Consider the following 56971-nt stretch of genomic DNA (forward strand, 5'->3'; position numbering starts at 1 on the left):
TGCCCAGGTAGGTCGCCAACGCCTGATCCTTCAGGCTTTGAATCCGCCCGAAGAAGTCGATTTCCCACGACGCGTTCAGACCGACCGAATACGTGTCGGTAATCGTCTGGCCGTTGAACGACAGGTCGCGCGGCGTGCGCTGCTTGGTTTGCGAAGCGGCGGCGTCGAGCGTCGGGAACAGAGCCGCGCGAACGATCCGGTACTGCGCCTGCGAGGCCTGCATGTTCAGCACCGACACGCGCAGATCGCGGTTGTTCTTCAGCGCGATCTCGATCAACCGCTGCATGCGCGGATCGACGAAGAACTCGCGCCAGCCGATGTCGGCGGCAGCCTGACCGTTGGCGCTACGCGCGCTGGTGTCCGGCTGGGTCGCCCCCGGCTGCGTGTCGTACACGCCGCCGCTCGGGAAGGTCGCCGTCACGGGAGCCGCCGGGCGCTGATAGTGCGGCGCCATCGTGCAACCCGCGGCGAGCAACGCGACCGCCACTGCAATCAGAGAATGTTTTTGCATCTCAATGTCCGTCCTTGCCCGAGCCTTCATCAGTCGACCCGCCAGCCGAACCGCCGCCTTGCGGATCATGCGGATGATGCTGGTTGTAGTGTGCGAGCGCCTCATCCGGGTCTTCCTTCTCACCGCCGAATTTCGCGCGGATCACGACGAAGAACATCGGGATCATGAAAATCGCGAGGAAGGTTGCCGTCAACATACCGCCGATCACGCCGGTACCGATCGCGTGCTGGCTGGCCGAGCCGGCGCCGTTACTGATCGCGAGCGGCATCACGCCGAGAATGAACGCGAGCGAGGTCATCAGGATCGGGCGCAACCGCAGACGCGCCGCTTCCAGCGCGGCCTCGATCGGCCCCATGCCTTCACCCTGCTGCAGTTCGCGGGCGAATTCCACGATCAGAATCGCGTTCTTCGCCGACAATCCGACCGTGGTCAACAGACCCACCTGGAAGAACACGTCGTTCTCGAGCCCGCGCAGCGTTGCGGCCAGCAGTGCGCCGATCACGCCGAGCGGCACCACCATGATCACCGAAAACGGGATCGACCAGCTTTCATACAGCGCTGCGAGACACAGGAACACGACGAGGATCGAGATGCCGTACAGAATCGGCGCCTGCGAACCGGACTGGCGTTCCTGCAACGACAGGCCCGTCCATTCGTAGCCGACGCCCGCCGGCAGCTTCGCGACGAGTGCTTCCATCGCCGTCATCGCCTGACCGGTCGACTTGCCCGGTGCGGCCGCGCCCTGGATTTCAACCGACGAAATACCGTTGTAGCGCTCCAGCTTCGGCGAACCGTAGGTCCACTCGGTGCTTGCGAACGCGGAGAACGGCACCATCGTGCCCGCGTTGTTGCGCACGAACCAGACGTTCACGTCTTCCGGTTTCATCCGGAAAGGCGCGTCGGCCTGCAGGTACACCTTCTTGATCCGGCCGTCGGTATCGAGGAAGTTGTTCACGTACTGCGACGCCCATGCGATCGAGAACGTCTGGTCGATCGTGGCGAGCGACACGCCGAGCGCGGAAGCCTTCTCGTGGTCGATGCTCACCTTGAACTGCGGCGTATCGTTCAGGCCGTTCGGACGCACCTGAGCCAGCGTCGGATCTTTCGCCGCCAGGCCCAGCAGCATGTTGCGCGCTTCCATCAGCTTCGCGTGACCAACACCCGCGCGATCCTGCAACTGGAAGTCGAAGCCCGCGGCCGTGCCGAGTTCAGGAATCGACGGCGGATTGACCGGGAACACCGTCGCGTTCTTGTAGCTGGCGAAGTGCATGTAGAGACGGCCCACCAGTGCCTGCACCTTCTGGTCCGAGTGCTGGCGCAGACCGTAGTCCTTCATCCGCACGAACACGAGACCCGCATTCTGGCCGCGGCCGGCGAAGCTGAAACCGTTCACCGTGAAGGTCGATTCGACAATCGCCTTCTCCTGGTTCAGCAGATAGTCCGACACGTCCTTCAGCGCGCGCGCGGTGGTTTCCTGCGTGGAACCCGACGGCGTTTGCACCAGCACGAACATGGTGCCCTGGTCTTCGTCAGGCAGGAACGACTTCGGCAGTTTGACGAACAGCAGCCCGACCGCGAAGATCACCACCATGTAGATGATCAGCCAGCGGCCCGAGCGCTTGATCACGTGGTGCACGCCCGAGTGATACTTGTCGCGGCTCTTGTTGAACGTGCGGTTGAACCAGCCGAAGAAGCCGGTGGCCGTTTCGTGATGACCCTTCGGGATCGGCTTGAGGATCGTCGCGCACAGCGCCGGCGTCAGAATCAACGCGACCAGCACGGACAGCACCATCGCCGCCACGATGGTCAGCGAGAACTGCCGGTAAATAGCGCCGACCGAGCCGCCCGAGAACGCCACCGGCACGAACACCGCCGACAGCACGAGCGCGACGCCGACCAGCGCGCCGGTGATCTGGTCCATCGCCTTGCGGGTCGCGTCACGAGGCGATAAGCCCTCCTCCTGCATCACACGCTCGACGTTTTCCACCACCACGATCGCATCGTCCACCAGCAGACCGATCGCCAGCACGAGACCGAACATCGACAGCACGTTGATCGAGAAACCCACGATCCCCATGATCGCGAACGTGCCCAGCAGCACCACCGGCACCGCGATCGTCGGGATCAGCGTGGCGCGCAGGTTCTGCAGGAACAGGTACATGACCAGGAACACCAGCACGATACCTTCGAGCAGCGTCTTGACCACTTCTTCGATCGACAGGCGCACGAACGGTGTGGTGTCGTACGGATACTGGACGACCAGACCGTGCGGGAAGTACTTCGACAGTTCGGCGACCTTCGCGCGCACCGCCTTCGCAGTAGCCAGCGCGTTCGCGCCGGTGGCGAGCTGGATACCGAAGCCGGCCGTGGGGGCTCCGTTGTACTTGGTGTCGAAGTTGTAGTTTTCGCCGCCCAGCTCGATGTGCGACACGTCGCGCAGACGCACCTGCGAGCCGTCCTGATTCACCTTCAGCAGGATGTTGCCGAACTGTTCAGGCGTGTTCAGCAGCGTGGCCTGCGTGATGGTGGCCTGCAGCACCTGGCCCGGCACCGACGGCGTGCCGCCGAGCGAGCCGCCCGCAACCTGCACGTTCTGCGCCTGCAACGCGGTTTCCACGTCGACCGGCGTCAGGCCGAAATTGTTCAGCTTGTTCGCGTCGAGCCAGATCCGCATCGCGTACTGCGAGCCGAACAGCGTCACCGTGCCCACACCGTCGATACGGCTGATCGGATCCTGAATGTTCGACGCGACGTAGTTCGCCAGGTCGTACTTGCTCATGCTGCCGTCTTCGGACACGAAGGCCATGACCAGCAGGAAGCTGCTGCTCGACTTCGTGACCTTGGTGCCCAACTGCTGCACGGCTTGCGGCAGCAGCGGCGTGGCGAGCTGCAGCTTGTTCTGCACCTGCACCTGCGCGATGTCGGGGTTGGTGCCGGCCGCGAACGTCAGCGTGATGGTTGCCGTACCCGAGTCGTCCGAGGTAGACGCCAGATACAGCAAGTGGTCAAGACCACTCATCTGCTGCTCGATCACCTGCGTGACGGTGTTTTCCACCGTCTTCGCCGATGCGCCCGGGTACGTTGCGCTGATCTGCACGGCGGGCGGCGCGATGGTCGGGTATTGCGCGATCGGCAATGTGAAGACCGACGCGATACCCGCGAGCATCAGAATGATGGCGATCACCCATGCAAAAATCGGGCGATCAATAAAGAACTTTGCCATGAGGCGGGCTCCCTGTTATTACGCGCCCGAGGCAGCGGAGGCGGGTTGGGCCGTCTGTGCGCTGCTTGCGGCCGACGCACCGTGAGCGGCTGCGTCGGAAGCGGGCGTGGCGGGAAGTTGCGCGGCAACCGGCTTGACCTGCTGGCCGGGGCGCGCCTTGTCGGTGCCCTGGACGATCACGCGGTCGCCGGGATTCAGCCCGCTTGCGACCACCCAGTTCGAACCGAACGTGCCGGCGGTGGCGATCTGACGCAATTCGACCTTGTTGTCGGCGCCGACGACCAGCGTGGTCGGCTGACCTTTCTGGTCGTGCGTGATGCCGATTTGCGGCACGACGAGCGCGTTCTGATTCACGCCTTCTTCGATCTTCGCGCGCACGAACATGCCCGGCAGCAGCACGTGGTCCGCGTTCTTGAAGATCGCGCGAACCGTAACCGAGCCGGTGCTCTGGTCGACCGTGACGTCGGTGAATTGCAGCTTGCCCTTTTCCGGATAGACCCGGCCGTCTTCGAGAATCAGCGACACTTGCGCCGCGCCCGGGCCGGTTGTCTTGAGACGCCCTTCCTGCATGTCGCGGCGCAGCTTCAGACCGTCGAGGCTCGATTGCGTCAGGTCCACGTAGACCGGATCGAGTTGCTGGACCGTGGCAAGCAGGGTCGCGGCGCTCGCCTGCACGAAGGCGCCGGGCGTGACTTGCGACACGCCGATCTGGCCGGTCACCGGCGAGGTCACGTCGGTATAGCCGAGATTGATCTGCGCGGTGTCGACGGCTGCCTTGCCGGCGGCGACGTCGGCCGCGGCCTGGCCTTGCGCGGCGACCGCGTTGTCGTAGTCCTGCTTGCTGACTGCGTTCGCGGCGACCAGCACCTTGTAGCGGTTGGCCTGCGCGGTGGTCGACACGAGGTTGGCCTGCGCTTTTGCGAGCGTCGCCTTCGCGTTGTTCAACGTCGCGATGTACGGCGCCGGGTCGATCTTGTACAGACGCTGGCCCGCCTTCACCTGGCTGCCTTCGGTAAACTCGCGGCGCAGCACGATGCCGTCGACCCGTGCGCGCACCTGCGCCACGAGGAAGGCGCTAGTGCGGCCCGGCAATTCGGTGACGACCGGCACGGTCGTCGGCTGGACGGTGACGACGCCGACTTCGGGGGTCTGTGGCGGCGGGGCAGATTGTTTTGGTCCGCACGCTGCCAGCAATACGGCAGCCGTCGCGGCACTGATTAAGCGGAATGGAACCCGTTCGACGCGCATGGAGCGACCTCTGTCAAAGACTGAGAATGAAAAAGTGCGCGCATCCCTACCCCGGGGACGACGGCGCACACATGCGTCTTGCGACGCTTGACCGGAAGCCCGTGGATGCACATCGCACCTGCAAGGGGCATCGCGATGCGATGGCGCCATACCGGGGAATGCCGCGCGGCGCCGCCCTTTTGGGCAACGCGCAAGAGCGTTTTGAAAGGCAACAGTGACGGATATTAACCGGTCGTCACGGCTTGGGCTATCCGATCGTGGGGTGCTATTATATATACATTCAAGAATGCATGTAAAAGTGCATTTAATGCTCTTGCAGGCAGGGGACTTGCAGGATTGGTTCAAAAACTCCGAAATAGCAGACAGATTGTCATCGGGCCGACTTAAAAACGCTCGGGAAAACCCCACAATCAGCGCAGGTCATACCAATATGGTCAGAAGAACCAAAGAAGAGGCGTTGGAGACGCGCACAAGTATTCTCGATGCGGCTGAACGCGTGTTCTTCGAAAAAGGCGTATCGCGCACCTCGCTCGCCGATATCGCACAAGCTGCGGGCGTCACGCGCGGCGCAATCTACTGGCACTTCGCCCACAAAAGCGATCTCTTCACCGAAATGTTCGACCGCGTGTTGCTGCCGCTGGACGAACTCAAAGCCGCGTCGCAAGACCCCAACGAGCCCGATCCGCTCAAACGCGTGATGGAAATCTGCGTGGTTTGCCTGCGCGACACCGCCAACGATCCGCGCCGCCGGCGCGTGTTCGACATCCTGTTTCTGAAATGCGAGCTGGTCGAGGAGATGGGCCCGGTGATGGAACGCTATCAGACCAATATGCGCGAGGGGCTGAGGAAAATCGAAGGCGGTCTGCGCAACGCGATCTCCAAGGGGCAGATGCCCGACGATCTCGACACGAAACTGGCGGCGGCGATGGTGCATGCGTTTGTCAGCGGCTCGCTGCGCGACATGCTGTTTTTGCCCGATGCGACGGATTTCGGCGCGCATGCGCAGCAGCTGGTCGAAGGGGTGTTCGACGCGCTGCGGTTGAGTCCGGCGCTGCGCAAGCGGAAGGTTTAGCGGCTATTGGGTCCGGTGGCCCGGATATCGGTTGATACGGCTAACGCAGAACAAACGGGCGGGTGAATAACCCGCCCGCTTTCGTTTGTGCGCGGTAGCCTCGGGTGCCTTGTGGTGGCTTTATGGTGCTAGCCGACACAGCGCACACTGCGGCGGTTACTCAACGTGTCGCGCGCCATACACTCGCGTCAAGCCAAGGCCCGGCGCGCCCGCGCCGCCTGATTCGACGCATAAATATTGCCGCGCGTGAGCGGCGCGCCGCTTCTCACCGCCGCGAGCCATTCGTTTGTGCTCGCCACCGCCGCGAAGCGCGATTGCAGCACCACGCTGAATACCCGATGAATGTCCTCTGCGCTGGCAAAGCCCGCGCTGTTTTCGTAGGGTACCGAACCCGTCGCGTCGTGCAGGAATTCCACCGTAAGCCCCGCGTGAACCGCGTGATTGATGGTCGACGCGTCGCAGTTGTGCGTCATGTAGCCAGTCACCGTCAGGGTGTCGATTTGCTGCGCGGCAAGCCAGTCGGCCAGATCGGTCCCGCTGAACGCGCTCGGCAGGGATTTCTCCACATAGTGATCGTGCGCGCGCGAGCCCACCACGGGATGCAGTTCCGCCGCCGCGCTGCCGCGCGCGAACAGCGGCGAACCGGCCGGCGCGAAGTTCTGCACGACGACCACCGGGATGCCGGCGGCCCGCGCCGCATCCATCGCGCGGCCGATGTTGCCGAGCGAAGTCTGGACGTCGGGGAATTCGATCGGCAGATCGCCGGTCACGTATTCGTTCTGCACGTCGATGACGATCAGCGCACGGCGCGGCGTAGTCATGGCAAAGCTCCTGTCGGGTGAAGGGATGAAGGTTCGCGCTGGCCGGCCCGGCCCGGCGTGGTGCGGTGTGGTGTGGTGTTTCGGGGTGCCCGGCGACACAGCGGCGCGATGACGGCATTGTTCGCCCGCCGCGGCTTTCACGACAGCGACCCAAATGACAAGATTCGCTAGAATCGGGCCATCCTTTTTTTCTTTCGCCTCGCGAGGTCACCCATGGCGACTCCCGCAATCTCTGGCGTGACGCGCAACGCCCCGGCCCGTCACGTGGTCGCCGTGGTCGCGTTCGACCGCATCAGCCCGTTCCACCTGTCGGTGCCATGCGTGGTGTTCGGCGAGGACCGCAGTGGCGGCGGTGTGCCGGATTTCGACTTCCGCGTCTGTGCTGCCGAAACGGGCCCGCTGAGCACCACCGCCGGCTTCTCGATCGCCGTCACGCACGGACTCGACGCGCTCGCCGACGCCCACACGATCATCGTGCCGAGCTGGCGCGACCCCGGCGAAACGCCGCCCGCCCCGCTGCTCGACGCGCTGCGCCGCGCCCACGCGCGCGGCGCGCAACTGGTCGGGCTGTGCCTGGGCGCGTTCGTGCTGGCGGCGGCGGGCATCCTCGACGGTCGTCCGGCCTCGACCCACTGGGCTTGGGCCGACGATTTCGCGCGACGCTATCCGCGCGTGCGGCTCGACCCCGACGTGCTGTATGTCGACGACGGCAACGTGATGACTTCGGCTGGCACCGCGGCCGGCCTCGACTGCTGCCTGCACGTGCTGCGCAAAATATGCGGCGCCCGGGTAGCGAACTACGTCGCGCGCCGGCTGGTGGTACCGCCGCACCGGCAAGGCAATCAGGCGCAATTCGTCGAGCAGCCGATGCCGCCGAACCTGCGCGGCGACCGGCTGTCGGGCTTGCTCGATTGGGTGAGCGGCAATCTAGACGTGCCGCATACGCTCGACACACTTGCCGGACGCGCGTTGATGAGCCGCCGCACCTTCACGCGACGCTTCCGGCTCGCCACCGGCACCACGGTCGGCGCGTGGCTGCTCGCGCAGCGGCTCGCGCGCGCACAACAGTTGCTGGAAAGCAGCGACGAGTCCGTGGAAGCGATTGCGACGATCGCGGGCTTCGGCTCGGCCGCGTCGCTACGCCAGCATTTCGCGGACGCGTTTCGCACGTCGCCATCCGCATGGCGGCGGGCGTTTCGCGGGGTGTAACCAACAGCGTTTCGCAGTGTCCTACCGGAATTTCGTAGTCGCGCCGACGCGACAGCCGCGCGACTCATCACAGTCGCGGGCCAATCGCACCGTCAGTGCTCGCTAATCCAGCGCGCGAGATACAACAGCAGCGCGACCAGAAAAATCATCGCGGCCCAAGCCCAGTTCGGCACCGCGTGCGGCCCCGATTCCCGATGCGAAACGCCATGCGACAAACCATGCGACGCACTCGCCGCTCGCGTTGTCAGCGTGCTGCCGTGATCCATGCGCGCGCGCCGCGCGATGCCGCCCAGCGTGATCGGCCGCAGAAACACGTGCTGCCGCCGCACCGCCGAACCGCGCGCGCGATTCGGGCCTTGCCCATGCTTGGCCCGCACGACCGCGTCGAATTCGGCGAAAAAATCATCGGCCAGCTGACGCAGCGCGTTTTCGAGCTGCCGCGTCGGGAGTTCGGCAAGTGGTCCCGACGAAGTCGCCCAGATCGCGTAGTCGATCCTCGTGCTGCGCTCCTTGCCCACGCCATGGGCGCTCTCTTCCCCGCGCACGCGTATTTCGATCTGTCCGCGCAACGCACCGATGCCGCCGGCTCGCGCCTTGAAGTTGATGGTGCGGCGCTGCGCATCGGCCGGTCCGGAATCCTGGCCGGCCACATGGGCGCGCGCTTCGTAATGCGCGCGCAACGGGCCGAGCGGCACGGTCATGACCAGCGCATATTCGCCATGCGCGAGGCGCGTGAACGACTCGCAGTTGTCGAGGCTGGCACGCAACAGCGCGAGATCTTGCAGCGCTTCCCAAACGTCGGCCGGCGCAAGCGGAATCCGTAACGCGTCGTTCAGTTCCATGGCAGCCTCTTCGATGAACGCGCAACAGCGGGATCAGGATGTCTGATCGATGCGGTCGACGCGTGAAGCGTAAAACGCGAGATAGCCTCTGATCTGCATGACCGGCTCGAGCGGCGTTTCGTAGCTCCACACGGCGTTTTCGATCACGCCGTCTTCGGTGCGCAGATGGAAGTACGAGGCTTCGCCTTTGAACGGGCAATGCGAGGTATGCGTGGAACGTTCGAGCCGGGCCATGTTGACGTGTTCGCGCGGAAAGTAGAACACGTCCGGCAGACCGGTCTCGGCAAGCGTCAGCGCCGCTTGCGTATCGGCCATGGTCACGCCACCGTGGATCACGCGCACCCGGTGGTGATTGCCGCTAATCGTGATGGCATGGCCGCCCGTGCTCGCGCCGGGGCTTCCGTGAGGTGTCAACGCATCGCTCATGTCTCGGCTCCGTGATGGTGTGCGGTCGGTGCGCGGTCGTACAAACAGCAAAGCCACGGGCATCCCCGTGGCTTCATTATCGGCCAAAGTCCAGCTGATTGCGCGGCCTTCGTCCGACGCGCCTCCACCGGCCGCGTCAGCGGCCATGAAGCCGAAGCCGCTTACTTCATGTTCCAGTAAAAAGAGGATTTGGCGGTGCCTTTGGCCGGAATCGTCACCGCTTTGGTCTGCTCCTGATCCTTGTACTGCGCGTGCACGGTGTAGCGGCCCGGGCGCACCTTGACCAGCATGTAGGGGCCGCGCGACGTGGTGTTCAGCACTTCGCTGTTGTGCGCGTCGACCACCCGCACCCGGACGTCGGCGAGGAATTCGGAACTGGGACCCGTGAAGCGCAGCGACAACGGCCACTGGCTTTGCGCCTGTTGCAGCGCCTTCGATTCGTCGAGGCCGACGCCGCCCGATACGAACGACACGTCGCCCTGCTGCTGGATTTGCGGCAGGCCGCCGCCATTGACATTGCCTGCGCTGGTGTCGTCGGTGGTCGTGCCGCCGGTCACATCGCTTGCCTGCTGTGCATATACGCCGCCCGCCAGTCCGAGCGTGAGCGCTGCGCACACCGCAGCGGCTACGATCCTTCGCTGATTGCGTTGGGTTTTCATCGGTTCGCTCCTTGTTGAGGTTTTGTCGCCCGGTGTCCCGTGAAGGGTCCGGATCAGACGAGACGCAACCTGCGTGCCAACGGTTGGAGAGGTGCGTGGATACGCCCGCAATCTGCCGGCCGGAGCGCGGCGCGCCGTGTCGCACGCTTTTGGGGATGGCAAAAAAAACCGGTCCGTTGCAGTAAATGCAAGGACCGGCAAACGTTACCTATATGGATGAGCGACTCGGGCGAGACATCGGGCAAACTGCCATCCTGTTGCTCGCGCGTCCCGCCCACAAGAAGCTATCAGCCGAGATCGACCGGCACGAAGATCTGTGCGTTGTCGCGCTGAATCAGCAACGCGATGCTGTTGCCCGCGCCAGCGATCATCTGCTTCAGTTGATCGACGTTCGTGACCGGCCGGCCGTTGACCGCGAGGATCACGTCGCCCGGCTGGATGCCGGCGCTTTCCGCCGCGCCGCCCGACTGCTGCACCAGCAGACCATGCGACACCGACGCGCCGCTCTTCTCTTCCGGCGTCAGCGGGCGCACCGCGACGCCGAGACGGCCTTGCAACTGGGTCGGCTGATCGGCCTTGTTCGACGCGACCTTCGCGTCCGACAACGAGCCGATGGTGACCTTCAGCTCCTTGGCGGCCTTGTCGCGCCACACTTGCACGGTGGCCGAACTGCCCGGTGCGATACTCGCGATCTGCGCCGGCAGATCCGCCGAGTCGTTGACCGGGTCGCCGTTCACCGACAGGATCACGTCGCCCGGCTGCAGACCCGCCTTGGCGGCCGGGCCGGCCGGATCGACCGAGCTGACCAGCGCGCCTTGCGGCTTCTGCATGCCGAACGAGTTAGCCAGCGTCTGATTCATGCCCTGCACCGCGACACCCAGGCGACCGCGGCTCACATGGCCGGTCTTGACGATGTCGTCCTTGACCTTGATCGCTTCATTGATCGGGATCGCGAACGACAGGCCCTGGAAGCCGCCGGTCTGCGAATAGATCATCGAGTTGATGCCGATCACTTCGCCTTGCAGATTGAAGAGCGGGCCGCCCGAATTGCCGGGGTTCACCGGCACGTCGGTCTGGATGAACGGCGTGTAGTTTTCGTTAGGCAGCGAGCGCGACTTCGCGCTGATGATCCCCGAGGTCACGGTGTTGTCGAAGCCGTAAGGCGAACCGATCGCGACCACCCACTGCCCGACCTTGCTTTGACGCGGATCGCCGATCTTCACGGTCGGCAGGTTGCTCGCGTCGATCTTCAGCACGGCGACGTCGGACTGCTTGTCGGCACCCACCACCTTCGCCTTGAACTCACGCTTGTCGGTGAGCTTCACTGTGACGACATTCGCGCCGTCCACCACGTGCGCATTGGTCAGGATGTAGCCGTCGTTGCTGACGATGAATCCCGAGCCCAGGCTCGCGCTCGGCTGATCCGGGGCGTCGCCGCCGTCGCCGCCGCCTTGCATGCCCGGCATGCCGCCGAAGAAATGCTTGTAGAACTGATAGAACGGATCGCTCGGATCGATCGGCAACTGACCGCCGCCAAAGTTGCCACCATTACCGCCGTTGGCACCGTTACCGCGCAGCGCAGCCTGCTTGACAACATGCTTCGCGCTGATATTGACGACGGCCGGGCCGTAGGTTTCGACCAGACCCGAGAAATCGGGGATGCCGGTTTTGGCGGCGGCTTCGGCGGGCATCATTGCGGCTTGCGCCTGCGAGATCACCTGCGGTGCGGGTACGTCGCGATGGCCCGCCACATAGCCGGCGGAAAGCGCAACGGCGACAGCCGCTGCAACAGCGCTGCGGGACAAGGTTTTCGCGTTCATCGTGAACTCCTGGCTGGAGAAAGAGACTTGGTTTGGATGTCGGGCAGCGTACGTGCCATCGCTTAAAAGAGTCTTAAGCAGCGCCAGATCGCTAACGCCCTATTCCTGAGGCGCGTTCAGGCCTCGTTCAAATCTTTTTGCGAACCGAAAGGCTGATTGTCAGAAACGCACCGCGACCTGCAAACCGCCCGTCGGCGACTCGTCGAGCGACACGCTCGCGTGGTGCTGCATCACGATGCGGCGCACGATCGCGAGACCCAGCCCGCTGCCCGCCACGTCGGTGCGCGCGCGATTCGCGCTGGCGCCGGCGCGGTAGAAGCGATCGAACACGCGCTCGCGCTCGGCCGGGTCGATCCCTGGTCCGCTGTCGGCGATCCGCACCACCGGATGCCCGTCTTCGACACGCAGGCTGACGTCGACCCGGCCACCGCGCGGCGTGTATTTCGTGGCATTGTCGACGAGATTGTTGAGCATCACGCGCAACGCGTCGGCGTCGCCGGTCACGGTAGCCGCCTCGCTCGCTTCGACGCCGAGATCGACGCCGCGGTCCACCGCGAGCGGCGCATAAGCAGCCACGCACTCGTGCAGCAACGCGCACAGATCGACGGCGTCGGTGACGGCGACGCCGTCCGGTTCGGAACGCGCGAGCGCCAGCAATTGCTCGGCGAGCCGCGTGGCACGCGTGACGCCCGCTTGCAGATCCGCCAGCGCTTCGTTGCGCGCGGTGTCGTCTCTCGCGCGCCCCACCAGTTGCGCCTGAATCTGCACTGCCGCGAGCGGCGTGCGCAATTCGTGCGCGGCATCGGCGACAAACGCTTTCTGAATATCGAGCGCGGTGGCGAGCCGCTCGAGCAGGCCGTTCAACGCGCGCACGAGCGGCTGCACTTCAAGCGGCAGACGTTTATCCGGCAATGGGTCGAGCGCCTCGGGATGACGCGTGTCGAGCGCGCTGGTCACGCGCCGCAACGGCCTCAGCCCGCGTCCGACGATCACCCACACCGCGACGCCCAACAACGGCAGCAGCACGATCAACGGCCACAAGGTGCGCAGCGCGACGTTCGCGGCGAGCCGGTTGCGCACGGACAGCGGCTGCGCCAGTTGCACGACGTTGTCACCGACGATCGCGCCATACACGCGCCAGTCGCCGCGCTCCGTGTGTTCGGTCGAGAAGCCGAGTTCGGCGCGCGGCGCGAGCGGCGCACGCGGACGCGAGTAGTACATCAGCACGCCGTTGCGATTCCAGATCTGTAGCACGATGCCTTCGTCGCCGGTGTCGCGCGAACCGAGCACCTGCGAGAACGGTTCGGCCGGAAGCGCCGCGGCAATCTGCTCCAACTGGTAATCGAACAGTTCGTTGGCTTCCGCGAGCGCCTGCCGGTAGATCAGCCAACCCGCAATGCCGACGCCGAGCAGCACCAGCGCCAGCAGCCAGACCAGCAGTTGACGGCGAATCGAACGCATCGACTCAGGCGTCCTTCGCGATCATGTAGCCCAGACCGCGCACATTGCGGATCAGGTCCGCGCCGAGCTTCTTGCGCAGCGCGTGAATGTAGACCTCGACGGTATTGCTGCCGATCTCCTCGCCCCAGCCATACATTTTCTCTTCGAGCTGACTCTTCGACAGCACCGCGCCGGGCCGCGCGATCAGCGCTTCGAGCAGAGCGAATTCACGCGCCGACAACGCGACCGGCGCGCCGTCGAGGGTGACCTGATGCGACGCGGGGTCGAGCGTCAGCGTGCCGTGGCGGATCGTCGAATCGCTGCGGCCGGATTGCCGCCGGATCAGTGCGCGCATGCGCGCGCCGAGTTCGTCGAGATCGAAAGGTTTGACAAGGTAATCGTCAGCGCCGGCGTCGAGGCCTTTGACGCGCTCGGCCACCGCGTCGCGCGCGGTGACGATCAGCACCGGCAGCGCGTGGCCGCGCGCGCGCAGCGTGCGCAGCACGTCCAGACCGTCGCGCTTGGGCAGGCCGAGGTCGAGCAGCACCAGATCGTAAGGTTGCCCGGCCGCCGCATTGAGCGCCGCTTCGCCGTCCTCCACCCAGTCGACCGCGAAGCCTTCGCCGCGCAGCGCCTTGCGCACGCCTTCGGCGATCATCCGGTCATCTTCGACTAGCAAGATGCGCATGGTTATACGTTCCGAAACGTTTGATTGATGCCGCATTCTAGCGCCCGACCCGGCGCGCGCGCCGTGTGGCGCTTTTTTCACCGCAGCCTGGCGGCATGTCACTACAATGGGCGCTTTGCGTCGCGCCGCGCTGATTCGCCCCGCGCACGCCGCCCACGCATGCGGATCTGCGTCGACTGGCCGAAGTGTTTGCGACAGAGGTCGATGCCGCTTGCGCAACCCGCAGTCAATCAGTTTGACGCGACCTGCATGCATGGATGCCACCTGAATTGCCGCGTGCCCTACGCCCTGAAATTTTGCCTTTTCGCCCGTTCATGACGCACGCTTTCCTGTCCTCGGTCGCACGCCGCGTGGCGCTGCGGCCGCGCCGTTCCACTGTTTCCGTTTTTGCTGCCGCTGCCGTGTCCACTACCGCGTCGGCCGCTTGCGCCTCTGCCGTTCGCGTGCGCCGCCCGCTCGCCCCCCGCGCGGCGGCATGGCTCGTCGTCTGCGCCGCGTTCGGTGCGGGCGCGGCGCTGCCGCTTGCCGCGCACGCGCGCATCAAAGCGACGCACCCGAGCGTCAACGTCACCACGGTGCTGCCGCAATCGGTGATGGTCGGCTTGCAGCGCGCGCGCGTGCCGTTGTCGTCGATCAGCGTGGTGGTGGAAAAAGTCGGCGACCGCACGCCGCTCCTCGCGCTGAACGCCGGCAAACCAATGATGCCCGCGTCGACGATGAAGCTCGTCACCACCTACGCCGGCCTGTCGATCCTCGGCCCCGACTATCGCTGGCGCACGAGTGCCTATGCGGACGGCTCGCTCGACGGCAACGGCGTGCTGCACGGCAATCTGTACATTCAAGGCACCGGCGATCCGAAGCTCGTGCCGGAAGAATTGATCGACCTCGTGCAGAAGATCCACAAGGCGGGCATCAACGGGATCGACGGAGCACTGGTGCTCGACAAGCGCTACTTCGATCCGTCAACGCGCGACCTGCCGCCGTTCGACGACGACGCCACCGCGCCGTACAACGTCGGCCCCGATCCGCTGCTGTACGCATTCAAGGCGCTATCGTTCACGGTGACCCCGTCGCCCGACGGCAAGGTCGCGATCGACGTACTGCCGGCGCTCGCGCAATTGCAGATCGACAATCAGATGCGCGCGGTCAACGGTCCGTGCCGCGGCGACTCGGCCTCGGTGTCGCCTACCGTCACGCCGCAGCCCAACGGCACCGTCGTGGCCTCGTTCACCGGTGACTACTCACTGCGCTGCGACGCGCGCACGGTCAACGTCGCCGTGCTCGATCACTCGGCGTTCTTCGCGGGCGGCTTCCTCGCGCTGTGGCAGCAAACCGGCGGCACCTTCCAGGGCGCGACCCGCGAAGGCGCGGTGCCGGCCGGCGCCAAACTGGTCGCCACGCATCAGGGGCCGGTGCTGTCCGACATCGTTCGCGACATCAACAAGTTCAGCAACAACACGATGGCGCGCAACCTGTTCCTGACGATCGGCGCCACCGAAGAAAGGCCGCCCGCGACGGCCGCCAAATCGGCGCGCGCGATCCAGGAGTTTCTGCTCCGCGACAGCATCAACATGCAATACCTGACGCTCGAGAACGGCTCGGGCCTGTCGCGCGACGAGCACGTCACCGCGCTCGCGCTCGCCGATCTGCTGCAACGGGCCAACGCGAGCCCGGTCGCGCAGGTGTTCGTGGAGTCGCTGCCGATCGCGGGCGTCGACGGAACGATGCGCAACCGCCTCGCCAACCAGGGCGCGGGCGGCAACGCGCACATCAAGACCGGCACCTTGCGTGACGTGCGCGCGATCGCAGGCTATGTCGCGTCGGCGGACGGCAACAGCTACGTGGTCGTCAGCCTGATCAACGATCCGCATTCGGAGGCCGCGCGTGCCGCTCACGATGCGTTGCTCGAATGGGTGTATCAAGGACCGTCTCAGGGCTTCACGAAGATCGCCGACCCCGTCGAAGAACCGCGCGCCAGGCCCAGGAAAAACCCGCACAAACGCGGGGCCCACTGAGTATTCCTTCTAGCGAAGCCGCTCGCGGTAAGGCCCTAAACGTGTACGCTGTCGGGCAGTGTTTGATGCGCGCGCACAGCGCCACGCGTGTCGCACAAGCCGCGCGCCGAGACGACGCCGGCTCACTCGAACGATAACGACACCGCCCGCGGCGAACCACGCAGCGGTCAGGGACCACGGAGGAAGACACGATGCAATTCGATGCTGAATTGCTGCTGCTCGCCATGGCGCCAGTCTTTCTCGCATGTATCGGCTGGGAGGCGTGGCACCTGCGGCGCACGCGACCGGGGGAGCCGATCTATAGCTGGCGCGACACGTTCTGCAACGCCGCGCTCGCGCTGATGCAACAAGCCGCCGACAAGCTCGCGTGGCTCGCGATCATTCCCGTCTACACGTTTTTCTACCAGCACTACCGCATCCATACGTGGCCGGCGAGCTGGGTGTCGTTCGTCGTGCTGTTCATCGCGCAGGACCTGCTCTACTACGTATTTCATCGTTGCAGCCATCGCGTGCGCTGGTTGTGGGCCGCGCATGTCGTGCATCACTCGTCGGAGCGCATGAATTTCTCGACCGCGTTCCGCCAGAGCGTGATGTATCCGATTGCCGGCATGTGGCTGTTCTGGATTCCGCTCGCCGTGCTCGGCTTTGCGCCAAAGCAGATCGTCGCGATCGTGCTGATCAATCTCGGCTTCCAGTTCTTCGTGCACACCCAGGCAATCGGCAAGCTCGGCTGGATCGAATACGTATTCAATACGCCGTCGATCCATCGCGTGCATCACGCGCGCAACGACCGTTACATCGACCGCAACTACGCGGGCGTGCTGGTGATCTGGGACCGCCTGTTCGGCAGCTACGTCGACGAGGATCCGCGCGACGCGCCGGTGTACGGCATCGTCGAGCCGCTGCATACGTACAACCCGCTGAAGGCGACATTTCACGAATGGGCGTCGATGGGCGCCGACTTCGCGAGCGTGCGCGGCTGGCGCGACAAGTGGCGCGCATTGTTCGCGCCGCCCGCGTGGGCCGCCGACTATCATGCGCGTCGCGCCGCAAGCTCGGCCGTTGCGGATGCGCGGTCACGCGAACAGTCGATCAGAGAACAGGCGACAGGACAATCGACTGTGAATGCAAACCATACGGCCGCGTTTCAAACGCCGCGCAGGCCGTAGAAGATTCTGTAAGCTGTCGCCACGCTGCCGACGCGGCGGGCGCTGCCTGCAACACATGGCACAAGGGCCACATAAACGAGGAGATGTAGTCAACATGAAGAAAACAGCATCGAAGAAGCGTCAATTCATTCGTGTCACGCAGATTGCGCTGGCTAGCGCTGCGTTCGCCCTGCTGGCAGCTTGCGGCGGCGGCAGCGATGACAACAACAATGCGAGCAGCACGCCCGCGGGTGGCGTCAAGTTGCAGGTGGTGTCGTTCGGCGACAGCCTGTCGGATGTCGGCACGTATGCGCCGGTGATTCAGGCGAGCTTCGGCGGCGGCCGCTTCACGACCAACCCGGGTGAGGTGTGGACGCAGAAGGTTGCCGAGTACTACGGCGGCACGTTGACCGCGGCGTACCTCGGCGGCTTCGGCAAGCCGCTGGTCGCAGCAGGCGGCTTCGGTTATGCGCAGGGCGGCGCGGACGTCGTCAACCCTCAAGGCAAAGGTTGGGCGCCGAACAGCATGGCAGCTACCACGGTGCCGGTCGTGACTCAGGTGGCGAACTACCTGAGCGCGCATACGAGCTTCAACTCGAACCAGCTCGTGCTGGTGAACGGCGGCGCGAACGACATCTTCCAGTTCGCGGAGACCACCGGCAATCTTGCGGCGCTCGGCGCTGCGCTACAGACGCAGTACCCGCAGCTCGTGCTGGCCGGCAAACTGCCGAACTCGCAGGCGGGCCAGGTCGCGTTTATCGTAGGCTACCTGCAGGGCCTGCCCAACCCCCAGATCGCGCAGGCCGCCACCCAGCTCGCCGCGCAAGTCCAGACCATCGTCAACTCGGGTGCGACGCACGTGGTGGTGTCGAATGTGCCTGACATCGGCAATACGCCGCAAGGCGTCGCAGCCAACCTGCAAGCGCCTGGCTCGGCTGCACTGCTGACAGGGATTAGCGCGGCATTTAACTATCTTTTGGTCGCGAACCTGACCAAACTCGGCCTGGTGGGTACGGGCAAGGTGATCGTGGTCGATACGTTCACGTGGCTAGATCAGCAGGTGTCGAACTACCAGGCACTGGGCTTCACGGTGTCCAACACCGGCACGGCGTGTAACCTGACGTCCATGGAGAACAACGCAACCGCTTACGCCAAGGCCAATCCGAGCGCGACGAACGGGCTGACCCCGGAGCAGTACGGCGCCCAGTTCGGCTCGTCGCTGTTCTGCTCGCCGCAGACCTACACGGTGGCTGGCGCTGACCAGACCTACATGTTCGCTGACACGGTCCACCCGAGCACGCACCTGTACGCCTTGTTCGCGCAATTCGTCCAGCAGCAGATCGCGGCGTCGGGGTTGGGGAAGTAAGTTGATGATTGCCGCATAGCGGCGACAGGATGGGAGGGGTGCGAACCAGGCCGCCCCTATCCTTGCGCTTCGAACGCAGCCGCAGCCCGACCGAGCCGGTCATTCACCGCGATCCATTCGATCGTATCGGGCAGCTTCTCGATCAGAATCCGCGACACGTTCGCGCGATCCAGCGCGCGAAGCAAGCCGTACAACTCACGCGCATACACGTGCGGATCTTCAGGCGCGGCGATGAAATGCACGCCTTCCACGTCGGCCCAATGCCCGGCACGCGAAGCCCTCGCCACCAAAGCCACCCGCTCGCCCACTTCACGCGCGGCGAGCAAGGTTTCGAGCGCACTGAACGGCAACAGCGCCAACGGTGTACGCGGCGCATAGTGCGCCTTCAGGGTCCCGGAAGCCCGCGGCGCAGTCGCATCGGATCCGTCCGGCAAACGCGGCGCTTCGCCGAGCACGTCGGCGATGTCTTGCGGTGTCACGCGGCCGGGGCGCAACAGCGCCGGAAAACCGCGCGACAGATCCACGATGGTCGATTCGATCCCGACGTCCGACGCGCCGCCGTCCAGCACATGAATCGCGCTGCCGAATTCGTCGCGCACGTGTTGCGCCGTGGTCGGACTCACATGTCCGAAGCGATTCGCCGACGGCGCAGCCACGCCGCCATGTCCGCCACGCAATGCGCTGAACGCTTCGAGCAACGCCTGCGCGACAGGATGTGATGGGCAACGAAGTCCCACCGAATCCTGGCCGCCGCTGACCGCAGCCGGAATCCGCGCCGCACGCTTCAGGATCAGCGTGAGCGGGCCTGGCCAGAACGCGTCGATCAGGCGTTGTGCGTCCGCAGGCAAGTTCTCGACCCAGTAGTTCGGATCGCCTTGCGGCGCCAGATGCACGATGACCGGATGATTCGCCGGCCTGCCCTTCGCGGCGTAGATGCGCGCGACCGCGTCCGGACTCTCGGCGTCGCCGCCGAGGCCATACACCGTCTCAGTGGGAAACGCGACCAGACCGCCCGCGTCGAGCAATGCCGCCGCGTGTTCGATCTGCGCGGCGCTCACAGGCAATGCGCTCGCGGCGCCTTCAGCGGGGTTCTGTCGATCCGGCATGGCGCTCGCGTCAGCTCGTGATGATGTGCAGGAGCCGCGCGCAATCTCGCCCGGCCGTGCGGGCTTCTTCGAGCGTAGCCGCCGTAAAGTTCACGTGGCCCATCTTGCGGCCGCAGCGCGCCTCTTCCTTGCCGTACAAATGCAGCCGCGCCGCCGGCATCGCGGCGACCTCATGCCACGGCGGCGTGACCGCCGCGCGCTTCGGACCGTCCGGGAACCACACGTCGCCGAGGATGTTCAGCATCACCGCCGGCGAATGCTGACGCGTGTCGCCGAGCGGCATGCCGGTCATCGCGCGCACCTGCTGTTCGAACTGACTGGTCGCGCAGGCGTCGACGGTGTAATGGCCGGAGTTGTGCGGGCGCGGTGCCATTTCATTGGCCACCAGCGAACCGTCTTCAAGAATGAAGAACTCGACACACAGCACGCCGACATAGCCGAGCTTGTCGGCGATCTGCAGTGCGGCCTGCTGCGCCTGTTGAACGAGAGTCGGGCTCGCGTCCGGCGCCGGCACGATGGTGTGCGACAGCACGCCGTCGCGGTGCGTGTTCTGCGCGAGCGGATACACCGCCGACGCGCCGCTCGACGCGCGCGCGATCAGCGCCGACACTTCGAACTTCAGCGGCAAACGCTTTTCCAGCACGCACGGCACGCCGCCGAGCGAAGCGTGCGCCTCGCGCACTTCCTCGGCGTTACGCACGCGGATCTGGCCTTTGCCGTCGTAGCCCATGCGCGCGGTCTTGAGGATGCCCGGCAGCACGGCTTCGAGTTTGGCGTCGTCGAGCGCGGCCAGCGCGTCCGACGACTCGATCACCACGTGCGGCGCCACCGCCACGCCCGACGACGCGATAAAGCGCTTCTCGGCGATGCGGTCCTGGGCCACCGCAACGCAACGCCCCGCCGGACTCACGAACGTGGTCTTCGCGAGAAAGTCGAGGCTCGCGGCCGGCACGTTCTCGAATTCCGTCGACACCGCCGCGCACAGCCGCGCGAGTTCGGTCAACGACGCTTCGTCGTCGTATGCCGCGCGCAGATGGCGGTCGGCGACGGCGCCCGCCGGACTGTTTTCGTCCGGATCGAGCACGGCGACGCGATAGCCCATCGCCTGGGCGGCAAAGCAGAACATGCGGCCGAGCTGGCCGCCACCGACCATGCCAAGCCATGCGCCGGGCAGAATCGGTGAAACCGGTGTGTTGTCTGGGTTCATCTTAGTGGTCGGTCGCGGCCGGGTGCGTCTGCAGTCGTGCGACTACGGGCACCCAGCCGGGGGTCGGACAGGGGAACGTCTCAAAGCAATCAGCCCGCACGCTATTACAGCGCCGGCAATACCATTGCGTGAGCCGCTTCGTTCTGGCGCACGCGGAACGCAGCCAGCTTTTCCGCATACTCGGGACTCGTGCCGCTCAGCAGCGACACCGCGAACAGCGCCGCATTCGCCGCGCCCGCTTCGCCGATTGCAAACGTCGCGACCGGCACGCCCTTGGGCATCTGCACGATCGAATGCAACGAATCGACACCCTTCAGATACTTGCTCGCCACCGGCACGCCGAGCACCGGCACCGTGGTCTTGGCGGCCAGCATGCCCGGCAGATGCGCCGCGCCGCCCGCACCCGCGATGATCGCCCGAATGCCGCGATCGCGCGCACTCTCAGCATAGGCGAACATTTCGTCGGGCATGCGGTGCGCGGACACCACCTTCGCTTCATACGGCACGCCGAATTCCTGCAAAATCGCCACGGCGTTCTTCATGATTTCCCAGTCGGAACTGGAGCCCATCAGCACGCCGACAACCGGCGCGCCATGCGTATGGGCGGTCTGAGCTTCACTCATCTTTACGGCTTCCTTGTTTCCCGAACGGCGCTTCTGGTCAGGCGAGCTTGTGCCCGGTCAGGCGTTCGAGCGCTTCCTGGTACTTTTCGCCCGTCTTCGTGACCACGTCGTCCGGCAGCTTCGGCGCCGGCGGTTCCTTCTTCCAGTCCTGGGTTTCGAGCCAGTCGCGCACGAACTGCTTGTCGAACGACGGCGGATTGGTGCCGACCTGATACTGGTCGGCCGGCCAGAAGCGCGACGAATCCGCGGTCAGCGCCTCGTCCATCAGGTAAAGCTTGCCGTGATTGTCCAGGCCGAATTCGAACTTCGTGTCCGCGATGATGATGCCGCGCGTCGCCGCGTAATCAGCGGCTTCCTTGTACAGCTTGATCGAGATGTCGCGGATCGTGGCCGACAGTTCGGTGCCGATGCGGCGTTCCATCTCGTCGTAGGTGATGTTTTCGTCGTGGTGGCCCATTTCGGCCTTGGCCGCCGGCGTGAAGATCGGCTCGGGCAGCTTCTGCGCATTTTGCAGACCCGCCGGCAATTGCACGCCGCACACGGAGCCGGTTGCCTGGTAGTCCTTCCAGCCGCTGCCGGCCAGGTAGCCGCGCACTACCGCTTCGACGAGGATCGGTTCGAGGCGCTTGACGACCACCGCGCGGCCCTTGACCTGCTCGACTTCGTCCGCCGCGACCACGGACTCGGGCGCGACGCCCGTCAGATGGTTCGGCACCACATGCTTCAGCTTCTCGAACCAGAAGTTCGCCATCTCGTTGAGCACGCGGCCCTTGTTCGGAATCGGCTCGCCCATGATGACGTCGAACGCCGACAGACGGTCGGTCGTAACGATCAGCAACTGGTCGTTGCCCACCGCATAGTTGTCGCGGACTTTACCGCGGCCGAGCAGCGGCAGCGAGCGGAGCGTGGATTCGTAAAGGGTAGACATCGTCGTGGTTCGCTAAAAGTGAGGCAAAAAGTGTGACCGGAACAAAAGGGAAACGCCGTTCCCCGGATGATGCGGGAACGGCGATCTAACGACAACCTGGCCAAACGGCCAGGTGCAGAGCAGTTATAGCTTAACGGACGACTTGCGCAAGCTCGCCCGATTTGTACTTCTCCGCGATTTTATCAAGCGAAACCGGCTTGATCTTGCCGGCCTGGCCTTCGCAGCCGAATTGCGTGTAACGGTCGATACAGATCTTCATCGCCGCTTCGCGCGCCGGCTTCAGGTAGTCGCGCGGATCGAACTTGCCCGGATTGGTCGCCATGTAGCGGCGGATCGCGCCGGTGATCGCCAGACGCAGGTCGGTGTCGATGTTGACCTTGCGCACGCCGTTGCGGATGCCTTCCTGGATTTCCTCGACCGGCACGCCGTAGGTTTCCTTCATGTCGCCGCCGAATTCGCGGATTTCGGCGAGCAGTTCCTGCGGCACCGACGACGAACCGTGCATCACCAGATGCGTGTTCGGAATACGCTGGTGGATTTCCTTGATGCGCTGGATCGACAGGATGTCACCCGTGGGCTTCTTGCTGAACTTGTACGCGCCGTGCGAGGTGCCGATCGCGATCGCCAATGCGTCGCACTGGGTCAGCTTGACGAAGTCGGCGGCCTGCTCCGGATCGGTCAGCAGTTGCTCGCGGGTCATCGTGCCTTCCGCGCCGTGGCCGTCTTCCTTGTCGCCCTTCATGGTTTCCAGCGAGCCAAGCACGCCCAGTTCCGCTTCTACCGTGACGCCGATCGAATGCGCCGCCTCCACGACCTTGCGCGACACGTCGACGTTGTACTCGTACGATGCGACGGTCTTGCCGTCGGCTTCGAGCGAGCCGTCCATCATCACGCTGGTGAAGCCGCTGCGGATCGCCGCCATGCAGACCGCCGGCGACTGCCCGTGGTCCTGGTGCATCACGACCGGAATATGCGGATACGACTCGACCGCCGCTTCGATCAGGTGGCGCAGGAACGGCTCGCCCGCGTACTTACGCGCGCCGGCGGAAGCCTGCATGATGACCGGGGCATTGACCTTGTCGGCCGCCGCCATGATCGCTTGCACCTGCTCCAGGTTGTTTACGTTGAATGCCGGAAGGCCGTAGCCGTTTTCAGCGGCATGGTCCAGCAGTTGACGCATTGATACGAGAGGCATGCTGTAACTCCTTAGATTGACACGAATTCTTGTGCCGTCGGCATCTTTTGGGCGATTTTATCGCGAAGCAAGCCGCATACCCTGTCACACGGTCCCTAAAGCGCCGAGCGGTCCTGTCCGCTCCAGACGCGATTGAAGACAGTGCGCCGCCTCTCGCGGGGCATGCCGGCCTGCTTGGCTCAATCCAGCCTGTGCCGATCGAGCGGTCTCTGTCGACAGGAGTTAGCGCTTTAGCGCTTACTCCTGTCCCACGCAAAGCGAGTCGACAGGAGTTAGCGCTTTAGCGCTTACTTCCGTCCCACGCAAGACGGTTACTACCCGATCAGTACGGTTCGCCGACCCGCACGATTTTCAACGTATTAGTGCCGCCGGCCTGCCCCATCGGCTCGCCGACGGTGAGCACCACCATGTCGCCGCGCGACGCATAGCCCTTGCTGACCACCGTCTCCACCGCCTGCTGCAACGCCGTGTCGCGGTCGGTGTTCGTATCCAGATGCAGCGACGTCACGTTGCGGTACAGCGCCATCGCCCGTTCGCTGCCGACCCGCGGCGTGAGCGCGAAGATCGGCACGTGGGTCCAATGGCGCGACATCCACAGCGCGGTCGAGCCGGATTCGGTCAATGCCACGATCGCCTTCGCGCCCAGGTGATAGGCCGTGAAGAGCGCGCCCATCGCGATCGACTGGTCGATCCGCGTGAACGTGCGGTCGAGGAAATCGCGGTCCAGCTCCGACTGCTCCGACTTCTCGGCTTCGAGACAGATCGCCGCCATGGTCTCGATGGTCTGCACCGGGTACTTGCCCGCCGCCGATTCCGCCGACAGCATCACCGCGTCCGTGCCGTCGAGCACCGCGTTGGCGACGTCCGACACTTCGGCGCGGGTCGGCACCGGCGCGTAGATCATCGACTCCATCATCTGGGTCGCGGTAATCACGAACTTGTTCGATTCGCGCGCCATACGAATCATCCGCTTTTGCAGCGCGGGAACTGCGGCATTCCCCACTTCCACGGCCAAGTCGCCGCGCGCGACCATGATGCCGTCCGACGCGTCGAGGATGCCCTGCAGCGCCGGAATCGCTTCCGCGCGCTCGATCTTGGCGATCATCTTCGGCTTGATGCCGAACGGCGCGCCGGCGATGTTCGCCAACTGGCGAGCCATTTCCATGTCGGTGGAGTTCTTCGGGAACGATACCGCGACGTAATCGACGCCGAGCGACATCGCCGTGCGGATGTCCTCCATGTCTTTCGCGGTGAGCGCGGGCGCCGACAGGCCGCCGCCCTGGCGGTTGATGCCCTTGTTGTTCGACAGCTCGCCGCCGATCTTCACGACCGTGTGGATTTCGTTGCCGATCACGCGCTGCACATTCAGCACGATCAGGCCGTCGTTGAGCAACAGCACGTCGCCCGGCTTCAGGTCGCGCGGCAGGTCCTTGTAGTCGAGACCGGCGCGCTGCTCGTTGCCGAGTTCGCAGTCCGCGTCGAGGACGAACGGCTCGCCGGCAACCAGCATGATCTTGCCGTTTTCAAATTTGCCGACGCGGATCTTCGGGCCCTGCAGGTCCGCCATGATGGCGACTTCGCGGCCGGCCTGGCGGGCCGCCTCGCGCACGAATTCGGCGCGCTGGCGGTGGTCGTCGGCGGTGCCGTGCGAGAAATTGAGCCGCACCACATCCAACCCCGCCTGAATCATTTGCAGCAGGATTTCCGGCGTGTTGGAAGCCGGTCCGATGGTAGCGACAATCTTGGTGGCGCGATGCATGAGTCTCCTCGTCTGGATAGGATCGCTGGAAAGAGCGCTGCGAGTCGGATGCGGAGGCTGCGCACCGAAAGATGCTGCCAGGGGCTGCGCGCCGGTTGAAACCAGCGTCGCTTTATGAGGTGATGCGGTGTTCGAGACCAGCACGGGCGGTGCCGGAAGGGGGACGGTCTCTTCGTCAAGGAGTTCTGCCTGCGACGGCGCGGCCTGAGTGGCTGGTGCAGCCGGTGCGGCGGACAGGTCCGCCGGTTCGTCGACAGGGGCAGTGGTCAACTCCGCGAGCGCGAGAGGCGCGCCGGATTCTTGTAGTTCGACGGACGCCGCCGGAGTAGCGGCAGAGCGTGCTGCGCGCTCTCCTGCCGTCGCTGCTGCGGTACTGCGCGGCGACTTGCCGCCGCGCGCCTTTGCAGACTTTGCCGTGGGAGAGCGCGTCGCCACGTTAAGCCCGCGATTCCAGCACTTCGACCGCCGGCAGCTTCTTGCCTTCGAGGAACTCGAGGAAGGCGCCGCCGCCCGTGGAGATGTAGCTGACCTTGTCTTGGATGCCGTACTTCGCGATTGCCGCGAGCGTGTCGCCGCCGCCTGCGATCGAGAACGCCGAGGACCTGGCGATTGCGTCCGCCAGCGTCTTCGTGCCATTGCCGAACTGGTCGAATTCGAACACGCCGACCGGGCCGTTCCACACGATCGTGCCGGCCCTCTCCAGCTGCGCGGCAAGCACCTTGGCGGTGTCCGGTCCGATGTCGAGGATCATGTCGTCGTCTTGAACGTCCGCGACGGCCTTCACTTCGGCCTTGGCGGTCGGCGAAAACTCCTTGGCCGTGACCACGTCGGTCGGGATCGGCACCGATGCGCCGCGGGCTTTGGCCGCGTCGATGATGGCCTTGGCTTCGTCGACCAGATCGGCTTCGGCGAGCGATTTGCCGATCTTCAGGCCGGCAGCCAGCATGAACGTGTTGGCGATGCCGCCGCCGACGATCAGCTGATCGACCTTGTCGGCCAGCGACTTCAGGATGGTCAGCTTGGTCGACACCTTCGAGCCGGCGACGATCGCCACCAGCGGCCGCTCCGGCGCGCCCAGCGCCTGGCCGAGCGCTTCGAGTTCAGCCGCCAGCAGCGGACCCGCGCAGGCGACCGGCGCATATTTGGCGATGCCGTGGGTGGTCGCTTCGGCGCGGTGCGCGGTGCCGAACGCGTCGTTCACGTAGATGTCGCAGAGCTTCGCCATTTTCTGCGCGAGCTCGTCGGAATCTTTCTTTTCGCCCTTGTTGACGCGGCAGTTTTCGAGCAGCACGACCGAGCCCGGCGCGACGTTCACGCCGTTTTCAACCCAGTTCGCGACCAGCGGCACTTCGCGGCCGAGCAGTTCGGCCAGACGCTTCGCGACCGGCGCGAGCGAGTCTTCCGGCTTGAAGTCGCCCTCGGTGGGGCGACCCAGGTGCGACGTGACCATCACGGCGGCGCCTGCGTCGAGCGCCGCCTTGATAGCCGGCACCGAGGCGCGGATGCGGGTGTCTTCGGTGATGTTGCCTTGATCGTCCTGCGGCACGTTCAGATCGGCGCGGATGAACACGCGTTTGCCGGACAGCTTGCCTTCGGCGATCAGATCGGAGAGACGCAATACCTTGTTCATGGGCGTGTGTGTGCGAGTTGATGAGAAGGCGGTGGCGGACGGCGCGTGGGCTTCATGCGCGGCGAATTTCCTGCGCTTCGGCACGACAGCGGCTCCCCGTGAGCGGGCGCCGGCGGCGAAGCCGCGACTCTCGCGCCCAGCAGCGGCGCGCTCGACCCGGAAACCGGCATTTTAACTGATCCACACTGCCTGCTGACCCGCAGTTGGGCGAATGTCCCGTATTTGCGATGCGCCACTCATGGCGCAATGCAGCATCGCTTGCTGACCCTATCACACGAAGAGGCGCAACAACGTGAATACGACCATTCCAGTGACGATCGTGCCGAGCATGGTGCGGCGCCACATAAACCATCCGAGACCGGACAGCGTCGCGTAAAACTCGTGGTTGGTCGGCGCGAACGACAGCCCTTCCGGCGTGGCCAGCACGTCGGGCAGCACCACGGCGGCGAGCGCCGCGGCCGGCGCATAGCGCAGCATGCGCCGCACGCGCTCCGGCAACACCGTGCGCTCCCCGCCGATCAGAAACATCGCGCGGGTCAGCGCGGTGACGAACGTCATGCCGAAAATGGCTAGCCAGATCTGCGTGGATGTCATCGGGAGTCTCCGGCGCTGTTGCGGATGCGGCGCAGGTCGGCGCGCTCGACCATCAGGTCGGCGGCGCTGCCCGCGATGATCGCCGCGATCACGGCGAGCGGCAGCGCGAGCCGGTAAGGCAGGTCGAAAGCGAGCAGCGACACGACCCCGGCGATGCTGACCGCCACCAGCGTGGAGCGCGTCGCGATCGCCGACACCATGATGGGCAGCAACGCCAGCGTGCCGGCCAGCGCGAGTCCCCAGTTGTCGGGAATCAGGCTCGCGAGCAGGATGCCGGCAATCGACGACACCTGCCACGACAGCCAGCTCGACACCGCCATGCCCCAGTAGTACGGCTCCTTGCCCGGCACATAACCGGTCGGGAAGCTCTTCTTCTGGAACAGCAGATAGATCACGTCGCCGTTAAAGTAGCCGAGCACGATGCGCCGCCACATCGACAGATAGGAGAAATGCGGCGCCAGCCCGACGCTGAAGATCACGAAACGCGTGTTGACCATGGCCGCCGTGAGCAGCACGGTCCAGATCGGCAGCTTGGCGGCGAGCAGCGGCAGCACCGCGAGCTGCGACGAGCCGGCGTAGCACAGCAGCGACATGGTGAGGGCCTGCGGCAGCGTGAGCACGGATTTGCTCATCGCGATACCGGTGACGAGGCCCCACGAGAAAATCGCCATCAGCGTGGGCGAGTAGTCGCGCGCGCCCTCACGGAAGGCACGGCGATCGGTATCTGACAGACGAGCGAGCATGAGGCGAAACGGGTAGGCGCCAATGCGCCGCAACGAAGGGAAGTCGGCGCCAGGTCGTCCGGCACCCGCTGGCGCATCCGGATTTGAATTAGGCGTGTGCTGGATTATAGCGTCCGGAATGCGGCCAAATGCCCGTTCCGTGTGCAAAAGACGCTAAAATATCGCTCTTGGCTGCGCCTGGCGCGCGTAGTCGCACCTCATAACGCACCTGCTGGAGAATCGTATGTCAATGGCCGACCGTGACGGCAAGATCTGGATGGATGGCAAGCTCATCGAGTGGCGCGATGCCAAGATCCATGTGCTCACCCACACGCTGCATTACGGCATGGGCGTTTTCGAAGGCGTGCGCGCCTACAAGACGGCCGACGGCGGCACCGCGATTTTCCGTCTGCAGGAGCACACCAAACGTCTGCTGAACTCGGCCAAGATCTTCCAGATGGACGTGCCGTTCGACCACGAAACGCTCGCCGCCGCGCAGCGCGAAGTGGTCCGCGAAAACAAGCTAGAGTCCTGCTACCTGCGCCCGATCATCTGGGTCGGTTCGGAAAAGCTCGGCGTGTCGGCCAAGGGCAACACGATCCACGTCGCCATCGCCGCGTGGCCGTGGGGCGCTTACCTCGGTGAAGACGGCATCACCAAGGGCATCCGCGTGAAGACCTCGTCGTTCACGCGCCATCACGTGAACGTGTCGATGGTCCGCGCGAAGGCGTCGGGCTGGTACGTGAACTCGATCCTCGCGAACCAGGAAGCGATCGCCGACGGCTACGACGAAGCACTGCTGCTCGACGTCGACGGCTATGTATCGGAAGGCTCGGGCGAGAACTTCTTCCTCGTCAACAACGGCAAGCTGTACACGCCGGACCTGTCGTCGTGCCTCGACGGCATTACGCGCGACACGGTCATCACGCTGGCGCGCGACGCGGGCATTCAGGTGATCGAAAAGCGCATCACGCGCGACGAGGTCTACACCTGCGACGAAGCGTTCTTCACCGGCACCGCCGCCGAAGTCACGCCGATCCGCGAACTCGACAACCGCACGATCGGCGCGGGCGTACGCGGCCCGATCACCGAGAAGCTGCAGTCGGCGTTCTTCGACGTGGTGAACGGCAAGAGCGACAAGTACCAGCACTGGCTGACCAAGATCTAACGCGCGCTGCGCCGGCAAGCTGGCCCAAGCTGACCTTTTGGCTCTTGCCGGTCCGGGCTTTACCGGCGCAACGCCCGCACCCTGCATACAACGAGAAAGTCCCATGAGCGAAATCAAGGAAATGCCGCTGGTCGAACTGTCGGCAAAAGACCTGCCGGCGTACTGCCCGAACCCGGCCATGCCGCGCTGGAGCGCGCATCCGCGTGTCTTTATCGATGTCACGCACGGCGAGGCGCGTTGCCCGTATTGCAGCACGCGCTACAAGCTGCGCGACGGCGAAGTGGTCAAGGGGCATTGAACACGGCGCACTGAGCGTTAGTTGCTTGCGGCGCTGTCTGCGGGTGTCGTGCGCGGGCTGTTGGCATTGGGTTGACGTGGGTTTTATGCGCGCCGCGCCGCGTCGCCGGGTTCGATGGCGGCGCGGTGGCTCGCACGGCCACCCGTCTCGTTGCCTGCCCTGCGTTGCTGTGCTGACTGACTGGCTGAAGATTTCGCTCGCCGCTTCGTGGTCCGGCGAGCCCGGCCCGACTGCACGGTGCGCGCGCACAACATCGTCGACACGCACGCAAGCGCAAACACGCCGCACCAGGGCCGCCACCGCGACGCTTCCGGCCATGCCGCAAGCGCGCCGCACGGTTGGCGGCTTTTCCACTTTCACCAATCCGAATGCCACGCGCATTGCGCGCGCGGCATTTCATTTCGACACCGGACACTGAATCTGATGCGTCGCGCGTTGGTTATCGCACCGAACTGGATCGGTGACGCATTGATGGCGCAGCCGCTGTTTGCGCGCCTCGTGAAATTGCATCCGCGCATCGCCATCGACGCGGTCGCGCCCTCGTGGGTCGCGCCCGTGCTCGAACGCATGCCCGAAATCCGCGACGTCTACGCCACTGACCTTGCACACGGCAAGCTGCAAATGCTGCGTCGCTGGCAGCTGGCGAGCGATTTGCGCGACGTCGGCTACGACGCGGCGTATGTACTGCCGAACTCGCTCAAATCGGCGCTGATTCCGTGGATGGCCGGCATTGCGCTGCGCATCGGCTATACCGGCGAAAGCCGCTACGGCCTGCTGAACGTGCGTCACGCGAATCCGCGCAAAGACGAGCGTCCACCGATGGTCGGCCAGTACGCCGCCCTCGCCTATGCGCCCGGCGCCAAGCTCCCCGACGACCTGCCGATGCCGCGCCTCGACGCGGACCTGAACGAAGCGTCGCGCGTGTCGGCGCGCTTCAATCTGGATACGCGGGTGCCGCTGTTGGTGTTCTGCCCGGGCGCCGAGTACGGCCCCGCCAAGCGCTGGCCGCCCGAGCACTTCGCGGCGCTCGCGCAGATGGTCGGCCAGTCGTTCCCGTACACGCAGATCGTCGCGCTCGGTTCGCCGAAAGACGCGCCGCTTGCGCAGGCGATCGCCGAGAAAGCGCCGAACGTGCGCAATCTGTGCGGCCAGACCGCGCTGGGCGAGGCTTGCGCGCTGATCTCGCGGGCCAACGCGGTCGTCACCAACGACTCCGGCCTGATGCACGTGGCCGCCGCGCTGCGCCGGCCGCTGGTGGCCGTGTACGGTTCGACCGATCCGCGCCACACGCCGCCCTTGTCGGAGCTTGCGAAGGTACAATGGCTCCATCTCGAATGCAGCCCCTGTTTTGAGCGCGAGTGTCCGCTCGGTCATCTGAACTGCCTGAAGCAGTTGAGCGCCGAGCAGGTCTTCAGCGATTTGCGCGGCATGTTGCTGACGCAACGTTGACCCGACCGATACTTGTACGCAACACCGCACGCCCCTGAGCGCGTCGCGTCACGTTCGCGCCTTGCGGCGCGGGCATTCTGGCGCTCGGGTGCGACGGTCCGGTGCTCCGGACCGCCCCGCTGACCGCTGTCGCGCAACCGCGCGCCGCGCACAAGAGACTGACGAGCCATGCCACGTTTTGCCCATATCTTCGAAGCCGCCGCCGATACCCTGAACGCCTACTATCAGGCCGTCGCCGAGGTCAATATCGACAGCTTGATGGGCCTGTGGATCGATGAAGAGTTCGTCAGCTGCATCTGGGCCGACGGCTCCCACCTGCACGGCCTCGACAGCATTCGCGCCGGCTTGCAGATCCAGCTCGAAGCCGCACCCGTTTCGATCGAGCCGCTCGACATCCGCGTGTACGACAGTCTCGGCACCGTCGTGTACGCGATTGCCGAAGCGCATCGTCCGGCCGACCCGACCGCCACGCCCGCGATGGTCTTCACCACTTACGTGATGGTCCACGAGCGCGGCGAGTGGCGCATCGCGCACATTCACGCAAGCCCGATGCCGAACGAGGCCGCCAGCCAGTTCGCCACCAAGATGCGGCATGGCCAGGGCTCGCTGCACTGACGCGCGGCTCGAGCTCAGATTCAGGTTCGCGCTTTACTTATTCGCTCCAACGCCGGCATGAGTTCGACGCACGATAAATCCGTTTCCTCCGGCACGGGCCGCCCCACGGTCGCGGCCGCCGTCGAGGCCACCGTCGAGCTGCTCTACCGCGCCCCGCTCTGGCTGCCGAACCGGCACGCGCAAACCATCGTGCCGTCGTTGTTCGCGCGCCGTCCGGCGGTGTCGTTTCGGCGCGAGCGCTGGGACACGCCGGACGGCGACTTCATCGATCTCGACTGGGTCGTGCATGACGGCCAGTCCTCATCGTCGTCGCTCGCGCCAGACGCCGCGACCAGGATTCCCGCCGCCGACGCCCCGCTCTTCGTGCTGTTTCACGGGCTCGAAGGCAGCTCGGGATCGCACTATGCAGTCAGCTTGATGGCGGCCGCGCGCGACTACGGCTGGCACGGCGTCGTGCCGCACTTTCGCAGTTGCAGCGGCACGTTGAATCGCTTGCCGCGCTTTTATCACCTCGCCGACAGCGACGAAGTCGATTGGGTGCTGCGCCGCTTGCGCGCCGCGCATCGTGGGCCGGTCGTCGCGGCGGGCGTGTCGCTCGGCGGCAATGTGCTGCTGCGCTGGCTCGGCGAGCGGCGCGACGAAGCGGCGTCCGTGGTCGCGGCGGCCGCCGCGATTTCGACGCCGATCGACGTGCATGCCGGCGGCCGCGCGTTGTCGCAGGGCTTCGGCCTCATCTACACGCGCAGTTTTCTGAAGACGCTCAAGCAGAAGGCCGGGCAGAAGCTGGTCCAGTTCCCGGGCCTGTTCGACCGCGACGCGATGCTGGCGAGCCGCACAATGTACGAGTTCGACAACGTGGTGACCGCGCCGCTGCACGGCTTTCGCAATACCGACGAGTATTGGAGCACGGCGACCACGCGCCCGCTCCTGCCGCACATTCAGGTGCCGACGCTGGTCCTGAACGCGCGCAACGACCCGTTCCTGCCGGCCGAGGCGTTGCCGTCGCGGCACGAAGTGTCGGCGGCAGTGGAACTCGACCAACCGAGGCACGGCGGCCACGCCGGCTTCATGACCGGGCCGTTTCCGGGCCGCATCGACTGGCTGTCGCGGCGCGTGTTCGGCTACCTGGAGCGACACGTCGATCATGGATGACATCGTCAGGCAGGCTCTGGCCAAGTGGCCGAACGTTCCGAGTTGCACCGGGTGGCTGATGCTGGACCGGCGCGGCAACTGGCGCATGCGCGACGATGCCGCCCAGGCGAGCGGTGCGCCGGGCGAGCCGATCCGCCATGAGGCGCTGCTCGGGTTCATCAACCGGAACTACGACGCCGACGAACGCGGCCAGTGGTTTTTCCAGAACGGCCCGCAGCGGGTGTATGTCGAACTGGGTTATACGCCGTGGGTGGTGCGACTGTCAGCCGGCGCCGATGGGGCGCTCGCGCTGCAGGATCAGGCCGGCGGCACTTTCGAGCCCGCTGCTGTGTTTGTCGATGAAGAAGGCGGGATTCTGTTTGCGGACAACTCGGCTCACACAAGAGTCGCTGTTTTGCACGATCACGATCTGCAGGTCTTCTCCGATCATGCGACGCTCGCCGACGATTCGATGAGCGGCGACCTCCACTGGAACAACCGGCGAGCGTTGCCGCTGCAACCGATGCGGCGCGCCGAAGTTGCCACGCGTTTCGGTTTCGTGCCGAGTCCGGCCGCGAACATCTAGGGCTTTGTCGCGCGCACGGCGTTCAGCCTCGGCGCGCCCACTCGTCGGGCCCACTCGTCGGGCCCGGTTAGCCCACAGCAGCCTCAACTCTTCTCGTCGAGCCGCTCCTCCTTGTAGCGGTTTTCCATTTCGTGCAGGCGCGCGTCGACGGTCGCGAGATCGTAATAGCCGATCGACTTCAAATCGCGCGCGTCCTTCAGTTGCCGGATCGCCGACGGCCACGCCCCTTCCAGCGCGAATTTTTCCGCCATCGCCCGATGCTGCGTCAGCGCGTCGCCGCTGCCCGCGCTCGCCTGCGCGAGATACAGCCACCAGGCCGGCTGATCCGGATGGGCGCGCGTCTCCTTCTGCGCGAGCGCCTGCGCATCGGCGAACCGCCGCAAGGTCAGCAAGGTGCGGATGTGCATGTCGATCGCGGCATTCGACTGCGGCCAACGCTGCTGCGCAAACTCCGCGAGACGCGCGGCTTCATCGTTGCGCCCCGCGCGCCGTGCAATGTCGGCGGCAAGCACGTCGAGGCTCGGCGAGCTGCGCGCGGGCTCGCCCCCGCTACGCTCGCCGGTCGCGAACGTCGCACGGGAAGTCGCGAGCGACGCCGCCGCCTCGTCGTAACGTTCGAGCAGCAGCTGACCATACGCGATCCCGTACCAGTTCGCCGCGACGTTGAGCGCCGTGCGGTCGTCGATTTCGGAGCGCAAGCGCGAAATCTCATCTGCGTACTCGCTGCGCGAGCGGTCCTGCAGCATACGCGCACGCGCGCGCACGAAGCCGTATTCGGGCGCCTGATGCGGCTGCCGGTACGGCGCGCGGCGCGCGCGGTCCTCCATGTCGGCGATCCGTTCGCCGGTCAGTGGGTGCGTGCGCGCGTAGGCCGGGACGCCCGTGTCGTTCATCGCCGCGCGGTCGAGCCGGCCGAAGAAGGTAGCCATCGCGTACGGGTCATAGCCCGCGCCGGCCAGCAGCAGAAAGCCGACGCGGTCCGCCTCCTGCTCGGCCGAGCGCGAGAAGCGCAACTGATTGTCGACCGCGTAAGCCTGGCCGCCGACCGCAATCGCGCTTCCCAGGTCGCCGCTATGCGCGAGCACGCCCGCCAGCACGCCGAACAATATGCCGGCGAGCGCGGCGTAGGTGCTGTGCTCGCCGGCCGAGATCATCCGCGAGATGTGCCGTTGCAGCACGTGGCCCATTTCGTGGCCGAGCACCGACGCCAGCTCGGACTCGGTCTGGGTCGCCGCGATCAGACCGGTGTTCACGCCGATGAAGCCGCCGGGCAACGAGAATGCGTTGATCTGCGCGTCGCGCACCGCGAACAGATCGAAGTCCGGCCGATAGCCGCCGATGTACAGCGCGCTCGCCGCCGCGGCGAGTTTGGCGGACACCGAATTCAGATAGTCGCGCACCAGCCAGTCGTCGAGATAGTCGGGGTCACGGCGCACTTCGCGCATCACGCGCTCGCCGAGCTTGCGCTCGGCTTGCGGCGTCAGCGAACCCGAACCGCCGTTGCCGAGGTCGGGCAATTGCTGGGTGACGATCGGCGTGCGCCAGTCGCTGTTCGTGCCGGAGCGTCCGGACAGGCGGCTCTGCGCGCCGCCGTATACGCCGAACACGCCTTGCGCGATGTCGGGCGGCACGACCGGGTCGGCAAAGGCGTCCGACGGCCCGCTGACCAGCGGCGACTCGGCCGGCTGCATGTTGAGCGCGACGCTCGTGCCGGCATGCGATTGCGCGAACGCGCCCGGCGGCGCCGCGAGCGCGACAGACAACAACGCTGCAAGAAACCGTTTCGGACGCATCGCGAGGTCGGTGACGAAGTCGGAAAGCGACGCCCGCGGCTCGGACTAAGATAGCGGGCACAGGACAATTGTAATCAGTCGCCGCGGCGAAGCGGATGGCTGCGCCACACTGTTATTGCATTGCTACCGCACTGCTATGATAGGCGCCCTCTGAAGGAACCCAACATGCCTGAACTCACTCATTTCGACGCCGCCGGCCAGGCGCATATGGTAGACGTCGGCGGCAAGAAGGAGACCAAGCGCATTGCCGTTGCGCGCGGCTCGATCCGCATGCTGCCGGACACCTTCGCGCTGATCCGCGACGGCAACGCCAAGAAGGGCGACGTGATCGGCATTGCGCGCATTGCGGCGATTCAAGGCTCGAAGCGCACCGCCGACCTGATCCCGCTCTGCCATCCGCTCGCGCTGACGCGCGTCAAAGTGGATTTCGAACTCGACGACACGCTGCCCGGCGTGCACTGCACGGTTCAGGTCGAAACGCTCGGCCGAACGGGCGTGGAGATGGAAGCGCTGACCGCCGTGCAAGTGGGACTGCTGACGGTGTACGACATGTGCAAGGCGGTGGATCGGGGGATGACCATCACCGATGTGAAGGTGTTGGAGAAGCACGGGGGGAAATCGGGCGATTGGGTGGCGGACCAGGCGGGGCTCGACAAGCCTGCGCAAGACTGACGCAGTGCGCGCCCGACAATCTTGCCTTCTTTGTCGCCGATCAGATAGTGCTCGCGGCGAAGCTGCCGGAGGCTATGACACGAATGCGGACGCTTTCCTGATCGCTTCGCGCACGCGTGGGACCTGGGCGGCACCAGGTCATTCGATGCCCCCGTGATGCCCTCGGTGCTGATCGCACACGGCGCAGCGGACCCGCAACATCCGCATACGAACGGCATTCGATTCTCGTCGATCTACGGGACCACAAACCCTGCTACAACGAGTGCCGCCGACGCAATCGCCGCGTTGTCCGTCGATGACGACACGGTGGCCGAGCTTCCCGATGGCCGCCGGCTTCGCTTGCATCACGGTGCACTCGACAATGGCGTCGATCCAGAAGGCACGTGCCGAGTCGCCACCGATGCCACCGATCAATGGCGCGCCGTGGGCGTCAATCACTCTTCGTCGCTGTCGTCGTCCTGGTTCACGTCGGACCGCGGCAGGCCGTAGCGCTTGACCAGTTCCGCCTTGAAGCCGGCCAGCGACTTCTGCTCATCGGTCAGTTCGTACAGATAGCTCAACTGCGACGGCCAGTCCTTCAACTCCTCCGCGAAAATCCTCAGGCGCTCGACGGTGTCGAGCGCCGCCGCCGTATCCCCGCTCAGCGCCTGCAACACCGCATAGCGGCGCAACACGGTTTCGCCCGGCAGCAGCGCGATAGCCTGCTTGTGCATCGCGAGCTTGTGTTGCAGGTCCATCGAATTCATCGGCTGCAGCGTTGCGAGACCGTATTCGCCCCAAGCCTGGAACAGGAACGACGGATTCGCCGTGTATTCCTCGGCAGGCCGCGCGCCGTAGTACAGCACCTCGGCGCGTGCGTAATCGCGATACACCGGATACAGCGCGGCCAGCCCGCCGAACACCACCACCGCAAACGCGCCGAACGACAGCCGCCCCGGCACGAGACGCAACGGCCGCGTTTCCAGCAAGCCGAACACGAACATCGCCGGCAACAGGAAGAACATGTACTGCTGCGGATATTCGACCAGCGCGTGCATCGTCAGCACGCCGATCAACGCGATGCCGAACACGCGCCCCGCGCTTTGCGGGGCGCGCACCACGCGCACGAGCCACGCGACCAGCCCGATGAGCACGATCGCAACGCCGATCAAACCGGTCTTCGCGAGCAGGTCGATGAAGATGTCGTGCGAATTGTTGGCGATCTCGACACCGCCGAGCGTCTTCACCAGCTCAAACTGGTAGCTCGGAAATTCGCCCCAGCCGACGCCCAGCAGTGGATGCGTTCTGAACATCGTCCAGCCGTACTTCCACAGCGCGAGGCGCGGCGCGATCTGGCCGGCGTCCTTGAAGCGGTCGGCCGCCGACTGGCCAAGCTCCAGGTGATAGTGCACATTGGCCCAGCGGATCAGCGCATTGACCACGAAGAACAGCACCGCCAACGCGATCGGGATGAGCCACTCGTGGTTGCTGCGGCGAAGCAGTGGTTCGTTGCGAGTCTGCGCGAACGCCATCCAGAAACCCGCGACGACGATCACGCCCATTTGCAGCCACGGACCGCGCGACACGGTCAGCGCCAGCCCGACCGCGAAGATCGTCGATATGAGCAGCCAGATGCCGATGGCGAGCCGCCGTGTCTGCACGAGGAACAATGCGCCCGCCATCGCGAACGCGATGTAGGTGGCGAGGTGGTTCGCCTGAGCCATGTTGCCGAACGGCCGGCGCTCGACCGTCACGTTATACGCGACGACGAACGGCGAAACGCGCGTCTCCAGGTGAAAGAGCTGGATCACCTGGCTGAACACCGCAAACAGGCCGCCGACGATCAGCGCCCCCGCCGCCCAGCGCAACGCTGTTTCGTCGAGCTTGGCGCGTGTGAAACCGTAGCCGGCATGCGTCGCCATCCATGCCGCCAGCAGAAAACCGCCGCCGAGCCAGTTCATCGACGGCTGCGCGACGGGCAGCACGACCGACTGCGCGACCAGCACCACGCCGAACAGCAACGGCACCAGCGCGACCGTCGGCGATGCGAACGTGATGCGCGGCTTCGCGGTCGCCATCAGCAGCACGATACCCGCGCCGGTCAGCAGATGAAGCGCGAGCGCGGTGAATTCAGCGTAGAAGGTCGGAATCGGGTACGTATGGTTGGCAACTGCATAAGGCAGCACCAACGCGAGAGACAGCAAAGCGAGAGACAGGTAGCGTGCAAATGGGGAAGGCATCGAGTAACCGGAGGGCGTCAGGTAGGGTAGCCCCCCTTCCTTGCGGAAGAGGGGCCCCCTAAGAACCGTACGTGCGAGTTTCCCCGCATACGGCTCAAGCCTACATATTTCTTTTACAAAGCCCCGTCAGTGCAACGACGGAGCCGGCTTAGTTACCACAAGTTTACCAACGTGTACCTGCCGGTGGCAGTCGGGGTGCAGCAAAACCCTGTTGGACAGAGAGTCGGTCCCGCCATGCATCCGATATTCCAGATGATGGTCGTGCCAACTGGTCTCGTTCGTCAGAGCCCAGCCACAGTGCGCGCACATCCCGCCCTGTGATTTGTACAGCGCCACCCATTGCTTGCGATAGCGCATTGAATACTCCATGCGATCCTGCCGCAATTGCTCGCTGTACTGCTCCCACAATGGATCAAAAGGATTGAATTCCCCTTTGACCTTCCTGTGGCGCCTGATGTCCGTACCGCTGATCTGGTACAGCTCAAGCAAACCCTTGCTGCCGTCCTCTTGAACTACGGGAGCGGCGAACACCCAATGCCGATTGCCGATCGAGTGAAAGTACTTCCGTTTCACCCACTCCGCGTTCTTGTTTGGATGCCTCCGCTTCGACCACCGCCAGAGCCTGTAAAACACCAACGACTCCATGCGGCTATACGCCTGCTTGGCTACTACAGGGCTGTGATATTGCGCCCAGCCTCGTAGCATCGGATTCAGCAATCGGATTAACTCCTCCTGCTTCACCGCTTTGTGACCGCTGATCGTATCCGCCACCTTGCGATAGAACGTCTGCACGTTCTTCCTGCTCGGCTTGATAAGTAGCGTCCCCGAGTACTTACGGAAATTCCACCCAAGGAAATCAAAGCCTTCGTCAATGCGGACGATCCGGGTTTTCTCCTCCGATAGTTGCAGTCCCCGTGTTTCAAGGAAGGCGTCTATCCAAGGCCGGACTTCCTGTTCCAGCACCTCTTTCGAGTCGCCGGTGATAACGAAGTCGTCCGCGTATCGCACCACATTTACTTTCAGCTTCTTCGCTTTCCCGATCCCAAATTTCGCACCAAGGTGCGCAATCAGTTCACGTTCCAGCCCGTTCAGCGTCACGTTTGCCAGCGTCGGGGAAATGATGCCTCCCTGCGGCGTACCGGCCTCCGTCGCCTGTAGCTGCCCTTTGTAAATCAGGCCAGCCTTCAGCCATTTGCGGAGGATCACGCTGTCCATCGGGACATGGTTTTCCAGCCACTTATGGTTGATGTGGTCAAAGCATCCCTTGATATCCGCCTCAAGTACCCATTGCGCTGAACTGCGACGGGCCATGACAACGAAAATTTGAGACATGGCATCAGCCGTCGAACGGTTGAGCCTGAACCCATAGGAGTTCGGGTCACTCGTCGACTCTGCTACCGGCTCCAAACCCAGCAGATACAAGGCCTGCATCGCCCTGTCCCGCATGGTGGGAATGCCCAGAGGGCGCTCCTTCCCATTGGCCTTGGGGATAAAGACCCTCCGTAAAGGCAGAGGCTTATATCCATGCCGCTTCAACCTGCCGACAGCAAGCCATCGGCTTTCAGGCGAGTCCCATAGCTCGCGATCGACTCCAGCCGTTCGCGCACCCTGGTTCTGCGTAACACGTCGCACCGCATACAGCTTTGCGGACAACGTGCGGGTCAGCATCCGTTGCAAGGCTTTCACCCTGCGCCAGTTACCTTCCCGCGTCGCCTTCGCAATTCGAATCTGCATCCCTCTCACGTTCCGCTCAACTCGACGCCAATCGATGGCGTGCCAATTGTCCGGCGCGTGGGAAAGCGCAGATCCGGTCTTTCGACCAGATACTTTCATGCTGCTCTCCTACCTTGGATTAGATCCCCGGCAGAAGGCGCATCTCCCCCAGCGGGGAAGACACACCCCGCTGGGGAACAACAGACACCTCAATATGAGCGCATGCACTCACATCTCGGACAAACTCCTCAATACGGGCGCATGCGCCTGTATCTAACCAAGTGACAGAGGGTAGTCAGCCGTCTTGCGACGGTAGACCAGACGGAAGTCTGCCCGCTTTCGCGTGGGGTGATGTTCCAACCCCTATCCGGACCGTTACAGCCCGACCTTCGCTTTTTCCGTCCTCCTATACCTGCACAATCAACAGCGTCCCTTACGGTTCGCTTGCCAGCCTGACTGCGCTGGCAACCATACAGGCTTACCACGTTCCCGGCATGTCACACGACTGACGTAGGTTCTGCCTCTTCCCCGGTGGCTAGGTGACGACGTAATCCGACGGTTGAGCGGATTAACCAGCCACGTACCTTTTGGTTAGAGCCCAATGTTCAAGCAGCTTTGGCTCCTCAGTGCTTACGAGGTTTATCAGCAGTTCACTTACGTTAACCCTATCAGCCAGCCTAGCTCCTCAACCCCCTTGCTGCTGGGAGTATCCAGATCGCTCCTCGCGGAATCGATCTGCCCGAAACATCCGAGGGCTACATTGTCAGAAGAGCTTCACACCCCACCGTTACCAGTGACGCATGTCTTCTTAGGCTACTGCTGGTCGTACAGCAGGTTCACTATCCTCGCCGTACAACTGACGAGGCCAAACAATGACACACCGAGCTTTCGCTCGTATCGGTTCGCGAATCCATTGCCGCTGACGGCGCAGGAATTACATACATCACTCCACCCTGTCGGCGGAGGTGAAGCCGCTGACGGGGCGGAACCTGACGGTAATCAGGTCAATGCAATGCGAGTTCTCGGAGAATGTGCTCTACCGAGACTCGTATGAACGAGACCCGGCAAACCTCTACCGGCTCTCGCTTCGCTAAAAGAGATACCCCGCTTCTGAGCAGTTGCGTCGAGGGACTCACGCCCCTTCCGGATGCTCCACGTGATATCTTCGCGACCGGTTAGGCTCATACCGACGCCTCCTTTGCCGCTAGTCGATGCCCCTTACGTTGGGGCTACCCGGACACGAGCATGCGTGTCGCACCAACCGGCGCACTATACAAAAAATTCCTTCCGCTGTGCGCCGGCTGGCCGAAATAGGCCAGAAATCAGCCTTTTACGTTCACTGTGCGGGTGAATGGCGACTAGTGTGCCCACTTGTGGCGCTCAGTCACACGCTAATCACGCATTCGGTCACGAACGGCATTCCGGCGGCGCCAGATTCGACGCCAGGGTGGGTGCATCCACAGGGGCAGGCCCCGCGCCCGGCGCAGGCAATGAAGATGCCGTTTTGCCGCCAGCGAAACATTCCCACGTCAGCGCGCCGGCCTGCACCGAGTCCTTGCTCAAGGCGACGCGCGCGGTCGGCGCGTCCGCATTGTCGGGCACCGAGGGCACCAATGTCAGCGTGTTCGAACCGGCCGGCGCGACGCGCGTGGTGAAGGCGATCGTGATCTGGCCGGTGTCGTCGTCGACCCGGATCGACTCGACGTTGCGGGTCGCGGGCGGCGACGCGTAGCCGCCGCTGAACGCATTGCCGCTCGCGGCGTTTTCGGCCACCGCGAGCCGCGCGGACGAGGCGAGCGACAGCCCTTCGCCGACCCGGCTGCGCGCCAGATAGTCCTGATACGCGGGAATCGCATAGGCCGCGATCACGCCGACGATCGCCAGCACGATCATCAATTCGATCAGCGTGAAGCCGACGCCGAAACGACGGCAGACGCTCGCGAGCCGCGTGGACCAGCTCGCGCGTCTGGACGCGCAACGCGTTGAAAGCGTGGAATGGGAATAAGGGGGATATGGCAGGGTAACGATCATCGGCAGGCTCCTGAAACGAAAAACGCCTGCCCCACGGATCGGGGACAGGCGTTTCAATCGTAGCCAGCGACGCTCGCGGCTGACAGTCAGCCGAATGGCTAACGTTGCGTTGATTGCGAGCCGTTGCGCCGATACGGCGGCGCGTTCCAGTGCCACGGCGACGCGCGCGCGTGCCGCCGTGGCACCGTGCGCCTCACACCGTCGCGCGACTGGCGTTGCGGCGCTTCAACAGATACCCGAGGATCACGACGAACAGCGCCCCCGCGACGCTCATTCCGTATTCGGCGGCAGGCGTGTCTAGGATAGGCCAGCGGTCGCCGGCCGGGTCGTTGATGATCAGACCGCCCGCGATCCAGCCCAGCAACCCGGCGCCGAGCACGATGACGATCGGGAAGCGGTCGAGCAGCTTGAGGACCAACTGACTGCCCCACACGATCAGCGGAATGCTCACCACCAGGCCGAATATCACCAGCGCGAGGCGATGCTCCTGATCGGCGGCTTCGGCGGCGCCCGCAATCGCGATCACGTTGTCGAGGCTCATCACCGCGTCGGCGACGACGATGGTCTTGATTGCCGACATCAGCTTGTCGGCCGGCTTGATGTTCTCGTGCACGTCATGCGCCGGCGCCATCAGGCGCACGCCGATCCACAGCAGCAGCAGGCCGCCCGTGAACTTCAGCAACGGTACATCGAGCAGCACGACGGCGAACGCGATCAGCGCCACGCGCAGCACGATCGCGCCGGCCGTGCCCCACAGCACGCCGCGGATGCGCTGTGAGGGCGGCAGATTGCGGCAGGCCAGCGCGATCACGACAGCGTTATCGCCACCCAGCAGGATGTCGATCACGATGATCTGGAAGACCGCGCCCCAATGGAGGGTGGCGAAGAATTCGAGCATGACTGAAAGAATAAGAAAAAATCTGACGCACGGACAAAAAAAGCGGGGGAGTCTAAAACTCCCCCGCTTTTCAGGACCGCTCGCTCACGAAAGGACTTCGTAAGCGTAACAAAAATCGCGCCGCAACAGCACGCGAATTTCGATTTACAGCATGGCCTTCAGAAGACGCGCCATTTCCGACGGGTTCTTCGTGACCTTGATACCGCATGCGTCCATGATTTCCAGCTTCGCTTCAGCCGTATCCGCACCGCCCGAGATCAGCGCGCCAGCATGGCCCATGCGCTTGCCCGGAGGCGCCGTGACGCCGGCGATGAAGCCAACCACCGGCTTCTTCATGTTGCCCTTGATCCACTCGGCAGCGTTCGCTTCGTCCGGACCGCCGATTTCGCCGATCATGATGACGGCGTCCGTATCCGGATCGTCGTTGAACATCTTCATCACGTCGATGTGCTTCAGACCGTTGATCGGGTCGCCGCCGATACCGACTGCCGACGACTGGCCGAGGCCGATCGCCGTCAACTGGCCGACTGCTTCATACGTCAGCGTGCCCGAACGCGACACGACGCCGATGCGGCCCTTGCGGTGGATGTGACCCGGCATGATGCCGATCTTCAGTTCGTCCGGCGTGATCGTGCCCGGGCAGTTCGGTCCGAGCAGCAGCGTCTTGCGGTTTTCGCGACGCATACGGTCCTTGATCTCGATCATGTCACGGACGGGAATGCCTTCCGTGATACAGATCGCCAGATCCAGGTCGGCTTCGACGGCTTCCCAGATTGCCGCAGCAGCGCCTGCCGGCGGAACGTAAATCACCGACACGGTCGCGCCCGTTTCAGCCTTGGCTTCAGCGACGCTAGCGTAGATAGGAATGCCTTCGAAATCTTCGCCGGCCCGCTTCGGGTTCACGCCTGCAACGTACGCTTCGCGGCCGTTTGCATATTCACGGCAAGCACGCGTGTGGAACTGACCGGTCTTGCCGGTGATGCCCTGCGTGATGACCTTGGTGTCTTTGTTAATCAGAATCGACATGTATTGACCTCTGTTCGTTTGGCGTCGTGCGGTGGCGCCACGGGGCGCAGTATTGCGCGCCCGCGTCGCTCGCGCGCCGCCATTCGTAATCCTGGTTAATCCTGGCAAAAGCCGCTGTGGACTTGGCTTACGCCTTGCCCGAAGCGGCCGCGACGACCTTCTGAGCCGCTTCTTCCATGCTGTCCGCCGCGATGATCGGCAGACCGGATTCAGCGAGCATCTTCTTGCCCAGGTCTTCGTTCGTGCCCTTCATGCGGACCACGAGCGGCACCTTCAGCGACACGGCCTTCGACGCCGCGATCACGCCTTCCGCGATCACGTCGCAGCGCATGATGCCGCCGAAAATGTTGACCAGAATCGCGGTCAGGTTCGGGTTCTTCAGCATGATCTTGAACGCTTCCGTGACCTTCTCGGTCGTGGCGCCACCGCCCACGTCGAGGAAGTTCGCCGGTTCGCCGCCGAACAGCTTGATGGTGTCCATCGTTGCCATTGCGAGGCCAGCGCCATTCACGAGGCAGCCAATGTTGCCGTCGAGCGAGATGTACGCGAGGTCGAACTTCGACGCTTCGACTTCAGCCGGATCTTCTTCGTCCAGATCGCGGTACGCGACGATTTCCGGGTGACGGAACAGTGCGTTCGAATCGAAGTTGAACTTGGCGTCCAGCGCGATGACCTTGCCGTCGCCGGTCAGGATCAGCGGGTTGATTTCGGCCAGCGATGCGTCGGTTTCCCAGAATGCCTTGTACAGGCCTTGCAGGATCGCGCGCGCTTGCGGGATCGAAGCGTCGGGCACGCCGATTTTCTTCGCGAGGTCGTCAGCTTCAGCGTCCTTCAGGCCGGTCGACGGGTCGACCGCAACCTTGTGGATCAGCTCAGGCGTCTTTTCCGCGACTTCTTCGACGTCCATGCCGCCTTCGCTCGACGCCATCACGACGATCTTCTGCGAAACGCGATCGATCACGAGGCCGACATACAGTTCCTTCTTGATGTCAGCGCCTTCTTCGATCAGAAGGCGGTTCACCTTCTGGCCTTCCGGACCGGTCTGGTGCGTGACGAGCTGCATGCCGAGGATCTGGTTCGAGTATTCGCGAACCTGTTCCAGCGACTTGGCGACCTTCACGCCGCCGCCCTTGCCACGGCCACCCGCGTGGATCTGAGCCTTCACGACCCATACCGGGCCGCCGAGCTCTTCCGCGGCCTTGACCGCATCATCCACCGAGAAGACCGGCTTGCCGCGCGGTACCGCGACGCCGAATTTCCGCAGGATTTCCTTACCCTGGTACTCGTGAATCTTCATGCGTGATTCCCTTCAGTCTGAGAGTTGGATTGAACTTCGTTTCCGCTGCCGTCGTTCATGCCGGACGCGTTGCCGCCCTCGCCTGTTCGGCGGACTGCCCCGTCGCCGCCTGACGGCGCCGCGCGACCCGCTGAATGCGGTGCGTGGCCATACCAGCGCGGATAAAACTGTTGCACCGCCTCGCCGTCGAAACGCAGCGCGTGGCAGCGTCCCAGCTGGAATGGCGGTTTGTCGTTGGAATGCTCGCCTGTGCTGTTAGACGATTCGTCTCCTGAACTCGCGCTCGCGCCCGGCGTGCCGTCATTGGTGTTCCACACGTCGCCGGCGAATGCCTGAATGGCGACCGTCGGCAGGATTGCGCACAGCTCGGTGAGATGCGTGCAACCAGCCGTGCCGCCCAGCAAACGGGCGACATCGCGACGGAAGTTGTTGAACAGATTGAGCCCGATGAGGGCACGGTAGGCGGGATTGCTGACTTGGCACAAACCAGGATACGGCACCCAGTCGGACGACGCCTCGGCGTCGACGACATTGAGCGTGCGATCGATGGTGATGCGAAGCCAGAGTTCATGGATCGGCTGACCATTGGGCCGGACGCCCGACGCAAGCACCACGTCACGTGGTTTTTCGTCGGTCAAGCACGCTTCCACATCCCACAGGCCATCTGCTCGCTCATAGGCTTCCGCTCTGATTGCGCGACGATGGCGCAACTGACGGGACACTGGCGGTGAAAGCGGCATGCGGGAAGGAAAGGCCGGATTGGAAAACCCTCGAATTTTAGCATACTGGGTATTTGAGACAGGTTGGAATGCGCACGGGTGATCGGGCGCCCCTGAGCGCGCCGCGGACGTTGCGCCGCTAATCGCCGCTCCATGTCTCGTCGATGCCTTTGAGGATTTTGCCGATCGTCGCGCCGGAGAAACCACGCGATGCCAGAAAGCGCGCCTGCTTCGCCCGCTCGGCCGGCGTTTCGGGAAGCTGACCGAATTTTTTGCGCCAGATGGCTTGAGCGCGCGTGAGTTCGGTTTCACGCAATTGCGCGCTGGCCTCTTCGACGAGCGTCTGATCGACCGCATGCTGCTTCAGTTCGCCGATGATCCGGCTCGTGCCCAGTCGCGACGAGCGCCGGTGAATCAGACTTTCCGCGAAACGCGAGTCCGATAGCCAGTTCTCGGCTTCCAGTGCGTCGAGCACCGTGTCCAGCGACTCGGTTTCCTCGACGAATGGCTTCAGTTTGCGCGCGAGTTCGGCGCGACTGTATTCGCGGCGAGATAGATAGCCGAGCGCGCGTCCTTTGAGGGAACGTGCGGGGCGTTGGGACTTTTTGGCTTCGTCCTGCCCTGGCTTCGCTTCGCCGGGCGTGCGACGCGAACGGGTGTAGGTGGTCTCGGAAGGATCCGAGGCGGCAAGCGCAGGGGATTCAGACGGTGCGCGCTGCGGGCCACGGCCCGCAGCGCGATCGTGTGATTCGAACGATTCGAACGAATCGTCGTCTTCGTCACGCGGGCCGCCCGAGTGGCGTCCGGCAGCATCGGACAACGGCCGGCCCTTGCGTATCACTTGAGGGTTACTCTTCTTCGTCCGCGACTTCTGCGCCTGCGCCGGTCACTGCCTCGGCCATTGCGTTGACGCCCAGCGATTCGCGGATACGGTTTTCGATCTCACGAGCGATGTCCGGATTCTCACGCAGGAACTCACGCGCGTTGTCCTTGCCCTGACCGATCCGTTCGCCGCTATAGCTGTACCACGCACCGGCCTTGTCGACGATCTTAGCCTGCACGCCCAGGTCGATGATTTCGCCCTGACGCGAAATACCTTCGCCGTACAGAATGTCGAAAATCGCTTCGCGGAACGGTGGCGACACCTTGTTCTTGACGACCTTCACGCGCGTTTCATTGCCGATCACTTCGTCGTTCTTCTTGATCGAACCGATGCGTCGAATGTCCAGACGCACCGACGCGTAGAACTTCAGCGCGTTGCCGCCCGTAGTGGTTTCCGGGTTGCCGAACATCACGCCGATCTTCATGCGGATCTGGTTGATGAAGATCACGAGACAGTTCGTGCGCTTGATCGTGCCGGTGAGCTTGCGCAGCGCCTGCGACATCAGACGCGCTTGCAGACCCGGCAGCGAGTCGCCCATTTCGCCTTCGATTTCAGCCTTCGGCACGAGCGCCGCGACCGAGTCGATCACGATCATGTCGATCGAGCCCGAGCGCACCAGGGCGTCGGCGATTTCGAGCGCCTGTTCGCCGGTGTCCGGCTGCGAAACCAGCAGGTCGTTCACGTTCACGCCGAGCTTGCCCGCGTACTGGATGTCCAGCGCGTGTTCCGCGTCGATAAACGCCGCCGTGCCGCCGATCTTCTGCATTTCAGCGATGACTTGCAGCGTCAACGTGGTTTTACCGGACGATTCCGGGCCGTAAATTTCGACCACACGGCCACGCGGCAAACCGCCGACGCCCAGTGCGATGTCGAGGCCCAGTGATCCGGTTGAGACCACCTGGATGTCTTCGACTACCTCACCCGCGCCGAGCCGCATGACCGACCCTTTGCCGAACTGCTTTTCGATCTGCGCGAGCGCGGCAGCCAGCGCCTTGCTCTTTTCAGCAGTCAGTCCAGCCGAGCCTTTCTTGCTTTCTTCCATGAATCGTCCTTTGCTATGATGAACGGCGTCTGAGGCAGATGTACCGTCCACTTTTAGCGGACAGCACACGAAACCCAGACACTGTATAAAAAAACAGTAGTTTTGGCAAGCGCGATTCGCATGCGAACGCGCATTTTTACCGTCGCGCTGCCCAAACCACCCACAATAATTTTCGGAGACCGCTGTGCGCCGGAGACATCCTCGGTGCCGGCAAGGCCAGGTTGGCGCATCATGCGAATTCTGATTGCCGAAGACGACAGCATACTCGCGGACGGTCTGGTTCGATCACTCCGCCAATCGGCCTATGCGGTCGATCACGTGAAGAGCGGCGTGGAAGCCGATACCGCGCTGTCAATGCAGACGTTCGACCTATTGATCCTCGATCTGGGCCTGCCGCGCATGTCCGGACTCGAGGTGCTGCGCCGCCTGCGCGCGCGCAATTCCAACCTGCCTGTGTTGATCCTGACCGCCGCGGACAGCGTCGACGAACGCGTCAAAGGTCTCGACCTCGGCGCCGACGACTACATGGCCAAACCCTTCGCGCTGAACGAGCTCGAAGCCCGCGTGCGCGCGCTGACCCGCCGCGGCGCGGGCGGCGGCCCCACGGTCGTGCGGCATGGCTCGCTGTCGTTCGACCAGGTCGGCCGGATTGCCTATGTGAACGACCAGGTGATCGACCTGTCGGCGCGCGAACTCGGTTTGCTCGAAGTGCTGCTGCAAAGGATCGGCCGGCTGGTGTCGAAGGAACAGCTCGTCGATCATCTGTGCGAATGGGGCGAGGAAGTCAGCAACAACGCGATCGAGGTCTACGTGCACCGCCTGCGCAAAAAGATCGAGCCGAGCGGCGTGCGCATCATCACCGTGCGCGGCCTCGGCTACTGCCTCGAAAAGGCGGCCTCGCCCTCGACCGCAAGTGCGAATGCAAGCGCGGCCGCCCCGCCCGCTCCCGCCGAGCCCGACCCGCCCGCCTCGCCGCCGTCCGGCGCGATGCCGGCGAGTCATCACTATAAGTAGAGGAAGAGGACGCCCATGTCCGCACGCGCAGATCGCGCCACGGCGCACGCGGCGGACCTCGACGAAGCGCGCGACGAGCGCTACGCCAATCCGTTCGCGCCACCCGACGAAACCGAAGCCACCGCCGAAGCGCGCCCCCGCTCGCTGTTCGGCGAGATTCTCGACTGGATGCTCGCGCCCCTGCTACTGCTCTGGCCGATGAGCCTCGCGGTCACTTATCTGGTTGCCAAGTCGATCGCGAACGGCCCGTTCGACCGCGCGCTCGAAACCGACGCCTACGTGCTCGCCCGCCAGATTCATCCGGTCAATGGCGTGGCGGAGCTGTCGCTGCCCGATTCCACCCGCGACTTTCTGCGCGCCGACAACGTCGACAGCGTGTTCTACCAGGTGCTCGGCACGCGCGGCGAGCTGGTGAGCGGCGAGCACGACATGCCCTTGCCGCATGAAGAGGACCGGCCGCAGCCGGGCATCGTCGAATTCCGCGACGACGTGCTGCGCGGCAACGATATCCGCGTCGCCTACACAACCGTAGAGTTCCCGCAAACGCCGGGCGCGCAGCCCGTGCTGGTGCAGGTCGCCGAAACGCTCGACAAACGCAGCCAGCTTGCCAACGACATCATCAAGGGTGTGATCCTGCCGCAGTTCGTGATCCTGCCGCTCGCGATCCTGCTGGTGTGGTTCGGCCTGTCCCGCGGCCTCGCGCCGCTGCACGCGCTGCAGGCGCACATCCGCGCGCGGCGCCCGGACGATCTGTCGCCGCTCGAGGCGCGCCGCGCACCGCCGGAAATCGAGCCGCTGGTGACTTCCTTCAACGATCTGCTCACGCGGCTCGAACAGAACATGGAGTTGCAGAAGCGTTTCATCGCCGATGCCGCGCATCAGATGAAAACGCCGCTCGCCGGCCTGCGCACCCAGGCCGAGCTGGCGCTGCGTCAGGACGCGTCCGAGGAAGTGCACCGCTCGCTCGAACAGATCGCCACCAGTTCGGAGCACGCCGCGCGGCTCGTCACGCAGTTGCTGGCGCTGGCGCGCGCGGAAAACCGCATGTCGGGACAGATTTTCACGCGGGTCGAGGTGGGCGATGTCGCGCGCAGCGCGGTGCGCGACTGGGTGCAAGCCGCGCTCGCCAAACAGATGGACCTGGGCTATGAGGCGCCCGACGAGCCCGTCGAGGTCGACGGCAATCCGGTGATGCTGCGCGAAATGCTGTCGAACCTGATCGACAACGCGATCCGCTACACGCCGCCGGGCGGGCGCATCACCGTCAGGGTGAGGCACGACGCGGCGGCGCGGCTCGTGCATCTGGAGGTCGAGGACACGGGCCTCGGCATTCCGGTCGCCGAGCGCTCGCGGGTGATCGAGCGGTTCTACCGGATTCTCGGCCGCGAAGGCGACGGCAGCGGCCTGGGACTGGCGATCGTCCGCGAAATTGCGACTATGCACGGCGGCGAGCTGACCATCGACGACAACGTTTATCAGACCTCGCCGCGGCTGGCGGGGACGCTCGTGCGTGTCAGTTTGCGCGTTCCTCAGCGGGACGGGGACTTACCCTAACGCGGCTTGAGCCTCGAAATCATGCAAGCTCTATTTTGAGATAAATTGCGCGCTCTTTGCACTCGGTTAGCACCAAATTGCCGATCTTTGCCAGAATTTGGCCGGCGCCGGGCGCCCCGTCATTTCACCCCGCCACGTCAGTACGCCGTAAGTTTCCACTCCAATAATCCGTTGCACGGGAACGTCTTTGCTAGGCGACCGCGTGCATATCAATATTGGAGACGACATATGGCTACCGTTGGCGGACACATCTCGCCCGTACCGATGACGCGCGAAGAGAAGCGGGTGATCTTCGCTTCGTCGCTAGGTACGGTTTTCGAGTGGTACGACTTTTATCTGGCCGGCTCGCTCGCGGCCTTCATCAGCAAGAGCTTCTTCTCCGGCGTCAATCCGACCGCCGCCTTCATCTTCACGCTGCTCAGTTTTGCCGCCGGCTTCGCGGTCCGTCCGTTCGGCGCGATCGTGTTCGGACGGCTCGGCGACATGGTCGGGCGCAAATACACGTTCCTCATCACGATCGTGATCATGGGCCTGTCGACGTTCCTCGTCGGCTTCCTGCCGGGCTACGCGGCGATCGGCATTGCTTCGCCGGTGATCTTCATCGCGATGCGGATGCTGCAAGGCCTCGCGCTCGGCGGCGAGTACGGCGGCGCCGCGACCTACGTGGCCGAACACGCGCCGCCGGGACGCCGCGGCTTCTACACCGCGTGGATCCAGACCACCGCCACGCTGGGCCTGTTCCTGTCGCTGCTGGTGATTCTCGGCGTGCGCACGGCGATGGGCGAAGACTCGTTCGGCGACTGGGGCTGGCGCATTCCGTTCGTCGCGTCGATCATCCTGCTGGGCGTTTCGGTGTGGATTCGTCTGCAACTGCACGAATCGCCGGTGTTCGAGCGCATCAAGGCCGAGGGCAAGACCTCCAAGGCGCCGCTGTCCGAAGCATTCGGTCAATGGAAGAACCTGAAGGTCGTGATTCTCGCGCTGATCGGCCTGACCGCCGGCCAGGCCGTGGTCTGGTACACGGGCCAGTTCTACACGCTGTTCTTCCTGACGCAGACGCTGAAGGTCGACGGCAGCAGCGCCAACATCATGATCGCGATCGCCCTGCTGATCGGCACGCCGTTCTTCCTGTTCTTCGGCTCGCTGTCGGACCGCATCGGCCGCAAGCCGATCATCATGGCCGGCCTGCTGATCGCCGCGCTCACGTACTTCCCGCTCTTCAAGGCGCTCGCGCACTACACCAACCCGGCTCTGGAGGCCGCGACCGCGCGGGCTCCGATCGTCGTGATCGCGGATCCGGCGCAGTGCTCGTTCCAGTTCAACCCGGTCGGCACGGCCAAGTTCACCAGTTCCTGCGACATCGCGAAGAGCGCGCTCTCGCGGGCCGGCCTGAACTATGAGAACGTCGCGGCGCCGGCGGGCACGCTGGCGCAGATCCGGGTCGGCGATACGGTGGTCAACACGTTCGACGGCCGCGCCGCCGATGCGAAGGAGCAAGGCAAGCTGTTCGACAAGACGCTCGCCGCGACGCTGAAGGCAGCCGGCTATCCGCCGAAGGCCGATCCGTCGCAGATCAACTGGCCGATGACCGTGGTGGTCCTGACGATCCTCGTGATCTACGTGACGATGGTCTACGGTCCGATTGCGGCGATGCTGGTGGAAATGTTCCCGACGCGCATCCGCTATACGTCGATGTCGCTGCCGTATCACATCGGCAATGGCTGGTTCGGCGGCTTCCTGCCCGCCACGGCGTTCGCGATCGTCGCGGCGAAGGGCAACATCTACTCGGGGCTGTGGTATCCGATCATCATCGCGTTGGTCACCTTCGTGATCGGCATGCTGTTCGTCCGGGAAACCAAGGACTCGGACATCTACGCGAAGGACTGACAGTAGCTGACGGACGGGCAACTTGAAAAAGTTGTGCGCCGGGGGTTGACAGCCTCCGGCGCGGTCAGCATAATCTCGCTTCTTTCGGCGAATTAGCTCAGTTGGTTAGAGCGACGGAATCATAATCCGCAGGTCCGGGGTTCGAGTCCCTGATTCGCCACCAGCATCACTCGCAAGGCCCGCTTCTCTTAACCGAGAGCGGGCCTTTCGTTTTGCGGCGGCGCATCGGTGCGTGCGTTGAGTCTGTCGTACGGAGGGCCGAAGAGCCGTCACTCACGATCTGTTACCATCCCTGAACCGATGTTTCCAACGGAGTGAGTTATCCTCCTAGCATTGATTCTTCGCCAGTTGCAAAAAGCCGCTGCCCCTCAAGGTTCAGCGGCTTTTTTATTTTGGCTTTCCCGATCGCAACTTCAAGGAGGTTTCTTGATGACGTTCCGCACCGCCGCATTCGCCGTGGCCACCGCTTTCATCGCGCTGCTCGGCGCCACGTCCGCGCTGACTGTTCAGGCGCAGACTCCGCCCGACAGCCAGTGGCGCGCCAGTCCCATCACCCTGTCCACGCTGCTGCAGGACGGCTACAAGATCGTCGCCGTGGTGAACGGCGCGCACGGCAATGCCGGCCCGGCCGACACAATTTTTGTCCAGCGCGATCAGAGCGCGTTCAAATGTATCGACCCGCAGCAGCCGGATGCGAGAACGAAGACAGCCATCGCTGCGCCCGCGTGTTTCGAACTGGTTCCGCCGTCGGGAACAGCACCGGCCAGCGATACGAAGTAACCGTCAATGTGAATAAGCCCGCGCGCTAACCAGCGCGGGCAAGCACGGCACCGCACGAGCGCATCACCGATCCACCAGCCGGCTCAGATTGCCGCGCACGCGCTGCAGTAGCGCGATCAATTGCGCTGCCTCCTCATCGGTAAAACCGTTGAGCGCTTCGAGCGCGACTTCATCGCCCACCTTGCGCGCCTTGCCAAGCGTACGCTCGGCCTTCGGCGTCATACGCACCTGGTACTCGCGCCGGTCCTGCGGATTGGCGATCCGTTCGATCCAGCCGCCCTCCGCCATCCGATCCAGCAAACGGCCCGCCGAAATCGGCGCGACTTCGAGCAAATCCGCAAGCCGCGCCTGATTGATGTCGCCGTAATGCGCGAGATAGGCCAGCACGCGACACTGCGCGCGCGTCAGATCGACCGAGGATTTCGCGAGATCGTCGAAACGCTTGCCTGCCAGCCGGCCGACGTCGGAAACCAGAAAGCCGAAGCGCTCTTCGAGTTGGGTTTTCATGCGCGAATTATACGAAAACCGTTCGTCGTCCAGCGTCGTTGCGCACGCAATTCAACCTCAGCACAACTCCCGATGGCGCGCGTCCACCACATCGATATAATAAGCATGCTTACTATATCGACGACCCCGCTCCCATGTCCTCCGCTTCCTCGCCGGCGAGCGCAGCCGCGCCGCTCAACCGGCCGATGATCACCATCTCGATCATGCTCGCAACGCTGATCCAGACGCTCGACAGCACGATCGCCAACGTGGCGCTGCCGCATATGCAGGGCACGCTGTCGGCGTCGCAGGACGAGATCACGTGGGTGCTGACCTCGTACATCGTCGCCGCCGCGATCGCCACGCCGCTCACCGGCTGGCTGTCCGACCGGCTGAGCGTGAAGCGCCTCCTGATCGTCGCGATCGGCGGCTTCACGGTGGCGTCGGCGTTGTGCGGATTGTCGGAAACGCTCACGCAGATCGTCGCATCGCGTTTGCTGCAAGGGATTTTCGGCGCGTCGCTGGTGCCGCTGTCGCAGTCCATCCTGCTCGACATCAACCCGCGCGAAAAGCAGGGCCAGGCGATGGCGGTGTGGGGCATGGGCGTGATGGTCGGACCGATTCTCGGACCGACGCTGGGCGGCTGGCTCACCGACAGCTACAACTGGCGCTGGGTGTTCTTCATCAACGTGCCGATCGGCGCGTTCGCGCTGTTCGGCGTCGCCACCTTCCTGCCCTCGCGCGAGCCGAAACACGACGTCAAGTTCGACGCGTTCGGTTTCATCACGCTGGGTCTCGCGATCGGCGCATTGCAGGCGATGCTCGACCGCGGCGAGCAGCTCGACTGGTTCTCATCGACCGAGATCGTCATCGAGTCGCTGGTCGCGGCGATCAGCTTCGCGTTCTTCCTCGTGCACACGGTGACGGTCGGCGAGACCTCGTTCTTCAAATACAAGTTGCTGAAGGACCCGAACTTCGCGACCGGCACCTTCTTCATCTTCGTGATCGGCGCGGTGATGTACGCGACGCGCGCGTTGCTGCCGCCGATGCTGCAAAACCTGATGAACTATCCGGTCGCGACCACCGGGCTCGTTACGGCGCCGAGCGGCGCGGGCACGATGATCGCGATGCTGTTCGCAGGGCGGCTGTTGAAGCGGGTGGACGCGCGGCTGTTGCTGCTCGCCGGCTTCCTGATTTCAGCGTTCGCGTTGTGGCAGATGATGCACTACACGATCGTGCTGTCGCCGTCGGATATCGTGTGGCCGGGCGTGATCCAGGGCTTCGGGCTCGGTCTCGTGTTCGTGCCGCTGAGTGCGCTGACCTTCTCGACGCTCGCGCCGGAACTGCGCGCGGACGGCACCGCGACGTACAGCCTGATGCGCAATATCGGCAGCAGTATCGGCATTTCGATCGTGCAGACGCTGATGACGCGCAACACGCAGATCTCGCACGCGGACCTCGCGGCGAATGTCACGCCATTCAATCCGGCGATCCAGCCGATGCTGGGCAGCGGCTCGAACTACGACATCGCGGCACTGAACTCATCGATCACGCAGCAGGCGTCGATGATCGCCTATCTGAACGACTTCAAGCTGATGTTCGTGGCGACCCTCCTGGTGATCCCGCTGCTGCTGTTGATCCGCCCATCGAGCAAAGCGCCGGACGCGTCGGCCGCGCATGCGGCGATGGATTGATCGTTCATCCCTCGATCCGCCCGCGCGTCACCCCGAGCAACGACGCCATCGCCGCGCGCGCCGCAGCGGCATCCCGTCTGCGAATCGCGTCGAACACCGCCGTATGATCGGTGAGCGACGCGTTGAACACGTCCGCGCGTTTCGCATTCAGCCGCAGCTGCGCTTCGAGCGTGCGCTCGATCAGCGTGCCGAGCGGAATCAGCAATTCGTTGCTGCAAGCGGTCAGCACGCTCAAATGAAACTGCAGATCGGCCCGCACCCACTCATCGACATTGCGCGCCGCCGCCATCGCCGCGTGCGCGTTGGCCAGCGCGCGGAACGTGTCGTCCGTATATGAGGTTGCGGCGAGACTCGCGGCATACGGCTCGATCATCTCGCGCATCTCCTGCAGCTTGAGCGCAAACACCATCGGCTCGGCGACGCGCGAGTACCAGTCGAGCACATCGACATCGAGCAGATTCCACGCGGGCTTTGGCCGCACGCGCGTGCCCACGCGCGGCCGCGATTCGATCAGCCCTTTCGAGGTGAGCGTGCGCAGCGCCTCGCGCAACACCGTGCGGCTGACGCCGAACGTCGCCATCAACTCCGCCTCGCGCGGCAGGATCGAATCGGGCGCATAGTCGCCGCGCAGAATCGCGGTCGCCAGCAGATGGGCGACGCGCCCATGCAGATCGTGCTGAATAGCTCTCTCCCAGCGGCCTTGCGGCGTTGTTGAAATGCGAACCGGGTGCTGCATCGGCGTGGAACGGCGCTTCGGTCACGAATTCCGATCTCCACCGCTTCGACGCCGTCCGGCTCCGACCATCCTCAGGTCACTATTTAGCAAATAATACTATTAATAGTACTTAAATGAGCTTTTGTTGTAGCATGTGAATCCTCGAAATATTTCGCAGGCGCCCAAGCCGCAAGGAGACGCACACCATGAAAATCACCAAGCTCGAAACCTTCATCGTTCCGCCGCGCTGGTGCTTCCTGAAGATCGAGACTGACGAAGGTATCGTCGGCTGGGGTGAGCCGGTGGTCGAGGGCCGCGCGCACACCGTAGCGGCTGCGGTGGAAGAGCTGGCCGATTATCTGATCGGCAAGGACCCGCTGTTGATCGAAGACCACTGGCAGGTGATGTACCGCGCGGGCTTCTACCGCGGCGGCCCGATCACGATGAGCGCGATCGCCGGCGTCGACCAGGCGTTGTGGGACATCAAGGGCAAGCATCATGGCGTGCCGGTGCATGCGCTGCTCGGCGGCCAGGTGCGCGACAAGATCAAGGTGTACTCGTGGATCGGCGGCGATCGTCCGAGCGACGTCGCGAACAACGCACGCGCGGTGGTCGAACGCGGCTTCAAGGCCGTGAAGATGAACGGCTCGGAAGAACTGCAGATCATCGACACCTTCGACAAGGTGCAAGGCGTGATCAACAACGTCGCGGCGGTGCGCGAGGCGGTGGGGCCGAACATCGGCATCGGCGTGGACTTCCACGGCCGCGTACACAAGCCGATGGCGAAGGTGCTGGCCAAAGAGCTCGACCCGTACAAGCTGCTCTTCATCGAAGAGCCGGTGCTGTCGGAGAACGCCGAAGCGCTGCGCGACATCGTCAACCAGACCAACACGCCGATCGCGCTGGGCGAGCGTCTGTATTCGCGCTGGGACTTCAAGCACATTCTGTCGGGCGGCTACGTCGATATCATCCAGCCGGACGCGTCGCATGCGGGCGGCATCACCGAGTGCCGCAAGATCGCCTCGATGGCCGAAGCGTACGACGTCGCG

General features: G+C 64.2%; 51 protein-coding genes and 1 tRNA gene (2 of these 52 only partly in view). 21 read left to right on the plus strand and 31 right to left on the minus strand.

What is annotated here, in order from left to right:
- The 3 genes in view from FVF58_RS21825 to FVF58_RS21835 are tightly spaced (at most 18 nt apart) and all read right to left on the minus strand, a layout consistent with a single transcriptional unit that may run on beyond the window.
- Window positions 1-511, minus strand: the 5' end (the start) of a protein-coding gene (locus tag FVF58_RS21825; protein ID WP_149671922.1) for an efflux transporter outer membrane subunit. Its footprint begins 1016 nt before the window's first position; 511 of the gene's 1527 nt are visible here — the first part of the coding sequence; it begins with the start codon at window positions 509-511; its stop codon lies off the left edge, out of view.
- Between the two features lies 1 nt (window position 512).
- Window positions 513-3734 (minus strand): efflux RND transporter permease subunit, encoded by a 3222-nt coding sequence (locus FVF58_RS21830; protein ID WP_149671923.1) that lies wholly within the window; start codon window positions 3732-3734, stop codon window positions 513-515.
- Window positions 3735-3752: 18 nt separating this feature from the next.
- Window positions 3753-4982 (minus strand): efflux RND transporter periplasmic adaptor subunit, encoded by a 1230-nt coding sequence (locus FVF58_RS21835; protein WP_149671924.1) that lies wholly within the window; start codon window positions 4980-4982, stop codon window positions 3753-3755.
- Window positions 4983-5412: 430 nt separating this feature from the next.
- Between FVF58_RS21835 and FVF58_RS21840 the strand changes: the two genes are divergently transcribed.
- Window positions 5413-6054 (plus strand): TetR family transcriptional regulator, encoded by a 642-nt coding sequence (locus tag FVF58_RS21840; protein ID WP_149672013.1) that lies wholly within the window; start codon window positions 5413-5415, stop codon window positions 6052-6054.
- A 188-nt stretch (window positions 6055-6242) separates the two neighbouring features.
- Here the strand turns inward: FVF58_RS21840 and FVF58_RS21845 are convergent, their stop codons facing one another.
- Complete coding sequence (locus FVF58_RS21845; protein ID WP_149671925.1) at window positions 6243-6875, minus strand: cysteine hydrolase family protein; 633 nt, start codon at window positions 6873-6875, stop codon at window positions 6243-6245.
- Window positions 6876-7088: 213 nt separating this feature from the next.
- Between FVF58_RS21845 and FVF58_RS21850 the strand changes: the two genes are divergently transcribed.
- Window positions 7089-8084 carry a helix-turn-helix domain-containing protein gene (locus FVF58_RS21850; protein ID WP_149671926.1) on the plus strand — a complete coding sequence of 332 codons (996 nt, stop codon included), beginning with the start codon at window positions 7089-7091 and terminating at the stop codon, window positions 8082-8084.
- 92 nt (window positions 8085-8176) lie between these two features.
- On the opposite strand, the gene FVF58_RS21855 is transcribed toward FVF58_RS21850, so the two are convergent.
- The 6 genes from FVF58_RS21855 to FVF58_RS21880 form a co-directional block, all read right to left on the minus strand.
- Window positions 8177-8926 (minus strand): SRPBCC family protein, encoded by a 750-nt coding sequence (locus tag FVF58_RS21855; protein ID WP_149671927.1) that lies wholly within the window; start codon window positions 8924-8926, stop codon window positions 8177-8179.
- A gap of 33 nt (window positions 8927-8959) precedes the next feature.
- On the minus strand, window positions 8960-9352 hold the full coding sequence (locus tag FVF58_RS21860) for a DUF427 domain-containing protein (protein ID WP_149671928.1): 393 nt from the start codon (window positions 9350-9352) through the stop codon (window positions 8960-8962).
- A gap of 161 nt (window positions 9353-9513) precedes the next feature.
- Window positions 9514-10011: a peptidase associated/transthyretin-like domain-containing protein gene (locus tag FVF58_RS21865; protein ID WP_149671929.1), complete on the minus strand. Its 498-nt coding sequence runs from the start codon at window positions 10009-10011 to the stop codon at window positions 9514-9516.
- 287 nt (window positions 10012-10298) lie between these two features.
- Entirely contained in the window at window positions 10299-11831 is a 1533-nt protein-coding gene (locus tag FVF58_RS21870; protein WP_149671930.1) for a DegQ family serine endoprotease, read from the minus strand.
- A gap of 159 nt (window positions 11832-11990) precedes the next feature.
- Window positions 11991-13292, minus strand: a complete 1302-nt coding sequence (locus tag FVF58_RS21875; protein ID WP_149671931.1) for an ATP-binding protein — start codon at window positions 13290-13292, stop codon at window positions 11991-11993.
- Window positions 13293-13296: 4 nt separating this feature from the next.
- On the minus strand, window positions 13297-13959 hold the full coding sequence (locus FVF58_RS21880; RefSeq protein WP_149671932.1) for a response regulator: 663 nt from the start codon (window positions 13957-13959) through the stop codon (window positions 13297-13299).
- 314 nt (window positions 13960-14273) lie between these two features.
- Here FVF58_RS21880 and dacB point away from each other — a divergent pair, with 314 nt between their 5' ends.
- From dacB to FVF58_RS21895, 3 genes are all read left to right on the plus strand, one after another.
- The gene (gene dacB, locus FVF58_RS21885; RefSeq protein ID WP_149671933.1) at window positions 14274-15974 is read left to right on the plus strand and encodes a D-alanyl-D-alanine carboxypeptidase/D-alanyl-D-alanine endopeptidase; all 1701 of its coding nucleotides are present in this window, start codon (window positions 14274-14276) and stop codon (window positions 15972-15974) included.
- 191 nt (window positions 15975-16165) lie between these two features.
- A complete protein-coding gene (locus tag FVF58_RS21890) occupies window positions 16166-17143 on the plus strand; it encodes a sterol desaturase family protein (protein ID WP_149671934.1) in 978 nt (325 codons plus the stop codon).
- 94 nt (window positions 17144-17237) lie between these two features.
- Window positions 17238-18488, plus strand: a complete 1251-nt coding sequence (locus FVF58_RS21895) for an SGNH/GDSL hydrolase family protein (RefSeq protein WP_149671935.1) — start codon at window positions 17238-17240, stop codon at window positions 18486-18488.
- 56 nt (window positions 18489-18544) lie between these two features.
- Here FVF58_RS21895 and FVF58_RS21900 read toward each other — a convergent pair whose 3' ends face one another.
- From FVF58_RS21900 to FVF58_RS21940, 9 genes are all read right to left on the minus strand, one after another.
- Window positions 18545-19594 carry an L-threonylcarbamoyladenylate synthase gene (locus FVF58_RS21900; RefSeq protein ID WP_149671936.1) on the minus strand — a complete coding sequence of 350 codons (1050 nt, stop codon included), beginning with the start codon at window positions 19592-19594 and terminating at the stop codon, window positions 18545-18547.
- A 10-nt stretch (window positions 19595-19604) separates the two neighbouring features.
- A complete protein-coding gene (locus FVF58_RS21905; RefSeq protein ID WP_149671937.1) occupies window positions 19605-20801 on the minus strand; it encodes a 5-(carboxyamino)imidazole ribonucleotide synthase in 1197 nt (398 codons plus the stop codon).
- A 104-nt stretch (window positions 20802-20905) separates the two neighbouring features.
- The gene (purE, locus tag FVF58_RS21910) at window positions 20906-21424 is read right to left on the minus strand and encodes a 5-(carboxyamino)imidazole ribonucleotide mutase (protein WP_149671938.1); all 519 of its coding nucleotides are present in this window, start codon (window positions 21422-21424) and stop codon (window positions 20906-20908) included.
- Between the two features lie 37 nt (window positions 21425-21461).
- Window positions 21462-22352 carry a phosphoribosylaminoimidazolesuccinocarboxamide synthase gene (locus FVF58_RS21915; protein ID WP_149671939.1) on the minus strand — a complete coding sequence of 297 codons (891 nt, stop codon included), beginning with the start codon at window positions 22350-22352 and terminating at the stop codon, window positions 21462-21464.
- A 130-nt stretch (window positions 22353-22482) separates the two neighbouring features.
- Complete coding sequence (fba, locus tag FVF58_RS21920; RefSeq protein WP_149671940.1) at window positions 22483-23547, minus strand: class II fructose-bisphosphate aldolase; 1065 nt, start codon at window positions 23545-23547, stop codon at window positions 22483-22485.
- 322 nt (window positions 23548-23869) lie between these two features.
- Window positions 23870-25306 (minus strand): pyruvate kinase, encoded by a 1437-nt coding sequence (gene pyk, locus FVF58_RS21925; RefSeq protein WP_149671941.1) that lies wholly within the window; start codon window positions 25304-25306, stop codon window positions 23870-23872.
- Window positions 25307-25742: 436 nt separating this feature from the next.
- A complete protein-coding gene (locus tag FVF58_RS21930) occupies window positions 25743-26936 on the minus strand; it encodes a phosphoglycerate kinase (protein WP_149671942.1) in 1194 nt (397 codons plus the stop codon).
- A gap of 270 nt (window positions 26937-27206) precedes the next feature.
- On the minus strand, window positions 27207-27530 hold the full coding sequence (locus FVF58_RS21935) for an AzlD domain-containing protein (RefSeq protein ID WP_149671943.1): 324 nt from the start codon (window positions 27528-27530) through the stop codon (window positions 27207-27209).
- On the minus strand, window positions 27527-28273 hold the full coding sequence (locus FVF58_RS21940) for an AzlC family ABC transporter permease (RefSeq protein ID WP_149671944.1): 747 nt from the start codon (window positions 28271-28273) through the stop codon (window positions 27527-27529). The genes FVF58_RS21935 and FVF58_RS21940 overlap by 4 nt, the downstream gene beginning before the upstream one ends.
- Window positions 28274-28496: 223 nt before the next feature.
- On the opposite strand from FVF58_RS21940, the gene FVF58_RS21945 reads away from it, so the two are divergent.
- From FVF58_RS21945 to FVF58_RS21975, 7 genes are all read left to right on the plus strand, one after another.
- Window positions 28497-29420 (plus strand): branched-chain amino acid transaminase, encoded by a 924-nt coding sequence (locus FVF58_RS21945; RefSeq protein ID WP_149671945.1) that lies wholly within the window; start codon window positions 28497-28499, stop codon window positions 29418-29420.
- Window positions 29421-29523: 103 nt separating this feature from the next.
- Window positions 29524-29718, plus strand: coding sequence for a zinc-finger domain-containing protein (locus FVF58_RS21950; protein ID WP_064268765.1), 195 nt, complete (start codon window positions 29524-29526; stop codon window positions 29716-29718).
- 169 nt (window positions 29719-29887) lie between these two features.
- Entirely contained in the window at window positions 29888-30136 is a 249-nt protein-coding gene (locus FVF58_RS21955; protein WP_149671946.1) for a hypothetical protein, read from the plus strand.
- A gap of 5 nt (window positions 30137-30141) precedes the next feature.
- Window positions 30142-31167, plus strand: coding sequence for a lipopolysaccharide heptosyltransferase II (waaF, locus tag FVF58_RS21960; RefSeq protein ID WP_149671947.1), 1026 nt, complete (start codon window positions 30142-30144; stop codon window positions 31165-31167).
- Window positions 31168-31335: 168 nt separating this feature from the next.
- Complete coding sequence (locus FVF58_RS21965) at window positions 31336-31782, plus strand: nuclear transport factor 2 family protein (protein WP_149671948.1); 447 nt, start codon at window positions 31336-31338, stop codon at window positions 31780-31782.
- Between the two features lie 57 nt (window positions 31783-31839).
- On the plus strand, window positions 31840-32934 hold the full coding sequence (locus FVF58_RS21970) for a YheT family hydrolase (RefSeq protein ID WP_149671949.1): 1095 nt from the start codon (window positions 31840-31842) through the stop codon (window positions 32932-32934).
- The gene (locus tag FVF58_RS21975; protein ID WP_149671950.1) at window positions 32927-33499 is read left to right on the plus strand and encodes a DUF2946 family protein; all 573 of its coding nucleotides are present in this window, start codon (window positions 32927-32929) and stop codon (window positions 33497-33499) included. The genes FVF58_RS21970 and FVF58_RS21975 overlap by 8 nt, the downstream gene beginning before the upstream one ends.
- Window positions 33500-33582: 83 nt before the next feature.
- Here the strand turns inward: FVF58_RS21975 and FVF58_RS21980 are convergent, their stop codons facing one another.
- A complete protein-coding gene (locus FVF58_RS21980) occupies window positions 33583-35292 on the minus strand; it encodes a M48 family metalloprotease (protein ID WP_149671951.1) in 1710 nt (569 codons plus the stop codon).
- A gap of 165 nt (window positions 35293-35457) precedes the next feature.
- Between FVF58_RS21980 and moaC the strand changes: the two genes are divergently transcribed.
- Together moaC and FVF58_RS21990 are read left to right on the plus strand one after the other, a co-directional pair.
- Window positions 35458-35964, plus strand: coding sequence for a cyclic pyranopterin monophosphate synthase MoaC (gene moaC, locus FVF58_RS21985; RefSeq protein ID WP_149671952.1), 507 nt, complete (start codon window positions 35458-35460; stop codon window positions 35962-35964).
- Window positions 35965-36117: 153 nt separating this feature from the next.
- Window positions 36118-36453: a hypothetical protein gene (locus FVF58_RS21990; RefSeq protein WP_149671953.1), complete on the plus strand. Its 336-nt coding sequence runs from the start codon at window positions 36118-36120 to the stop codon at window positions 36451-36453.
- On the opposite strand, the gene FVF58_RS21995 is transcribed toward FVF58_RS21990, so the two are convergent.
- The 9 genes from FVF58_RS21995 to recA all read right to left on the minus strand — a co-directional run bounded on the left by FVF58_RS21995 (window position 36399) and on the right by recA (window position 47792).
- A complete protein-coding gene (locus tag FVF58_RS21995) occupies window positions 36399-38183 on the minus strand; it encodes a PglL family O-oligosaccharyltransferase (protein WP_149671954.1) in 1785 nt (594 codons plus the stop codon). The two genes, FVF58_RS21990 and FVF58_RS21995, sit on opposite strands and share 55 nt — an antisense overlap.
- Before the next feature lie 126 nt (window positions 38184-38309).
- Window positions 38310-40016 carry a group II intron reverse transcriptase/maturase gene (gene ltrA, locus FVF58_RS22000; RefSeq protein WP_149671955.1) on the minus strand — a complete coding sequence of 569 codons (1707 nt, stop codon included), beginning with the start codon at window positions 40014-40016 and terminating at the stop codon, window positions 38310-38312.
- Between the two features lie 1287 nt (window positions 40017-41303).
- On the minus strand, window positions 41304-41927 hold the full coding sequence (locus FVF58_RS22005; protein WP_149671956.1) for a pilin: 624 nt from the start codon (window positions 41925-41927) through the stop codon (window positions 41304-41306).
- Between the two features lie 193 nt (window positions 41928-42120).
- Window positions 42121-42825 carry a TerC family protein gene (locus FVF58_RS22010; protein ID WP_149671957.1) on the minus strand — a complete coding sequence of 235 codons (705 nt, stop codon included), beginning with the start codon at window positions 42823-42825 and terminating at the stop codon, window positions 42121-42123.
- A gap of 144 nt (window positions 42826-42969) precedes the next feature.
- Window positions 42970-43851: a succinate--CoA ligase subunit alpha gene (gene sucD / locus FVF58_RS22015; RefSeq protein ID WP_008920420.1), complete on the minus strand. Its 882-nt coding sequence runs from the start codon at window positions 43849-43851 to the stop codon at window positions 42970-42972.
- Between the two features lie 127 nt (window positions 43852-43978).
- Window positions 43979-45148 carry an ADP-forming succinate--CoA ligase subunit beta gene (sucC, locus tag FVF58_RS22020; RefSeq protein WP_020069250.1) on the minus strand — a complete coding sequence of 390 codons (1170 nt, stop codon included), beginning with the start codon at window positions 45146-45148 and terminating at the stop codon, window positions 43979-43981.
- Window positions 45145-45888 carry a DUF2889 domain-containing protein gene (locus tag FVF58_RS22025; RefSeq protein WP_149672014.1) on the minus strand — a complete coding sequence of 248 codons (744 nt, stop codon included), beginning with the start codon at window positions 45886-45888 and terminating at the stop codon, window positions 45145-45147. Before FVF58_RS22025 ends, sucC begins: the two co-directional genes overlap by 4 nt.
- Window positions 45889-46006: 118 nt before the next feature.
- Complete coding sequence (gene recX / locus FVF58_RS22030; RefSeq protein WP_149671958.1) at window positions 46007-46708, minus strand: recombination regulator RecX; 702 nt, start codon at window positions 46706-46708, stop codon at window positions 46007-46009.
- A 7-nt stretch (window positions 46709-46715) separates the two neighbouring features.
- Window positions 46716-47792 (minus strand): recombinase RecA, encoded by a 1077-nt coding sequence (gene recA / locus FVF58_RS22035; RefSeq protein WP_042321135.1) that lies wholly within the window; start codon window positions 47790-47792, stop codon window positions 46716-46718.
- A 231-nt stretch (window positions 47793-48023) separates the two neighbouring features.
- Here recA and FVF58_RS22040 point away from each other — a divergent pair, with 231 nt between their 5' ends.
- The 5 genes from FVF58_RS22040 to FVF58_RS22060 all read left to right on the plus strand — a co-directional run bounded on the left by FVF58_RS22040 (window position 48024) and on the right by FVF58_RS22060 (window position 53027).
- Complete coding sequence (locus FVF58_RS22040) at window positions 48024-48806, plus strand: response regulator transcription factor (RefSeq protein WP_149671959.1); 783 nt, start codon at window positions 48024-48026, stop codon at window positions 48804-48806.
- Between the two features lie 15 nt (window positions 48807-48821).
- The gene (locus FVF58_RS22045; RefSeq protein ID WP_149671960.1) at window positions 48822-50360 is read left to right on the plus strand and encodes a sensor histidine kinase; all 1539 of its coding nucleotides are present in this window, start codon (window positions 48822-48824) and stop codon (window positions 50358-50360) included.
- Window positions 50361-50588: 228 nt separating this feature from the next.
- Window positions 50589-52247, plus strand: a complete 1659-nt coding sequence (locus FVF58_RS22050) for an MFS transporter (protein WP_149671961.1) — start codon at window positions 50589-50591, stop codon at window positions 52245-52247.
- 86 nt (window positions 52248-52333) lie between these two features.
- Window positions 52334-52410: transfer RNA gene (locus tag FVF58_RS22055), tRNA-Met, on the plus strand.
- 266 nt (window positions 52411-52676) lie between these two features.
- Window positions 52677-53027: a hypothetical protein gene (locus FVF58_RS22060; protein ID WP_149672015.1), complete on the plus strand. Its 351-nt coding sequence runs from the start codon at window positions 52677-52679 to the stop codon at window positions 53025-53027.
- Window positions 53028-53090: 63 nt separating this feature from the next.
- On the opposite strand, the gene FVF58_RS22065 is transcribed toward FVF58_RS22060, so the two are convergent.
- Window positions 53091-53534: a MarR family winged helix-turn-helix transcriptional regulator gene (locus tag FVF58_RS22065; RefSeq protein WP_149671962.1), complete on the minus strand. Its 444-nt coding sequence runs from the start codon at window positions 53532-53534 to the stop codon at window positions 53091-53093.
- 134 nt (window positions 53535-53668) lie between these two features.
- On the opposite strand from FVF58_RS22065, the gene FVF58_RS22070 reads away from it, so the two are divergent.
- Complete coding sequence (locus FVF58_RS22070) at window positions 53669-55207, plus strand: DHA2 family efflux MFS transporter permease subunit (RefSeq protein WP_149671963.1); 1539 nt, start codon at window positions 53669-53671, stop codon at window positions 55205-55207.
- A 4-nt stretch (window positions 55208-55211) separates the two neighbouring features.
- On the opposite strand, the gene FVF58_RS22075 is transcribed toward FVF58_RS22070, so the two are convergent.
- Entirely contained in the window at window positions 55212-55943 is a 732-nt protein-coding gene (locus FVF58_RS22075; protein ID WP_149671964.1) for a FadR/GntR family transcriptional regulator, read from the minus strand.
- 185 nt (window positions 55944-56128) lie between these two features.
- On the opposite strand from FVF58_RS22075, the gene dgoD reads away from it, so the two are divergent.
- Window positions 56129-56971, plus strand: partial view of a galactonate dehydratase gene (dgoD, locus tag FVF58_RS22080; protein ID WP_149671965.1) — the 5' portion only. The gene runs 306 nt beyond the window's last position; 843 of the gene's 1149 nt are visible here — the first part of the coding sequence; the start codon lies at window positions 56129-56131; the stop codon falls past the right edge of the window.

It is taken from the genome of Paraburkholderia panacisoli (genome assembly GCF_008369935.1).
GTDB classification, from domain to species: domain Bacteria; phylum Pseudomonadota; class Gammaproteobacteria; order Burkholderiales; family Burkholderiaceae; genus Paraburkholderia; species Paraburkholderia panacisoli.

Excerpts from the sequence above, each read along its gene's own strand:
- FVF58_RS21945 (WP_149671945.1), top strand. The coding sequence starts at position 28,497 with ATGTCAATGGCCGACCGTGACGGCAAGATCTGGATGGATGGCAAGCTC.
- FVF58_RS21855 (WP_149671927.1), bottom strand. The coding sequence starts at position 8,926 with ATGGAACTGAACGACGCGTTACGGATTCCGCTTGCGCCGGCCGACGTT.
- FVF58_RS22060 (WP_149672015.1), top strand. The coding sequence starts at position 52,677 with ATGACGTTCCGCACCGCCGCATTCGCCGTGGCCACCGCTTTCATCGCG.
- FVF58_RS21970 (WP_149671949.1), top strand. The coding sequence starts at position 31,840 with ATGAGTTCGACGCACGATAAATCCGTTTCCTCCGGCACGGGCCGCCCC.
- FVF58_RS21935 (WP_149671943.1), bottom strand. The coding sequence starts at position 27,530 with ATGACATCCACGCAGATCTGGCTAGCCATTTTCGGCATGACGTTCGTC.
- FVF58_RS22070 (WP_149671963.1), top strand. The coding sequence starts at position 53,669 with ATGTCCTCCGCTTCCTCGCCGGCGAGCGCAGCCGCGCCGCTCAACCGG.
- FVF58_RS21860 (WP_149671928.1), bottom strand. The coding sequence starts at position 9,352 with ATGAGCGATGCGTTGACACCTCACGGAAGCCCCGGCGCGAGCACGGGC.
- sucD (WP_008920420.1), bottom strand. The coding sequence starts at position 43,851 with ATGTCGATTCTGATTAACAAAGACACCAAGGTCATCACGCAGGGCATC.
- FVF58_RS22045 (WP_149671960.1), top strand. The coding sequence starts at position 48,822 with ATGTCCGCACGCGCAGATCGCGCCACGGCGCACGCGGCGGACCTCGAC.
- FVF58_RS21980 (WP_149671951.1), bottom strand. The coding sequence starts at position 35,292 with ATGCGTCCGAAACGGTTTCTTGCAGCGTTGTTGTCTGTCGCGCTCGCG.
- purE (WP_149671938.1), bottom strand. The coding sequence starts at position 21,424 with ATGAGTGAAGCTCAGACCGCCCATACGCATGGCGCGCCGGTTGTCGGC.
- FVF58_RS21845 (WP_149671925.1), bottom strand. The coding sequence starts at position 6,875 with ATGACTACGCCGCGCCGTGCGCTGATCGTCATCGACGTGCAGAACGAA.
- FVF58_RS21905 (WP_149671937.1), bottom strand. The coding sequence starts at position 20,801 with ATGAACCCAGACAACACACCGGTTTCACCGATTCTGCCCGGCGCATGG.
- FVF58_RS22040 (WP_149671959.1), top strand. The coding sequence starts at position 48,024 with ATGCGAATTCTGATTGCCGAAGACGACAGCATACTCGCGGACGGTCTG.
- pyk (WP_149671941.1), bottom strand. The coding sequence starts at position 25,306 with ATGCATCGCGCCACCAAGATTGTCGCTACCATCGGACCGGCTTCCAAC.
- ltrA (WP_149671955.1), bottom strand. The coding sequence starts at position 40,016 with ATGAAAGTATCTGGTCGAAAGACCGGATCTGCGCTTTCCCACGCGCCG.
- FVF58_RS21880 (WP_149671932.1), bottom strand. The coding sequence starts at position 13,959 with ATGCGCATCTTGCTAGTCGAAGATGACCGGATGATCGCCGAAGGCGTG.
- FVF58_RS22010 (WP_149671957.1), bottom strand. The coding sequence starts at position 42,825 with ATGCTCGAATTCTTCGCCACCCTCCATTGGGGCGCGGTCTTCCAGATC.
- FVF58_RS22025 (WP_149672014.1), bottom strand. The coding sequence starts at position 45,888 with ATGCCGCTTTCACCGCCAGTGTCCCGTCAGTTGCGCCATCGTCGCGCA.
- FVF58_RS21915 (WP_149671939.1), bottom strand. The coding sequence starts at position 22,352 with ATGTCTACCCTTTACGAATCCACGCTCCGCTCGCTGCCGCTGCTCGGC.
- FVF58_RS21895 (WP_149671935.1), top strand. The coding sequence starts at position 17,238 with ATGAAGAAAACAGCATCGAAGAAGCGTCAATTCATTCGTGTCACGCAG.
- FVF58_RS22005 (WP_149671956.1), bottom strand. The coding sequence starts at position 41,927 with ATGATCGTTACCCTGCCATATCCCCCTTATTCCCATTCCACGCTTTCA.
- FVF58_RS21900 (WP_149671936.1), bottom strand. The coding sequence starts at position 19,594 with ATGCCGGATCGACAGAACCCCGCTGAAGGCGCCGCGAGCGCATTGCCT.
- FVF58_RS21850 (WP_149671926.1), top strand. The coding sequence starts at position 7,089 with ATGGCGACTCCCGCAATCTCTGGCGTGACGCGCAACGCCCCGGCCCGT.
- fba (WP_149671940.1), bottom strand. The coding sequence starts at position 23,547 with ATGCCTCTCGTATCAATGCGTCAACTGCTGGACCATGCCGCTGAAAAC.
- waaF (WP_149671947.1), top strand. The coding sequence starts at position 30,142 with ATGCGTCGCGCGTTGGTTATCGCACCGAACTGGATCGGTGACGCATTG.
- FVF58_RS21865 (WP_149671929.1), bottom strand. The coding sequence starts at position 10,011 with ATGAAAACCCAACGCAATCAGCGAAGGATCGTAGCCGCTGCGGTGTGC.
- recA (WP_042321135.1), bottom strand. The coding sequence starts at position 47,792 with ATGGAAGAAAGCAAGAAAGGCTCGGCTGGACTGACTGCTGAAAAGAGC.
- moaC (WP_149671952.1), top strand. The coding sequence starts at position 35,458 with ATGCCTGAACTCACTCATTTCGACGCCGCCGGCCAGGCGCATATGGTA.
- FVF58_RS21975 (WP_149671950.1), top strand. The coding sequence starts at position 32,927 with ATGGATGACATCGTCAGGCAGGCTCTGGCCAAGTGGCCGAACGTTCCG.
- FVF58_RS21950 (WP_064268765.1), top strand. The coding sequence starts at position 29,524 with ATGAGCGAAATCAAGGAAATGCCGCTGGTCGAACTGTCGGCAAAAGAC.
- FVF58_RS21830 (WP_149671923.1), bottom strand. The coding sequence starts at position 3,734 with ATGGCAAAGTTCTTTATTGATCGCCCGATTTTTGCATGGGTGATCGCC.
- FVF58_RS22050 (WP_149671961.1), top strand. The coding sequence starts at position 50,589 with ATGGCTACCGTTGGCGGACACATCTCGCCCGTACCGATGACGCGCGAA.
- dacB (WP_149671933.1), top strand. The coding sequence starts at position 14,274 with ATGACGCACGCTTTCCTGTCCTCGGTCGCACGCCGCGTGGCGCTGCGG.
- FVF58_RS21840 (WP_149672013.1), top strand. The coding sequence starts at position 5,413 with ATGGTCAGAAGAACCAAAGAAGAGGCGTTGGAGACGCGCACAAGTATT.
- FVF58_RS21875 (WP_149671931.1), bottom strand. The coding sequence starts at position 13,292 with ATGCGTTCGATTCGCCGTCAACTGCTGGTCTGGCTGCTGGCGCTGGTG.
- FVF58_RS21890 (WP_149671934.1), top strand. The coding sequence starts at position 16,166 with ATGCAATTCGATGCTGAATTGCTGCTGCTCGCCATGGCGCCAGTCTTT.
- FVF58_RS22075 (WP_149671964.1), bottom strand. The coding sequence starts at position 55,943 with ATGCAGCACCCGGTTCGCATTTCAACAACGCCGCAAGGCCGCTGGGAG.
- FVF58_RS21940 (WP_149671944.1), bottom strand. The coding sequence starts at position 28,273 with ATGCTCGCTCGTCTGTCAGATACCGATCGCCGTGCCTTCCGTGAGGGC.
- FVF58_RS21835 (WP_149671924.1), bottom strand. The coding sequence starts at position 4,982 with ATGCGCGTCGAACGGGTTCCATTCCGCTTAATCAGTGCCGCGACGGCT.
- sucC (WP_020069250.1), bottom strand. The coding sequence starts at position 45,148 with ATGAAGATTCACGAGTACCAGGGTAAGGAAATCCTGCGGAAATTCGGC.
- FVF58_RS21965 (WP_149671948.1), top strand. The coding sequence starts at position 31,336 with ATGCCACGTTTTGCCCATATCTTCGAAGCCGCCGCCGATACCCTGAAC.
- FVF58_RS21995 (WP_149671954.1), bottom strand. The coding sequence starts at position 38,183 with ATGCCTTCCCCATTTGCACGCTACCTGTCTCTCGCTTTGCTGTCTCTC.
- FVF58_RS21870 (WP_149671930.1), bottom strand. The coding sequence starts at position 11,831 with ATGAACGCGAAAACCTTGTCCCGCAGCGCTGTTGCAGCGGCTGTCGCC.
- FVF58_RS22065 (WP_149671962.1), bottom strand. The coding sequence starts at position 53,534 with ATGAAAACCCAACTCGAAGAGCGCTTCGGCTTTCTGGTTTCCGACGTC.
- FVF58_RS21930 (WP_149671942.1), bottom strand. The coding sequence starts at position 26,936 with ATGAACAAGGTATTGCGTCTCTCCGATCTGATCGCCGAAGGCAAGCTG.